49 protein-coding genes and 2 pseudogenes (1 of these 51 only partly in view) are annotated in these 57671 nt (G+C 66.7%); 33 read left to right on the top strand and 18 right to left on the bottom strand.

The annotated features are described in order from the left end of the window. From Q9K23_RS13930 to Q9K23_RS13865, 14 genes are all read left to right on the top strand, one after another. Window positions 1-94, top strand: partial view of a CoA transferase subunit A gene (locus Q9K23_RS13930; RefSeq protein ID WP_053776577.1) — the end only. 674 nt of this gene lie to the left of the window's left edge; the window shows 94 of its 768 coding nt (coding positions 675-768); its start codon lies beyond the left edge, outside the window; its stop codon occupies window positions 92-94. Window positions 95-141: 47 nt separating this feature from the next. Continuing rightward, the gene (locus Q9K23_RS13925) at window positions 142-756 is read left to right on the top strand and encodes a 3-oxoacid CoA-transferase subunit B (protein ID WP_053776608.1); all 615 of its coding nucleotides are present in this window, start codon (window positions 142-144) and stop codon (window positions 754-756) included. A gap of 191 nt (window positions 757-947) precedes the next feature. After that, window positions 948-1898 carry a DUF808 domain-containing protein gene (locus Q9K23_RS13920; RefSeq protein ID WP_053776578.1) on the top strand — a complete coding sequence of 317 codons (951 nt, stop codon included), beginning with the start codon at window positions 948-950 and terminating at the stop codon, window positions 1896-1898. A gap of 4 nt (window positions 1899-1902) precedes the next feature. Then, window positions 1903-2769: a hypothetical protein gene (locus tag Q9K23_RS13915; protein WP_020794416.1), complete on the top strand. Its 867-nt coding sequence runs from the start codon at window positions 1903-1905 to the stop codon at window positions 2767-2769. 145 nt (window positions 2770-2914) lie between these two features. Further along, on the top strand, window positions 2915-4693 hold the full coding sequence (locus tag Q9K23_RS13910; protein ID WP_305950161.1) for a TerD family protein: 1779 nt from the start codon (window positions 2915-2917) through the stop codon (window positions 4691-4693). Window positions 4694-4716: 23 nt separating this feature from the next. Further along, a complete protein-coding gene (locus Q9K23_RS13905; RefSeq protein ID WP_020790724.1) occupies window positions 4717-5586 on the top strand; it encodes a D-hexose-6-phosphate mutarotase in 870 nt (289 codons plus the stop codon). Window positions 5587-5707: 121 nt separating this feature from the next. Next, a complete protein-coding gene (locus Q9K23_RS13900) occupies window positions 5708-7984 on the top strand; it encodes a glycerol-3-phosphate 1-O-acyltransferase (RefSeq protein ID WP_053776579.1) in 2277 nt (758 codons plus the stop codon). Beyond that, window positions 7981-9474: an HAD-IB family hydrolase gene (locus Q9K23_RS13895; protein ID WP_020791319.1), complete on the top strand. Its 1494-nt coding sequence runs from the start codon at window positions 7981-7983 to the stop codon at window positions 9472-9474. Before Q9K23_RS13900 ends, Q9K23_RS13895 begins: the two co-directional genes overlap by 4 nt. After that, the gene (locus Q9K23_RS13890) at window positions 9471-10925 is read left to right on the top strand and encodes a wax ester/triacylglycerol synthase domain-containing protein (RefSeq protein ID WP_020791320.1); all 1455 of its coding nucleotides are present in this window, start codon (window positions 9471-9473) and stop codon (window positions 10923-10925) included. Before Q9K23_RS13895 ends, Q9K23_RS13890 begins: the two co-directional genes overlap by 4 nt. 768 nt (window positions 10926-11693) lie before the next feature. After that, entirely contained in the window at window positions 11694-13136 is a 1443-nt protein-coding gene (locus Q9K23_RS13885) for a DUF3375 domain-containing protein (protein ID WP_053776580.1), read from the top strand. Continuing rightward, complete coding sequence (locus tag Q9K23_RS13880; protein WP_020792490.1) at window positions 13133-13711, top strand: DUF4194 domain-containing protein; 579 nt, start codon at window positions 13133-13135, stop codon at window positions 13709-13711. Before Q9K23_RS13885 ends, Q9K23_RS13880 begins: the two co-directional genes overlap by 4 nt. Continuing rightward, the gene (locus Q9K23_RS13875) at window positions 13704-17105 is read left to right on the top strand and encodes an ATP-binding protein (protein WP_053776581.1); all 3402 of its coding nucleotides are present in this window, start codon (window positions 13704-13706) and stop codon (window positions 17103-17105) included. The genes Q9K23_RS13880 and Q9K23_RS13875 overlap by 8 nt, the downstream gene beginning before the upstream one ends. Beyond that, complete coding sequence (locus Q9K23_RS13870) at window positions 17102-18250, top strand: DUF3322 and DUF2220 domain-containing protein (RefSeq protein ID WP_053776582.1); 1149 nt, start codon at window positions 17102-17104, stop codon at window positions 18248-18250. Before Q9K23_RS13875 ends, Q9K23_RS13870 begins: the two co-directional genes overlap by 4 nt. Next, window positions 18247-19452: a multidrug ABC transporter permease gene (locus Q9K23_RS13865; RefSeq protein ID WP_305950160.1), complete on the top strand. Its 1206-nt coding sequence runs from the start codon at window positions 18247-18249 to the stop codon at window positions 19450-19452. The genes Q9K23_RS13870 and Q9K23_RS13865 overlap by 4 nt, the downstream gene beginning before the upstream one ends. 483 nt (window positions 19453-19935) lie before the next feature. On the opposite strand, the gene Q9K23_RS13860 is transcribed toward Q9K23_RS13865, so the two are convergent. Both Q9K23_RS13860 and Q9K23_RS13855 read right to left on the bottom strand, forming a co-directional pair. Continuing rightward, window positions 19936-20145, bottom strand: coding sequence for a hypothetical protein (locus Q9K23_RS13860; protein WP_053776583.1), 210 nt, complete (start codon window positions 20143-20145; stop codon window positions 19936-19938). Further along, on the bottom strand, window positions 20142-20453 hold the full coding sequence (locus Q9K23_RS13855; protein ID WP_053776609.1) for a hypothetical protein: 312 nt from the start codon (window positions 20451-20453) through the stop codon (window positions 20142-20144). The genes Q9K23_RS13860 and Q9K23_RS13855 overlap by 4 nt, the downstream gene beginning before the upstream one ends. Before the next feature lie 339 nt (window positions 20454-20792). Between Q9K23_RS13855 and Q9K23_RS13850 the strand changes: the two genes are divergently transcribed. Next, complete coding sequence (locus tag Q9K23_RS13850; RefSeq protein ID WP_020790806.1) at window positions 20793-21245, top strand: MarR family transcriptional regulator; 453 nt, start codon at window positions 20793-20795, stop codon at window positions 21243-21245. Beyond that, the gene (locus Q9K23_RS13845; protein WP_053776584.1) at window positions 21242-22684 is read left to right on the top strand and encodes an MFS transporter; all 1443 of its coding nucleotides are present in this window, start codon (window positions 21242-21244) and stop codon (window positions 22682-22684) included. Before Q9K23_RS13850 ends, Q9K23_RS13845 begins: the two co-directional genes overlap by 4 nt. Window positions 22685-23191: 507 nt before the next feature. On the opposite strand, the gene Q9K23_RS13840 is transcribed toward Q9K23_RS13845, so the two are convergent. Then, window positions 23192-25306, bottom strand: a complete 2115-nt coding sequence (locus Q9K23_RS13840) for a LuxR C-terminal-related transcriptional regulator (protein ID WP_020790807.1) — start codon at window positions 25304-25306, stop codon at window positions 23192-23194. 482 nt (window positions 25307-25788) lie between these two features. Between Q9K23_RS13840 and Q9K23_RS13835 the strand changes: the two genes are divergently transcribed. Continuing rightward, a complete protein-coding gene (locus tag Q9K23_RS13835) occupies window positions 25789-26328 on the top strand; it encodes a MarR family transcriptional regulator (protein WP_053776585.1) in 540 nt (179 codons plus the stop codon). Between the two features lie 14 nt (window positions 26329-26342). Here Q9K23_RS13835 and Q9K23_RS13830 read toward each other — a convergent pair whose 3' ends face one another. From Q9K23_RS13830 to Q9K23_RS13805, 6 genes are all read right to left on the bottom strand, one after another. Then, a complete protein-coding gene (locus Q9K23_RS13830; protein ID WP_020790803.1) occupies window positions 26343-27101 on the bottom strand; it encodes a hypothetical protein in 759 nt (252 codons plus the stop codon). Further along, the gene (locus Q9K23_RS13825) at window positions 27098-28771 is read right to left on the bottom strand and encodes an asparagine synthase C-terminal domain-containing protein (RefSeq protein WP_020790799.1); all 1674 of its coding nucleotides are present in this window, start codon (window positions 28769-28771) and stop codon (window positions 27098-27100) included. Before Q9K23_RS13825 ends, Q9K23_RS13830 begins: the two co-directional genes overlap by 4 nt. Before the next feature lie 62 nt (window positions 28772-28833). Beyond that, window positions 28834-29322: a hypothetical protein gene (locus tag Q9K23_RS13820; protein ID WP_053776586.1), complete on the bottom strand. Its 489-nt coding sequence runs from the start codon at window positions 29320-29322 to the stop codon at window positions 28834-28836. A gap of 27 nt (window positions 29323-29349) precedes the next feature. Further along, window positions 29350-30159 carry a hypothetical protein gene (locus Q9K23_RS13815; RefSeq protein ID WP_053776587.1) on the bottom strand — a complete coding sequence of 270 codons (810 nt, stop codon included), beginning with the start codon at window positions 30157-30159 and terminating at the stop codon, window positions 29350-29352. Between the two features lie 135 nt (window positions 30160-30294). After that, on the bottom strand, window positions 30295-31227 hold the full coding sequence (locus Q9K23_RS13810; RefSeq protein ID WP_305950159.1) for a hypothetical protein: 933 nt from the start codon (window positions 31225-31227) through the stop codon (window positions 30295-30297). Window positions 31228-31460: 233 nt separating this feature from the next. Then, window positions 31461-32105: a TetR/AcrR family transcriptional regulator gene (locus tag Q9K23_RS13805; protein WP_020790885.1), complete on the bottom strand. Its 645-nt coding sequence runs from the start codon at window positions 32103-32105 to the stop codon at window positions 31461-31463. A 120-nt stretch (window positions 32106-32225) separates the two neighbouring features. Between Q9K23_RS13805 and Q9K23_RS13800 the strand changes: the two genes are divergently transcribed. From Q9K23_RS13800 to Q9K23_RS13770, 7 genes and pseudogenes are all read left to right on the top strand, one after another. After that, window positions 32226-33317, top strand: coding sequence for a hypothetical protein (locus Q9K23_RS13800; protein ID WP_020790890.1), 1092 nt, complete (start codon window positions 32226-32228; stop codon window positions 33315-33317). A 2-nt stretch (window positions 33318-33319) separates the two neighbouring features. After that, window positions 33320-34852 (top strand): aldehyde dehydrogenase family protein, encoded by a 1533-nt coding sequence (locus Q9K23_RS13795; protein ID WP_053776590.1) that lies wholly within the window; start codon window positions 33320-33322, stop codon window positions 34850-34852. Between the two features lie 35 nt (window positions 34853-34887). Beyond that, window positions 34888-35742 carry an SDR family oxidoreductase gene (locus Q9K23_RS13790; RefSeq protein ID WP_020790886.1) on the top strand — a complete coding sequence of 285 codons (855 nt, stop codon included), beginning with the start codon at window positions 34888-34890 and terminating at the stop codon, window positions 35740-35742. Beyond that, a pseudogene (locus Q9K23_RS13785) lies at window positions 35739-36752 on the top strand (cytochrome P450); the annotation flags it as partial. The gene Q9K23_RS13790 and the pseudogene Q9K23_RS13785, both read left to right, overlap by 4 nt. After that, window positions 36638-37162, top strand: a complete 525-nt coding sequence (locus tag Q9K23_RS25195) for a cytochrome P450 (protein ID WP_348533963.1) — start codon at window positions 36638-36640, stop codon at window positions 37160-37162. The pseudogene Q9K23_RS13785 and the gene Q9K23_RS25195, both read left to right, overlap by 115 nt. After that, window positions 37159-38102 (top strand): annotated as a pseudogene (locus Q9K23_RS13775) (oxygenase MpaB family protein). The gene Q9K23_RS25195 and the pseudogene Q9K23_RS13775 overlap by 4 nt, the downstream one beginning before the upstream one ends. Further along, the gene (locus Q9K23_RS13770) at window positions 38099-38299 is read left to right on the top strand and encodes a ferredoxin (RefSeq protein ID WP_020790892.1); all 201 of its coding nucleotides are present in this window, start codon (window positions 38099-38101) and stop codon (window positions 38297-38299) included. The pseudogene Q9K23_RS13775 and the gene Q9K23_RS13770 overlap by 4 nt, the downstream one beginning before the upstream one ends. Window positions 38300-38359: 60 nt before the next feature. On the opposite strand, the gene Q9K23_RS13765 is transcribed toward Q9K23_RS13770, so the two are convergent. From Q9K23_RS13765 to Q9K23_RS13755, 3 genes are all read right to left on the bottom strand, one after another. Then, on the bottom strand, window positions 38360-39640 hold the full coding sequence (locus Q9K23_RS13765) for an MFS transporter (protein ID WP_053776591.1): 1281 nt from the start codon (window positions 39638-39640) through the stop codon (window positions 38360-38362). Beyond that, entirely contained in the window at window positions 39640-40293 is a 654-nt protein-coding gene (locus Q9K23_RS13760) for a GntR family transcriptional regulator (protein ID WP_053776592.1), read from the bottom strand. The genes Q9K23_RS13765 and Q9K23_RS13760 overlap by 1 nt, the downstream gene beginning before the upstream one ends. A 136-nt stretch (window positions 40294-40429) precedes the next feature. Continuing rightward, entirely contained in the window at window positions 40430-41902 is a 1473-nt protein-coding gene (locus Q9K23_RS13755; RefSeq protein WP_020790893.1) for an aldehyde dehydrogenase family protein, read from the bottom strand. Window positions 41903-42133: 231 nt separating this feature from the next. Between Q9K23_RS13755 and Q9K23_RS13750 the strand changes: the two genes are divergently transcribed. Both Q9K23_RS13750 and Q9K23_RS13745 read left to right on the top strand, forming a co-directional pair. Continuing rightward, complete coding sequence (locus Q9K23_RS13750) at window positions 42134-43063, top strand: hypothetical protein (protein ID WP_053776593.1); 930 nt, start codon at window positions 42134-42136, stop codon at window positions 43061-43063. Then, a complete protein-coding gene (locus tag Q9K23_RS13745; protein ID WP_020790891.1) occupies window positions 43056-43769 on the top strand; it encodes a helix-turn-helix domain-containing protein in 714 nt (237 codons plus the stop codon). The genes Q9K23_RS13750 and Q9K23_RS13745 overlap by 8 nt, the downstream gene beginning before the upstream one ends. A gap of 98 nt (window positions 43770-43867) precedes the next feature. Here the strand turns inward: Q9K23_RS13745 and Q9K23_RS13740 are convergent, their stop codons facing one another. From Q9K23_RS13740 to Q9K23_RS13720, 5 genes are all read right to left on the bottom strand, one after another. Continuing rightward, window positions 43868-45019 carry a glycerate kinase gene (locus Q9K23_RS13740; RefSeq protein ID WP_053776612.1) on the bottom strand — a complete coding sequence of 384 codons (1152 nt, stop codon included), beginning with the start codon at window positions 45017-45019 and terminating at the stop codon, window positions 43868-43870. After that, entirely contained in the window at window positions 45016-46416 is a 1401-nt protein-coding gene (locus tag Q9K23_RS13735) for an NAD-dependent succinate-semialdehyde dehydrogenase (protein WP_053776594.1), read from the bottom strand. The genes Q9K23_RS13740 and Q9K23_RS13735 overlap by 4 nt, the downstream gene beginning before the upstream one ends. 77 nt (window positions 46417-46493) lie before the next feature. Next, window positions 46494-46973 (bottom strand): hypothetical protein, encoded by a 480-nt coding sequence (locus Q9K23_RS13730; protein WP_020790739.1) that lies wholly within the window; start codon window positions 46971-46973, stop codon window positions 46494-46496. After that, a complete protein-coding gene (locus Q9K23_RS13725) occupies window positions 46970-48574 on the bottom strand; it encodes a GMC family oxidoreductase (RefSeq protein ID WP_053776595.1) in 1605 nt (534 codons plus the stop codon). The genes Q9K23_RS13730 and Q9K23_RS13725 overlap by 4 nt, the downstream gene beginning before the upstream one ends. A 173-nt stretch (window positions 48575-48747) precedes the next feature. Next, the gene (locus Q9K23_RS13720) at window positions 48748-49638 is read right to left on the bottom strand and encodes a substrate-binding domain-containing protein (protein ID WP_305950157.1); all 891 of its coding nucleotides are present in this window, start codon (window positions 49636-49638) and stop codon (window positions 48748-48750) included. A 357-nt stretch (window positions 49639-49995) separates the two neighbouring features. Between Q9K23_RS13720 and Q9K23_RS13715 the strand changes: the two genes are divergently transcribed. The 7 genes from Q9K23_RS13715 (at window position 49996) to Q9K23_RS13685 (ending at window position 55642) form a co-directional block, all read left to right on the top strand. Continuing rightward, window positions 49996-51183, top strand: coding sequence for a Gfo/Idh/MocA family oxidoreductase (locus tag Q9K23_RS13715; RefSeq protein WP_053776597.1), 1188 nt, complete (start codon window positions 49996-49998; stop codon window positions 51181-51183). Next, entirely contained in the window at window positions 51183-52394 is a 1212-nt protein-coding gene (locus Q9K23_RS13710) for a dihydrodipicolinate synthase family protein (protein ID WP_020790641.1), read from the top strand. Before Q9K23_RS13715 ends, Q9K23_RS13710 begins: the two co-directional genes overlap by 1 nt. Then, window positions 52381-53232, top strand: a complete 852-nt coding sequence (locus tag Q9K23_RS13705; RefSeq protein ID WP_053776598.1) for a sugar phosphate isomerase/epimerase family protein — start codon at window positions 52381-52383, stop codon at window positions 53230-53232. Before Q9K23_RS13710 ends, Q9K23_RS13705 begins: the two co-directional genes overlap by 14 nt. 304 nt (window positions 53233-53536) lie before the next feature. Next, entirely contained in the window at window positions 53537-53854 is a 318-nt protein-coding gene (locus Q9K23_RS13700) for a hypothetical protein (RefSeq protein WP_152972644.1), read from the top strand. Continuing rightward, window positions 53851-54870, top strand: coding sequence for a DMT family transporter (locus Q9K23_RS13695; protein ID WP_020790647.1), 1020 nt, complete (start codon window positions 53851-53853; stop codon window positions 54868-54870). The genes Q9K23_RS13700 and Q9K23_RS13695 overlap by 4 nt, the downstream gene beginning before the upstream one ends. 24 nt (window positions 54871-54894) lie before the next feature. Beyond that, window positions 54895-55185, top strand: a complete 291-nt coding sequence (locus tag Q9K23_RS13690; RefSeq protein ID WP_053776599.1) for a hypothetical protein — start codon at window positions 54895-54897, stop codon at window positions 55183-55185. 178 nt (window positions 55186-55363) lie between these two features. Beyond that, on the top strand, window positions 55364-55642 hold the full coding sequence (locus Q9K23_RS13685) for a hypothetical protein (protein WP_152972646.1): 279 nt from the start codon (window positions 55364-55366) through the stop codon (window positions 55640-55642). Between the two features lie 279 nt (window positions 55643-55921). Here the strand turns inward: Q9K23_RS13685 and Q9K23_RS13680 are convergent, their stop codons facing one another. Then, window positions 55922-57280: an anaerobic C4-dicarboxylate transporter family protein gene (locus Q9K23_RS13680; protein WP_053776600.1), complete on the bottom strand. Its 1359-nt coding sequence runs from the start codon at window positions 57278-57280 to the stop codon at window positions 55922-55924. Between the last annotated feature and the right edge of the window lie 391 nt (window positions 57281-57671).

Below are 57671 nucleotides of genomic sequence, written 5' to 3'. Positions count from 1 at the left end.
GGGCATCTTCGTCCAGCGGATCGTGCACACCGGACCGCAGGACAAGCGCATCGAGAAGCTCACCGTCAGCGACGCCGAAGGAGCCCGCCAGTGACCGCCACGACCCCCGTCACCGCCCAGGTGGGCTGGACCCGCAACCAGATGGCGGCCCGCGCCGCCGCGGAGATGGTGGACGGCCAGTACGTGAACCTCGGGATCGGGCTGCCGACGCTGATCCCCGATCATCTCTCCGCCGGCGTACACGTCACCCTGCACTCGGAGAACGGCATCCTCGGCACCGGCGCATACCCGTCGGTCGACGATGTCGACGCCGACCTGATCAATGCCGGTAAGGAGACCGTCACCGTCAATCCCGGTGCCGCGTTCTTCGATTCGGCGACGTCGTTCGGCATGATCCGCGGCGGCCACATCGGCACCGCCGTTCTCGGCGGCATGCAGGTCTCGGGGCGGGGCGACCTGGCGAACTGGATGGTCCCCGGCAAGATGGTCAAGGGGATGGGCGGCGCCATGGACCTGGTCCACGGGGCCGACCGCGTGATCGTGCTGATGGAACACACCGATCGCGCGGGCAACCCCAAACTCGTCGAGACCTGCACCCTGCCGCTCACCGGCGCCGGTGTGGTGGACCGGGTGATCACCAACCTCGCCGTGCTCGACGTGGTCGGCGACGGAACGCTCGCCCTTCGCGAGTTGGCCCCGGGTGTCTCGCGAGGGGATGTCCTCGCGGCCACCGACGCCCGGATCACCACCGAATAGGTGGGCATCGCGCGCCGGTTCCCGACTGCGGCGGCTCACGGGAACCGGCGTGCGATGGTCTGAGCACCTCGACGCGCGACGCACAACGGCCCGGCGAACGGGCAGTTCCCGGCCGCAGTCACACACCGCAGACCGGCGCAGACCACGTATCGTTCGACGCGAACACACCCATCGACTCCGAGGAGGTTCGCGTGGCCGGAGGTCTCGTCGCCCTGTTGGACGACGTCGCTGCGATCACCAAAGCCGCGGCCGCGAGCATCGACGACATCGGCGCTGCGGCCGGCAAGGCCAGTATCAAGGCGACCGGGGTCGTCGTCGACGATGCGGCCGTGACCCCTCGCTACGTGCACGGGTTCACCCCGGACCGCGAGTTGCCGATCATCTGGAAGATCTCTCTCGGATCGATCCGCAACAAACTGCTGATCATCCTCCCGGTGGCGCTGCTGCTCAGTCAGTTCCTGCCCGGAGCCCTCCCCTATCTGCTGATCGCCGGTGGTCTGTACCTCTCCTATGAGGGCGCCGAGAAGGTCTACGAGGCCGTCACCGGACATCACGAGGAGGCCGAGGACACCGGCGAACGCGGTCCCGAATTCGAGAAGTCGATGGTCAGCGGCGCCATCCGGACCGACCTGATCCTCTCGGCCGAGATCATGATCATCTCGCTCGCCTCGGTCGAGGACGAGCCGTTCTTCATACGCCTGGGTGTCCTCGTCGTCGTGGCCTTCGTCATCACCGCACTCGTCTACGGCGTGGTGGCGGTGATCGTCAAGATGGACGATGTGGGACTGGCTCTCGCCGAACGGGATTCGGCGTTCAGTCAAACCGTGGGACGTGGCCTGGTCCGCGCGATGCCCAAGGTGATGTCGACGCTGACCGTCGTCGGTATCGCCGCCATGCTGTGGGTCGGTGGCCACATCCTGCTGGCCAACCTGGGCGAGGCCGGATTCCATTGGCCCGCCGACCATCTGCATGACCTCGAGCACTGGTTCGGTGAACTCGTCCACGGCTGGTTCGGGGGCGTCCTGTCGTGGACGGCGGGCACCGTCGTCTCGGCGGTGGTCGGCCTGATCGTCGGCGCGATCGTGGTGCTGATCATGCACTTCATCCCGAAGCGCAAGAAGTCCGACGCCGCCGCGCACTGACGTCATGTTCCTGGGTATCGCGGCCGCCGTCCTCGCCGCCCTGGGCTATGGGGCCGCATCGGTCCTGCAGGCGCGCGGAGCGCAGCGCGTCTGCAGTGAAACCGTCGGCCCGGCAAGCGGTTCGGCTCCCACCCTGCGGTCGACCGTCGCCGCGGTACTGACCGTCTCCTACCTCGCCGGACTGCTTCTCGACGGTGTGGGCTTCCTGGGCAACATGGTGGCGGCGCGTCTGCTCCCGCTGTTTCTCGCCCAACCGATCGTGAGTGCCAATCTCGTCGTGACCGTGGTGCTCGCGGTGCTGTTCCTACACGCCCGACTTGCGATGCGCGACTGGGTCGCGATCGGCGTGGTGGTCGCGGCCCTCGTGGTGCTCGGCGTGGCCGCAGGAGATGAGGGGCATGTCGACGACCGGTGGATGCACTGGGCGGTCCTCGGCGTCGGACTGGGCCTGCTGGTGATCGGCGCACTCGTGCTGGTGCGCCTGCGGTCACGGGTCGCCGTCCTGGCCGGACTGACCGGTGGCGTGCTGTTCGGGGTGCTCGCCGTCGCCGTGCGCATCGTCGGCGGACTCGACCCGTTCGACGTCGGCACGCTGATCGGCGATCCGGCGTTCTGGGCCATCCTGGTGTGCGGACCGGGCGGCTTCTACATGTTCACCGTGGCCCTGCAGACCGGGTCGGTGAGTGCGGCGTCGGCGTCGCTCGTCGTGGGTGAGACCGTGATCCCCGGCGTCGTGGGAATCGCGCTGCTCGGCGACACCACCCGCGCCGGATGGCAGATCCCGGCGGCCATCGCGTTCGTCGCCGCGGTGGTGGGCGCGGTGGTCGTGGCGATGTCGCCGGTGGTGGAAGAGGTGGAAGGGGCCGGATAGTGCTCGGCCCCGACGACGCCGCTGATCGCATGAAACCCCCATCCGACCACTCCTCGCGTCTACGCTGCTCGATGTGGCAATGGGGTTCAGGGTCGGGGTTCCGGGTATGCGGGTCCGCGTGTCGACCCGAGGGGTACGGACATCGGTGGGTCCGCGTGCAGCGCGGATACACGTCGGCGGCGGACGTACCACCCTGTCGACCGGACTGGGCCCGTTCTTTGCCTCCACCGCACTGCTTCCGGCGTCCGGGCGGCGGCGGACGACGGTCCGCCGGACGTCGCGGTCGACGGGTCCGTCGCCCTCGCAGTTGGCTGCCGCACAACGCGCCGCCGAGCGCGCCCAGCGGGAGAGTGACCGTGATGCCGCCATTCGCGAACTGACCCGGATGCGGGTCGATTCCACGACGGCACACCTGGAACCATTCCGGCAGTCTGTTCATCCGGTTCTGCCCCCACCACCGCCGATAGGGTTCGCCGGGGCACAGGCTCAGGCCCAGGCGCACTTCACCGCCGGCGTCAGCCGACTCGCCCGGACCGCACGAGCGCAGGCACGTGACCGCGCACGCGAAGCCGCCCAGGACTACCTCGCCGCAGAGACCCAGCGACGCGAGGCCATCCACCAGTCCCTGCAGTCAGCGGCGGGACAATGGTGGGAGGCCTTGTGCCACAACGATGAATCGACGGTGTGTGAAGCGGTCAACATCGCGTTCGCAGACAATCCGGCCGCCGGGTGCGCTGTCGGCGTCCAGGGGACCACATTGTCGATCCTCATGCGGCTCCCGGATCTCGACACCCTGCCGACGCAGATGCCTGCCACGTCACCGGCGGGTCGCCCCACGCTGAAGGCGATGCCGAAACGGGACCGCATGCGCTGGTGGCTGCACATCTTGGCGTCGAATCTGGCCGCCGCAGTGCTCGAAGGGCTCGCGACGGCACCCTCCATCGATGCGGTCTCGGCCGCGGTGGTCACCCGGATGCCCGACACGCAACGCCTTGGAGTGGTCGCCTACGGCACCTGGTCGAGATCGGCGATGGCGGCTCGCCCGTGGCGGACCGCCGAGGACGCCTGGCGCATCCTCGATATCGGTTCGGACGTCCGATGCAGTATCCGGGCAACCGCATCGGGCAACATCTCCAGTGTCGTCCGGCCACTCGACCTCACCGACATACCGGCGCTCGCAGCCCTGGTGGCCGACTGCGTGGACGAGCCGGACTCGGTCCTCGGGCGGATCGATGCCGAGCTCAGCGGTACCTCGGAACAACTCGGAGGTCTGTCCGACGCCGATCCCTATGCGCCCATCGGATTTGCCGAATGGCTGGCAGCTCGAACAGCCCCGCACAACGCTCCGTCGGCACCGCCTGCGCCCTCCGCGCAGACGCCGCCTTGCCAATCGCTGCGTAGTGGGGAGAGTATCGACCTCCCCGAGGACGCACAGTTCGAGCTTCACGTGGAGTTTCGATCCGGCGGCGCCGACGCGGATCTGTCTCTCCTTCTCGTCGACGAGTTCGACAGTGTCGCAACCGATGACGACTTCGTCTTCTACAACAACCCCAGCGCTGCCGACGGCACCGCACGCCTTCTGGGCAAGTTCGTGGGCGACACCACCGCAGAGTCCGCCGTGATCCATCCTCGCGCACTTCGACCGTCGGTACGCAAGGTGGTGGTCAGCGCGAACATGGATGTCGCAGCGGGACTGACGTTCTCCGCTCTGACCCAAGCGGCGGTCACCATGCGAAGCCGCACCGGAGCATGGGGCTTCGTCCCACGCCTCGAACCGTCGGTCCGGGCGGTGGTATTGCTCGAGATCTACCAACTCACACATCCGGATGGGTCCACACGATGGAAGATGCGTGCCGTCGGGCAGGGGTGGGACGACGGACTGGCGGCACTGGCACGGGCATATCAGGTGGATATCGACGAGTGACCGTCGTGTGCCAGGCTCATGGGGTGAGCGACTTCGATCAGATCCCCGGCGTCAGCATCGGAACCCACCAGGGCCTCGAGGCGATCATCGTCGAGACCCCCCAGGCCCGGGCGGCCGTCTCCCTGTTCGGCGGGCATGTGTTGTCGTTCGTCCCCACCGGTGCGGTGGACGTGTTCTGGGTGTCGCCGCTCGTCAAGGCGCCGCCCACCCCGATCCGCGGTGGTACCCCGGTCTGCTGGCCGTATTTCGGCAAGGAGGGGCTGACCGGCGATGTGCCGTCACACGGTTATGCGCGGACCGCCAGGTGGACGGTGACGGGCGGCGGAGTTCTCGACGGCGGAGACGTGGAGGTACATCTGGCACCCGAGGGCCTCGACCATCTGGACCTCCGGCTCCGGATGACGCTGCGCATCGGGTCATCGCTCGAACAGACGCTGTCCACCACCAATCCGGGGACCCGGCCGGTCCGCCTCACCGAGGCGTTGCACAACTACTTCCGCGTCTCCGATGCCACCGCAGTCCACGTGGACGGGCTCGCCGGTCTGACCTACCTGGACAAGTTCGACGACATGGTTGCCCACGAGCAGGACGGCGACTGGCGGCTCCCGGCCGATCCCGCCCGCAGTGACCGGATCTATCCCGGTGCCGGCGGACGGTATCTCCTCGTCGATCCCGGGCTCGGACGTCGGATCGAGATCGTCACACAGGGGGCGCGGTCGGCGGTGGTGTGGAATCCGGGCGAGGCGGTGGCCTCGGGGATGGCCGACGTCGGCCCGCATTGGCGCGGGTTCGTGTGTGTCGAGGCCGCGAATGCGGGACCGGACGTGGTCGAGGTACCCGGCCAGACCACCCACTCGATGAGTCAGACCATCACGGTTTCATCACTCGACTGACTTCTCCACCTGCATCTCGCCATCTCCATCACCAAAACCCGCCCACCTTTGTGTAACCCAGGTCACAATAAGGCGTGGATGGCCGGTGCCACGGCGGCACCGGCCCATGAGACGCGGGGTGATGCGCATGACCGATCCGGTGTTGGTCCTGACCAAGGCCCGTACGCCGAGTGAGATGCGTGCGGTGACCGACTGGGCGTCGTCGACCTATCCCGACGCCGAGGTCCACCAGTTGGCCGATGTCGACTACGACGCGCTGCCCCCGCAGGCGCTGCTCGTCCCCGTCCGTCCGGTCTGGCTCCCGGCCGTCCGGCAGGGCGGCGAGCGGCGGGTCTCACTCGGTGACGTGCTGGTGCTGTCCAATCCGCGGCGGCCCGCCCGGCTCATGCAGCCGCTGATCCAGAGCAGGCGCCCGGACAGCCTGCGGGTGGCCGCCGGCGCACCCGCGACCATCGCCGAACTTCGGTCCCGCTACTCGCGCAGCCAGGCCGAGGGCGAACCGTTCGGCGAGTTCGTCTCCGTGCAGGCCTCGTTGTCGGCGGAGCGGGCCGAACGCCAGATCGTGGGCGACCGATACAAGGTCCCGCGGCTCGTCGCCGAGCAGATCAGCAGCTCGGCCCGGTTCCAGTCGGGTGCGGCCGCACTCGCGGCGACACTCGGCAGACAGACCGATGCGGTGATGGCCGAGGCCACCGACAAGCTGTCGACCTTCGTCGCCACGCAGAGCCGGCTGATGGACGACGTCTTCTCCGCGACCTTCAACCGGCTGCACGAGCGCGCGTGGAATGTGTCGGTCGACGTCGACCATCTCAACGAACTGCGCACCCTGAACAAGTCCACCGGCCTGATCTTCTTGCCGTCGCACCGCTCCTACGTCGATCCGCTGGTGTTGGCGAAGGTGCTGCGCAACAACGACTTCCCCCCGAATCTGGTCCTCGGCGGCAACAACCTGGCCTTCTGGCCGGTCGGACCGGTCGCCCGCCGGGCCGGAATGATCTTCATCCGCCGCAAGTTCGGTGCCGACCCGGTCTACAAGTTCGCGATGCGTTCCTACCTCGCCTACATCGTCGAGAAGCGCTTCAACCTCGAGTGGTACATCGAGGGTGGCCGCAGCCGGACCGGAAAGCTGCGCCAGCCCAAGCTGGGCCTGCTCACCTACGTCGTCGATGCGGTCGGCCAGCTCGACGACGCCGACGTGACGATCGTCCCCACGTCGATCGTCTACGACCAGCTCCACGAGATCGGGGCGATGGCCGCCGAGGACGCCGGTGGCACCAAGAAGCCCGAGGGTGTCGCCTGGTTGCTGCGGTATGCCAAGGCGCAGCGGCACTACCTCGGCGAGGCGCGGGTGCGTTTCGGTGCGCCGATCTCGCTCCGCGCGGCCCTCGCCGACGCCGGTGACGGCCCCGCCCGGCTCGACAAGGTCGCCTTCCGCGTGATGGACGAGATCAACTCGGCCACACCGATCACGGCGACGTCGCTGGTGGGATTCGCATTGCTCGGCGCCCAGGACCGGGCCTACACACTCCCCGAGATCGAGGCGATCCTGTCCCCCCTGCTCACCTACATCGCCCGCAGCGACCTGCCCGGACCGGATCCGACACTGTGTCGCGGTGTCGGACTGACCCAGACGCTGCGGGTGCTGGCCGGCAACGGCGTGGTGAGTTGTTTCGAGGGTGGCGTCGAGCCGGTGTGGTCGATCGTGCCGGAGAACCGCGCGGTGGCCGCCTACTACCGCAACGGCGCACTGCACCACTTCGTCGACCGCGCGATCGTCGAGGTCGGCATGCTGGCGGTGGCCGAGGGCGAGGTCACCCACCTCGGTGATCCCGAGTCGCACGACAGCCTGCTCTCGGCCTCCCAGCAGGAGGCACTGCGCATCCGCGACCTGCTCAAGTTCGAGTTCTTCTTCCCACCCAAGACCGAGTTCCTGCACCGGCTGGGGCAAGAACTCGACCTGCTCGCCCCCGGCTGGCGCGAGGTGACCCCCACCCAGGACTGGACCTATGAGGTGCTCCACGGCCACACCGGTGCCCTGCTGGCCCGGCGCACCCTGCAACCGTTCTTCGACGCGCAGCTGGTGGTGGCGACCCGGTTGGTGCAACTGGGTTCGGCCTCCCGCGACCGCGACGACCTGGTCGCCGACTGCCTCGGTCTGGGGAAGCAGCTGTCGCTGCAGAATGTGGTGCGCAGCAAGGATTCGGTGTCCAAGGATCTCTACGAGGGCGGCTACCAGCTCGCCGACAACCGGGGCCTGATCCACGGCGAGAACACCGACGATCTGCCGCCGGCCCGGCAACAATGGCTCGACGAGGTGGAACTGATGCGTGACCGGCTGTCCCGGATCGCCTCGATCGAGGCGATCCAGCCGACCATCGGATCGGAGGTGGCACGGTGAACGCCTTCACCGACCGGATGCAGGCCATCCGCTCCGCCCCGACCGGCAAGAAGGTGGCCGCACTGTTCGACTACGACGGCACCCTCATCGAGGGTTTCTCGGCAGCCGACATCATGCGGGCACGGTTGCGCAGCATGGAGTTCGGCCTCGGTGAACTGGCCGAGTTCCTGCTGATCGGGCTGCGCGGGGTGGTCTCCGAACAGGACTATGCCGAAGTGCTCGAGGCCACCAAGCCGACCTTCGCCGGCAAGACCTATGCCGAACTGATCGACTTCGGCGATCAGCTGTTCAAACACGAGACCGCATCCAAGCTGCGGCCCCAGATGTGGCAGATCCTGCGCGCGCATCGCGAGATGGGGCACACCATCGTCATCGCGTCGTCGGCCACCAGATTCCAGATCGAGCCGATCGCCCGGGAGATCGACGCCGACTACGCTCTCGCCACCGACGTCGAGGTGGTCGACGGTGTGGTCACCGGCAACATCCTGGGCCGCCCGCTGTGGGGTCCGGGAAAGGCCGCCGCGGTCCGGGCACTGGCACGGGAGCAGGGAATCGATCTGGCCTCGTCGTTCGCCTACAGCGACGGCGACGAGGACATCCCCTACCTGGAGTCGGTGGGCAATCCGGCGGCGGTGTCACCGCGGCGGGTGTTGCGCGCCGAGGCCGAGTCCCGGGGGTGGCCGATCATCGACCTGAAGAACCCCACCTACAACCGGGTGGGCATGCTGGCCCGCACCGGCGCGTTCTACGGATCGTTCATCGCCTCTGCCGCAGTCGGTCTCACCACCGGGCTGATCCGGCGTGATCGGCATGCCCTGGTCGACATCCTGCCGACCGGCACCGACGTCGGGCTCTCACTCGCCGGCATCCACGTCCAGGTACTCGACGGCGGCGAGTACCTCACCTCGGCACGGCCGTGCGTCTTCTTGTTCAACCATCAGTCGAAACTCGATCTGCCGGTGATGATCAACCTCGTCCGGGCGGATGCGACCGGGGTGGCCAAGAAGGAGATCCAGCGGGTGCCCGTACTCGGGCAGATCCTCGATCAGGCAGGTCTGGTGTTCATCGACCGGGGCGACCCGTCACGCGCGATCGAACAGCTGGAGCCGGCGGTCAAAGCCCTGCAAGAGGACGGGATGTCGTTGGTTGTGGCCCCGGAGGGGACCCGCTCGCCGACACCGCGGGTCGGGACGTTCAAGAAGGGGCCGTTCCACATCGCCATGCAGGCCGGGGTGCCCGTCGTCCCGGTGGTCCTGCGCAACACCGGCGAACTGATGTGGCGCGGTTCGCAGCTCATCCGTCCGGGTACCGTCGAGGTGATGGTCCTGCCGCCGGTCGACACCTCCGACTGGACCGCCGACGAGATCGCTTCCCGCGCAGAAGAAGTACGACAGATGTATGTGACGGCGCTGGCCGACTGGCCACTCGAGTCGTTTGCCGACGACTCGAACGACACCGTGGACCGGGCAACCGAGGAGGACCGTTCGTGAGTGACGAGGGCGAGATGACAGGCGGCGAGGACCGGCCCCTCGACTGGGCCAACGAACCCCACATGAGCTCCGTCGACACCATCATGTGGCGCGGCGACACCGACCGCCGGATGCGCGGCACCATCTGCATGCTGGAGATCTACGACTGCAGCCCCGACTGGGATCGGCTCGTGGCAGCCCACGAATGGGGAAGCCGGATGGCCCCCCGGTTCCGGCAACGCGTCGTCGATTCCCCGCTTGGTGCCGGAACACCCAGTTGGGCAGTCGATCCCGACTTCGACCTGCACTACCATCTGCGCCGCATCAAGCTGGGCGGCGACGGCAGCATGCGCGAGCTGCTGGTGACGTGCGAGCAGCTCGCGATGACGGCCCTCGACGCCGCACGCCCGCCGTGGGAGGGCACCCTGATCGAGGGGCTGCCCGACGGCAAGGCCGCGTACTTCCTCAAGGCCCACCACGCCCTCACCGACGGACTCGGCGCGATCATCGGTCTGGCCCAACTGCATTCGCCCACACGGGAACACAATCCGGGTAAACCGCAGCCACCGAGCCCCGACCCGGTCAACATCGGCCCACTCGACCTCATCGGCCGCCAGATCGGTGACGAGATCGGGCGAATCCCGCACCGCGTCGACTTGGCGCTCAAAGGTGTTCGCGCCCTCACCAATCCACGGAAGGCGCTGAGTTCGGCACTGCGTTACGGCCGCTCGGTGCCACGAGTCGCCGGCCTGGTGAGCCCGCCCGGCTCCCCCCTGCTCGCCCATCGCAGTCTCTCGTGGCGGTTCAGCGCCTTCGAGGTGCCGTTCACCGACCTCAAGGCGGCGGCGACGGCGGTGAACGCCTCGATCAACGACATCTACCTCGCCGGCCTGATCGGCGGATTCCGGATCTACCACGAGAAGATGGGCTCCCCGGTGGACACGATCCCGGTGGCGATCCCGATCTCGGTGCGCCGCCCCGAGGACCCGGCCGGCGGCAACCGGATCGCCGTCGGACGCCTCGCCGGGCCGGTCGGCATCGCCGATCCCTTCGAACGGGTTCTCACCATCCGCGAGCAGGTGCGGCTGGCCCGTCACGAACCGGCCGTCGACATCTTCAACACACTCGGCTCGGTGATGGCCTGGCTACCGGGAACGGTGCTCATGCAGTTCAGCGGGGCCGCCAGCCAGAACGACCTGCAGGCCAGCAACGTCCCCGGAATCCCCTGGGACACCTACGTGGCCGGCGCCAAGGTGGAGCGGATGTTCCCGTTCGGACCGCTGCCCGGCTGCGCCATGATGGCCACCATGATCACCCACAACGGAACCGCCTGTCTCGGAATCAATTCCGACGGCGCCGCGGTCACCGACCTGGAACTGTTCGCCGACTGCCTGATCGCAGGCTTCGGTGAGGTGCTCGCACTGGCCGCCGACGACGGCGTCGAACCGGGCGTGCTACGCCGGGTGGAGTGATCGGATCGCCTGTCGGTGGACTCCGTGGGAGCCGAGAGTCAATCTGACGGTCCGACTGATCCGATCGGTCTCGACTGGTGCGATGAAGACCATCAACGGCACCGAGGCCACAGCGCGGCGCAACGCGGTGTCGCCGAGGTCGGGCAGACAGGGCAGGCGATCACCATCACCGACCATCGTCGCCCGGTGTCCGTGATCAGCCCCGATCACACCACGGGTGCGTCGGTTCGGGCAGTTCCCGGGCTTGGAGGTCCCTGCGGATCTCGACGTCCCGCTGCCCGCCGACGAGCTCCGGGGTGTGGGAGGCCTGCCCATGACCGACGTCCTGCTCGACACCAACACAGTCCTGTGGTCGGTCACCGATCCGAACCCGCCTCGATCCACGGGCAATGGCCACTCTCGAGGTTCCGGCCAACACCTCGTACGTGTCTGCGGTACCGACGTGGCAGATCGCGATCGAGACCGGACTGGGTCTTGTCGATGGTGGCTGCCCGCTGGTGGGGCGTGGGGAGAGACCCCCGGGGGCGATGACGGGGTCTCTCTCGCGATCGATCGACCGACCGACGCAGCGACCTCAGACCAACCGATCGGGGACCATCTCGACCCGTTCGACAGCATGATCATCGCCATGATCATCGCCCACGCCCCCACGAGGGTTGACCATCGCGACGAGCGATCCGGTCATCCGAGCCGGAACCCTGACCCCGGTCGTCGACACACGTCGGTGACCGCCGCGGCGATGTCGGTCACCTTGTCTACCCTTGGCCCATGGACTTCCACGCATTCACCGCACTGTGGGACCGGCATCCCGCGTGGCGGCTGCTGCGTGCGCACCACTCGCCCCTCATCCTGGCCTTCCTGGGAACCTACTTCGTCGAGGACAATCGAGGCGCGAGTCCTGCCGGCGAGCTGGCCGCGGCGTTGGACGACCTGCTCTACGAGCTCAACGCGGTGCTGCCCACCGACGACGACCACGTTCGGTTCCCGAAGGAACCACGCGCATACCTCGAGGACTGGGCGGCCACCGAGGCAGGTTTTCTCCGCCGCTTCTACCCCACCGGCGACGACGAGGTCCACTACGAGGTCACCCCGGCCTTCGAGAAGGCCTACGCCTGGATCATCTCCCTGCAGGGCAGGGCGTTCGTCGGGACGGAATCGCGGTTGCACACCGTCGTCGAACTGCTTCGTCAGATCGTGCACGGAACGGAAGTCGATCCCGAGATCCGGCTGACCGAGCTCCGACGCCGTCGCGCCGAGATCGATGCCGAGATCGCCGCGGTCGAGGCCGGCGACATCACCATGCTCGACCGAGCCGGGATTCGTGACCGCTACCAGCAGCTGTCGTCGACCGCCCGCGACCTGCTCGCCGACTTCCGGGAGGTCGAGGACAACTTCCGGCTCCTCGACCGCGCCGCCCGCGAGAAGATCGCCGCCTGGGACGGCCCGAAGGGTGAGCTGCTCGCCGAACTGGTGGACGACCGCTCGGAGATCGCTTCCTCCGACCAGGGTCGCAGCTTCGGGTCGTTCTACGAGTTCCTGCTGTCGGACTCCCGCCAGTCCGAGCTCGCCGACCTACTCGCCAAGGTGTCGTCGCTCGGCATCGTCGACGCCGACCCACGCATCCGCGGTATCCACCACGACTGGTCGGAGGCTGCCGACCGAACCCAGCGCACCGTACGTCAGATCTCCGAGCAACTACGCCGGTTCCTCGACGACCAGGTCTGGCTGGAGAACCGACGCGTCCTCGACCTGGTCCGTTCGGTCGAGAGCAGTGCCCTCGAATTGCGTGGAAACACACCCGATTTCGGGCTCGAGGTGGATCAGCCCGGGATCGACATCACACTGCCATTCGAACGACCGCTCTATCAGAAGGCCGCCACGGTGACCGTCGAGAGCCGCATCGACGATGCGACCGAGGATCTCGATGCCGAGCTGCTGTTCGCCCAGACCCACATCGACCAGGTCCGCCTGGCCGCCAACATCCGGAGCGTTCTGCCGAAGAGATCATCGGCATTGCTGTCCGACGTGGTGGACATGTACCCGATCGAGCAGGGGGCAGCCGAGATCGTCGGCTATCTCGCCCTTACCGACGATGATCTCAGCGTCGACATCGACGCGACCGACGAGACGCTGCTGGAGTATCCCGATCCCGACGACCCGACCACGACGAAGCGCGCCCGCCTCCCGAAGGTCACGGTGAGACGACGATGACCGACGAACGCGCGGTGGCGAGCGCGATCATCCGGATGATGCAGGGGGTGACCTATCGCGAGTCCGACGAGGACACCTGGGCCACCCTCGAGCGGTCCGGCGCCGGGGTCCGCGACCACTTCGCCACCATCGGCGTCGAAGTGGTCGTCGACGACTCCGAAGGATATGCCTATCTGCGCTCACGCCCCGAAGAAGAGGGCGAGGAACCGCTTCCACGGCTGGTCCGCCGACGCGCGCTGACCTACCACGTGAGCCTGCTGCTCGTACTGCTGCGTAAACGGTTGCTGGAGTTCGAGATCAGCGGAGGCGATGGACGACTGGTGCTGTCCACCGATCAGATCGTGGAGATGCTGCGGTTGTTCCAGACCGAGTCGACCAACGAGGCCCGGCTGGTCGACCAGGCCGAGTCCACCATCAAGAAGACCGTCGAGCTGGGCTTCCTGCGCCAGCTGCGTGGGCAGACCGACCAGTGGGAGGTGCGGCGGATCATCAAGGCCTACGTGGACGCACAGACGCTGTCGGATTTCGCGGGAAAGCTGCGCGAGTACGCGGGACGGAAGGACTGCGATGACTGACGGCCTGTTTTCGACGGTCGAACTGACGGCGCCGGCCGGTGGCGCAGGATTCCGGCTACAGCACGTCGAGGTGTTGAACTGGGGTACCTTCGACCGGCAGGTGTGGCGACTGACCCCGAACACCGAGACCGCGCTGCTCACCGGGGACATCGGATCAGGCAAGTCGACGCTGGTGGACGCGGTGACCACACTGCTGATGCCCGCCCACAAGATCGCCTACAACAAGGCTGCCGGCGCCGAGGCCAAGGAGCGCACGCTCCGCTCCTACGTCGAGGGCCACTACAAGTCCGAGCGGCAGGAGTCGACCGGGCGCTCACGCGCCAAGGGTCTACGGCAGGAACGCAACACGTACTCGGTCATCCTCGGCGTGTTCACCAACCCCGGCTACGACGAGACCGTCACCCTTGCCCAGGTCTTCCAGCAACGCGACACCGCCGGACAGCCCTACCGGTTCTATGTGACCGCGACCAAGCAGCTGACCATTGCCGCCGACTTCGCCGACTTCGGTTCCCAGCTCGGTGATCTGCGGAAGCGGCTGCGGTCCGGTGGTGCGGACGTCCACGACGATTTCCCCAAGTACTCCACGTCGCTGCGGCGGCTCCTCGGCATCCGGTCCGAGCAGGCATTGGAACTGCTGCATCAGACGGTGTCGATGAAGTCCGTCGGCAATCTCAACGACTTCGTGCGCGACCACATGCTCGAACCCAGTGACGCCAGTGGCCGGGTACGCGACATCATCTCCCACTTCGACGATCTCACCAAGGCCCACGACGCGGTCAAACGCGCCCGCGAACAGCTCGAGGCCCTCGACCCCATCATCTCGACGACCCGTAGATACGACGCCGCACTGGCCGAACGGGACACCCTGGACCGACACCGTGCGGCGGTGCGTCTGTTCATCGCAGAGCATCATTCGGCGCTGCTCGCCGACGAGATCGCCGACCACACCGTCCAGGGCGAGCGGCTGCTGCGCGAACAGGACGAGGCCCGCGCCCGTCAACGCGATCTGTCCCGCGAGCGTGAGTCGCTCATCGAAGAGCGGGCGCGCGCCGGCGGCGATCGGGTCGGCGAGCTCGAACGCCTCGCTGCCGCCGCTCGTGACGACGTGGCAAAACGTCGTCACGGTCGGGAACTGTTCGATGCCACCGTCGCCGATGCGGCTTTCGATCCGGTCGGTACCGCAGAGCAGTTCGCTGCGCTCCGTGGCCTCATCGACGACGAACGCACGCGGCTGGCCGAGACCAAACGTGCGCTGGATACCGCGATCGCCGACGCCATCGGGCGCGAGAAGGATGCAGCCAGACGCGGCGACGCCATCCGCGCCGAACTCGACGACCTGCGCAACCGCACCAGCAACCTGCCGCCCGACCAGGTGCAGATCCGGGATCAGCTGACCACCGACCTCGGTCTCACCCACGACGACCTGCCCTATGCGGGTGAGCTTCTCGATGTCGATGAGGAACACGGTGAGTGGCGTGGCGCGGCCGAACGGGTGCTGCGCGGATTCGCGTTGTCATTGCTGGTGCCGCAACAGCACTATGAGGCGGTGACCGAGTGGGTCAACAACCGCAGGCTCACCTTCCACGCCTCCGGCGGGCGCTCCGTGGGTGCCCGGCTGGTCTACGAGCGGGTGCCGGCACGGCGGATTCGGCTGCAACGTCCGGACTTCGGAGTACCCGTACTCGCGGACTGCCTCGAGGTCAGGGACGGCCCCTTCGAAGGCTATCTGCGCGACGAACTGTTCAAGCGCGCCGACCATCAGCGAACGACGACAATCGCAGAGTTCCGCGCGACGAAGCGGGCGGTCACCCGTGAGGGTCAGGTGCGTTCCGGCGGGCGCCACGAGAAGGACGACCGACACCGTGTGGACGACCCCCGCCGTTGGGTGCTCGGGTGGGCCAACGAACGCAAGATCGCCGCACTGGTCGATGATCTCGCCGATCTCGACCGTCAACGCACGGCCGCCGTGGGCGAGGTGACGATGCTGTCGGGGCAACGTGATGCGGTGCAGCGCCGCGGCGAGGCCCTCGCACGGCTGGAGGGTTTCCATTCCTGGGCCGAGCTCGACGTCGACGAGGCCCGGCACCGTGCCGATGCACACGAAGCCGAGCGGGCTCGCCTGCAATCGGGTTCCTCACGCCTGCAGGAGATCACGGCGGCGTTGGATCGCAATGCCGAACTCGCCACCGCCACGACGGCGACGATCGAAGGGCTGACCGGCAGGCTGGCGACCTCGGCCGCCGCGATGAACCGGGCCGAACAGGACAAGCGGACCGACGACGAGTTCATCGCAGCACACACCGACACCGAACTCGACTCCGCACGTGCCTCATACGACGCCCTGACCCAACGCCTCGACGGCACCCGGCCGCTCCGGGCCGACGACTGCGCGGCGGCCGAGTCGGTGTTGTCGTCGGCACTCCACCAACGGATCGAGCGACTCACCCGCGAGCTCGGCGGCTACGGGCAGAGCCTGGCGCAGTACATGGCCGACGTGCTCCGACGATGGCCCGACCTGCGCGCGGACATGGACGCCGACGTCGATGCCCGCGCCGATTTCGTCGCGTTCCGAGACCGGGTCGCCACCGACGACCTCCCGCGTTTCGAATACGAGTTCAAAGAGCAGTTGAACAAGAACGCCATCCAAGAGCTCGCCGGGTTCAACAACTGGCTCAATCGGCAGGCCGCGTCGATCGACGAGCGCATCGCGCGTATCAACGAGGCACTCGGGGCGGTGCCCTACAACCCGGGCCGATTCATCCGGCTGGAACGCGAGTCCACCACGAATCAGGATGTGGCCCAGTTCCGTGTCGACCTGCGGAGCCTGACCGACGACAGTCTCGCCGTCGACGGCGATCAGTACTCCGAACAACGCTTCCTCGATGTCAAGCGGATCATCGAACGATTCCGCGGTCGCGACGGCCACGCCGACTCCGACAAGAACTGGACTCGCCGCGTCACAGATGTCCGTAACTGGTTCGTCTTCTCCGCATCCGAGCGGGATGTGGAGACCGATGTCGAATGGGAGCACTACAGCGACTCCGACGGTAAGTCCGGCGGCCAGAAGGAGAAACTCGCCTACACGATCCTCGCGGCATCCCTTGCGTACCAGTTCGGATTGGAGTGGGGTGTGGAGAAGTCCCGCGACTTCCGGTTCGCGGTGATCGACGAGGCCTTCGGACGGGGGTCGGATGTGTCGACCCGTTACGCATTGGATCTGTTCGCCAAGCTCGGACTGCAGCTGCTGATCGTCACGCCCCTGCAGAAGGTGCACGTGATCGAACCGTACGTGAAGGCCATCGGATTCGTCGACAACCCCACGGGCACTTTCTCACGGCTGCAGACGATGACGATCGAGGAGTATCGCAGCCGCCGCGACGGGCAGCTGCGGTGAGCCGACGGTGGACCTCACCCGACGACATCGCCACCAGGGTCCGCCGCCGTTGGGACGATGGAAGCCTGTTGCGTGCGTATGCGAACGGAGATTCGTTCGAGCGCATCGAGATCCCGCTGCACGGCCCCACCGTGTCGCAGATCGGTGACGACCTCGACGCCGCCCGCACCTGGGTGACAGCCCTCGACAGGGGACGTCGTGACGACCGGTGTTACACCCTGGTCTGGCAGTCGGTCGGTGGCCGGCGCATCGGTCGCAACACCCTTCCCGCCCGTGCTGTGGTGTCGTCCTTCGACCAGGCCTGGGCGCTGCTGGGCATGGCGGCCTCCGTCCGGGAATTCGACACGGTGGCACACCTCGCGGCCGGCCACCCGCCCGTGTACGCATGGGTGCTCCGGTATCCCCTGCGTGCGATCGACCTGCTCCCCGAGTTCTCTCGGCTGATCGCCGCCCACACATGGCTTGACACACACCGGGATTCACAACACCACCTGCGGGAGATCACCGCACCCGGGGTCGACACCAAGTTCGCCGAGCGCCATCGTGTGGTGCTGGCGGCGATGCTCGGGGTTCCGTCGACGGCAGCCGGATTCTTGTCCGGCCTCGGCCTGCGGTCCAAGCCCGACTTCATCCGGTTCCGGCCGTCGCCGTCGTTGGGGCTTCCGCCTCAACTCACCGAGATGAGTGTCCGGGCAGACGAACTCGCACAGCTGACGCTGCAGCCCCACGACGTCCTCGTGGTCGAGAACGAGATCACCTACCTGAGTGTCGAGGTACCCGACCACGGTCTCGTGCTGTGGGGCAAGGGGTTCGAGGTCGATCGGATCGGACGGCTGACCTGGCTGGCCGATGTGCAGGTTCGCTACTGGGGCGACCTCGACACCCACGGCTTCGCGATCCTCGACCGATTGCGTGCCTGGCTGCCGCACACCGAGTCGGTCCTGATGGATCGAGAAACCCTGCTCGCGCACCGTGATCGATGGGTCGGCGAGGATCGGCCGGCGACCTCGACGCTGACCCGGCTCTCCCCAGCCGAGCACGATCTCTACGCCGACCTCGTCGACGATTCACTCGGCGAGAAGGTCCGCCTCGAACAGGAACGGGTCGACTGGGCCTGGGCCCGCCGGCGCCTCACCGGGTCGTGACCGAGCCCGGGGTCGCACACCGTCGCCCGTCGCGACCGCATTGCCCCGTCACGGTGTTCACCGGGTTGTGCGGCGGCGGCTGGGCGGCGTCGCTGCTGCTGAGCGCCGGATTCACCGTCACCGGCTGGATATTCGCGGCCGTGGCCGCGGTGACCGCCCAGATCGGTTCCGATGCGCGGACCGCCACCTCGATCGCGGTGACAGTACTCGGCGTCCTGTTCGTGCTCCGCGGGTTCCTCTACTCGATCAGCGCACCCGCATGGACGACGTGGATCAACCCGCTCGGCTGGATCGAGGAGACCCGTCCGGCGACCGGAGATCACTGGTGGCCCTTGCTGCTCGGCGTCGCATTCACCCTCGTCGTCGCCGGTATCGGTGTCGCCCTTCAGATCTCGCGGGACTTCGGCCAGGGGCTGATCGCCGGGCAACCGGGACCCCCACGGGGCCGGGCGGGTACACCGCTGACCCTGTCCATCCACCTCAACCGCGCGGCGGTGATCTCGTGGTCGATCGGGTTCATCGGGCTCGGTGTGGTGTTCGGCTACTTCACCCGGTCGGTCGACGACCTCTTCGCGTCCAATCCCACCATGGCCCACGTGTTCGCCTCGGGTGCGGCCTCGCCTGCCGATCTGGTTGCGGCATTCCTCACCACCATCCTCTCGCTGGTCGGCATCATCGCCGCGATCGCCGGTGTCCAGATCGTCGTCCGCATCCGCGCCGAGGAACTCGCCGATCGCGCCGAGCCGGTACTCGCCACCGCGGTCAGCCGGCAGAACTATCTTGCGGGCACCGTTCTCGTCGCCTTTGCCGCCCCGGTGCTCTTCCTGCTCCTGGCCGGTGTGGTCGTGGGGATCTTCGCCTCCACAGCCGGCATCGGGATCACCTTCGGCGACGCCGTCCTGCAGGCGATCGTCACCATCCCGGCGGTCTGGACGGTGATCGCGATAGCGGTGACGGTGGTCGGGGCACGGCCACAGGTCATGCTCGCCGCATGGATCGGGGTCCTCGCCTCGTTCGTGCTCACCCTGTTCGGACCGAGTTTCAAACTCCCCGACTGGGCACTGGCCATCAGTCCCTACTATCACGTGCCCGATGTGTCTGCCGGAGAACAGAACTGGTGGGGGCTGCTGTGGATCAGCTTGTTCACCATCGGATTCCTGATCATCGGCTTCGCCGGGTTCCGTCGCCGCGACACGCCATGATCGCGCGCCGTCCAAGCGTCAGGCTCACAAAACGTGGACCCAGCCCGCGTCCGGGATGGTGGTTCCACGAGTCGACGAGCTGTCCCGGCTTCTCGACCACCGACTTCCGACGGCAGCACGTCGCCCCTTCCAGTTCGGTCCCACCTCAATCAACCACTGGCCGTCGGTGGTTGCGTTGAACGAGCAAGGAGCTTCCTCTCTCCGAGCGGGGCCTACGCAGGTCGAGTCGACGAAGCGACCTTCTTCTCTGTTCCTGCAACGATTGTGTCGGCCACAAACCGCGCCTGCCGCACTGTCTTCGACAGAGGATCCGTCCGGGACAGACGGGTCGCGAGGGGTCGCGCCACGAACGGCGCGGTACCGCCACACGCGGTCAGAAAATGAATTGAGCGGAGATCGTCGCGGGTGAGAACACCGCGGTCGACAATCCTTCAGCGGCTCGGCCGGCCGGAACAAAAGTGGCTCGATGTGCTTCTCATAGAGTCAATCCAGCCGCGGACCTTCGATCGCGGACTCCATCTTGATCAGGCGCGGAACATCGGGAACCCTTGCCTGGAACTCCAGACGGCGGACCGCTCCGTCGCGAAACTTCTCCAGTGGCGGCACCACGGCACCCTGCTCAGACAGGACTCGGCAGATCGACTCGACCGCAACACCTTTGGCACGCATCTCATCAATGAAACCGACGATCATCGATTGCGGGGGTCGGGCTCCCCCACGAAGAAAGACGTTGCCGCCTTCAACACCTCGATGTCCTCACGTAACCGCTTGTTCTCGGCCTTCACACGCTTCAGCTCGGCGAGCTCGGCACTACTGGCCCCGGGCCGTCGACCCGCATCGACCTCGGCCTGCACCGCCCACCGGCGCACCGTCTCTCTACCCACTCCGAGTTTCTTCGCGATCGCTGCAGCTGCTGCCGTCGTCGACGAGTGCTCCCCGCCATGCTCAGCCAACATCCGTAACGCACGAGCCTTGACCTCGGGATCAGTATTCTTCGGCATGTGCTTCATCCTTCCTGACCCAAAAGGAAGCGGCACGAAACCCCAGGGGGATTCATCGGGTCCGATCGCTGCGGTTACGACACCACACAGAAGATCGGGCACCGACACGACGTCCGCGCCATGCCCACCGGGTCCGCCCTGCCCGAGAGAGATCCTCGCCCACCAGAGACTCTCGCCACGCGGAGCTCACATCCGACCTGTATGGACTCCACACATCCGCCAAATAGAACGCAATGCGTGCCATATTGTAGTGCCTGCCGCCAGCCAGCTTGGAATATTCGACACAACTAGACAGCTATGCTGTGTATCAAGTTGCCGCCAAGTATCGAGGAGGACCGGATGGACGAGAGGGTCGACCAGCTCCGGGACGACATCGTCCGATTCAACCGACGTATCCGCACCAAGAACGCCGGACGCCATCTGCTCACCCCGACGCAGGTACAGGCCCTGGCGCATGTGGATCGGCTCGGCCCGATGAGCGCACGCGCACTGGCCGACGCCGAGATGGTCGCCCCCCAGACGGTGGCGCGGACGGTCGCCTATCTCGAACAACAGGGCCTGGTCACCCGTCACCCCGATCCTGATGACGCACGCGCCGCCCTGATCTCGATCACCGATGTCGGCCACCAGACCCTCGAGGCCGACCGCAGCACCCGTAACGAATGGCTGGCCGAGGCGATCAGCACGCACTGCACTCCCGTCGAACGTGACCTGCTGTTCCTGGCGGGCAGCCTCCTGCGCAGGATCGCCGAGGACACCCCCGCCGACGACGTCACCGGCGCCGCTCGATGACCCTCACCCAGAACCAGCCCACCACCGAGGACAAACGTCCGGTCCCCTTCGATGTCAGCGGCGCCGCCGCATCCGGAACCGTCCTCCAACCCCTCAACTCCTCGATGATCGCCGTGGCGATCGTCGGGATCGCCGCCCAGTTCGGCGCCTCGGCGAGCGTCTCCTGGGTGATCTCCGCGATGTACATCACCACCGCCGTCTGCGCCCCGATGGCCGGACGCCTCGGCGCCATGTTCGGCGCCCGCCGGGTCTTCATCGCCGGCCTGGTCCTGGTGTGCGCCGGATCGCTCGTGGGTACCTTCGCCCCGGGGATCGGATGGCTCATCGCCGCCTACGTGCTGCTCGGCATCGGGATCTCGGTGCACATGCCCAACGCGATGACGATGGTCCGCAGCTATGCCGAGAAGTACCGGCGCCAATCCCGAACGGCCATCACCACACTCGTCGTGTGCGGGCAGTCGGTGGCCGCCCTGGGCCCCACCCTCGGCGGACTGCTCGTCGGCACGTTCGGATGGCAGTCCATCCTCTGGGTCAACATCCCGGTCGCCGCGCTGAGCGGTATCTTCATCCTCCGCGCCGACGTCGGATTCGCCGGCGACCGGCCCCCGTCGGTGCGTGCGGCCCTACATGCCATCGACATGACCGGCATCGCCCTGTTCGTCCCCGCCCTCACCATCCTGATGGTGTTCCTGGTGTCCCTGCGCGCATCGATCGCCTGGTGGGCACTCCCGGTCTCCGTGGTCACCGCCGTCGCCTTCGTCCTGTGGGAACGGCACACCCCCGAACCGTTCCTCGATGTCCGCGCACTGTTCGGCAACCGGGCACTGAGCGCCACCCTCGGCCGCACCCTGCTCACCTACACCTGCTTCTACTGCGTGTTCTTCGGAATCCCGCAGTGGCTGCAGTACGTCCGCGAGATGACCCCCATCGAGGCCGGACTCACCATGCTGCCGGTCGCCGGGGTGAGCGTGATCGCGACGATGATCGGCTCGCGCACCTACCGCCGCTACGGCGCCCGCACCACGCTGCTCATCGGAACCGCGGCACTGCTCGTCGGCGGCATCCTGATCGCCTCGGTCGAGAAGTCCACCGCCCCGATCCTCGTCCTCCTGCTCGTGGCAGCAGTCCTTGGAATACCCAACGGCTTCAACAACATCGGCAACCAGAACCTGATCAACGCGGTCACCTCGGTCGACGACGTGGGCACCGCCATCGGCATGTACCGCACCATGGCGTTCATCGGCGCCAACCTCGCCGTCGTCGTCATGCAGCTGACCGCCGGGGCCACCATCACCGACCACGGACTCCACACCACCGGCTGGTTCATCGTCGTCGTGGCCGCCGTGCTGCTCGTCGGCATCGTGGCATCGAAGAACATGGGTCCGCGACCGGGGACGGCGATCCGAGGTGGGCGCAGCAGCGTCGGCCACGAGGCCTGACCCGACAGCGTCGATCACACCTCCGGGCGGTCGGCACGTCTTCCGGCCGCCCCTCCCACCCCGTGCATGGCCCACGACACAGACAAACCGCGTAGTTATGCAGATCATAGGTAGTCACCTAGGTAGTTCGACGAATGGTTTCGGCCGAGCCCCTGGTCCAGGCTGGTTCCAGGGGAACCGGGGGGTCTTCGACTAGGAGGTATCACCATGAAGGCTACGGACATGAGTGTGCTCACACAGGTTGCGGTGACAACGCTGGCGGTCCATTCCCATCGGATCAGATCACCGACACCGGCGACACCGCCCGAACCATCCGCCACACCGACGGCCTCCGCCTCGATTGCCCCGAGCTGGGCCGACTCGAACAACTCGGGCTCGTCTCGTTCCCGACGTCGGCGCGCAGGGTGGGAGATGTCCGCCTCACCTCGGCCGGCGTCGAGATGCTGTCGTACCTGGCCTCCACCGAGTAGCGGCGACGCCACCATCGGCCCGCGGGCTACGACGCCATCAGCCAGCGCGCGATCGCGTCCGGGAGCGGAATCCCAGTTTGGTGAAGATGTGTTCGACGTGCGGGTCGACGGTGCGAGGGGAGATCACGAGTTTGGTGGCGATCTGCTTGTTGGTGAGCCCGTCGGCCACCAGCGCGGCGACCTCGCCCTCACGCTGGGTCAGGTCGGCATCCTTGGCGCGGTTGCGGGGCCGGGCATCGGTGTTGCTCTCCAGCGAGAGCGCGACCACGTCTTGGTACGACAGCTCTCGTCCGAGCGCAGTCCGCTGTTCGAACTCCTTGTCGCCGAGGCTTTTCCGGAGATCCGCTTCCACCTTGGCGGTGATGCGGTGCACAGCCTCCTGAGCGAACGGCATCTGACGGTACTGCCACAGTGCTCCCGCGGCCCCCAGGAGCGTCGCCGCCCGTTCGGGATCGCTGTCGGCCGTCACCCACGCAAGACCTTCGATACCCACGGCGACCGGTCCCGGATTGTCGAGTTCGTCGGAGAGGCTGATCGCGTCGCGCATGAGCGAGATGGCCGAGTCGAGATCACCCTTGCGCCACCTGACCGCGCCGAGCGGGAACATCGCGACCACTTTGAGCAGTTGGGAGTCATGCTGTTCGGTGAACTCCAGGAAGTGCTCGGCCAGCCGCTCGGCCTTCTCGTTCTCGAAGACGATCGCATAGAGCACCGCCAGCGCCATCACCTCCGACACCCGGCCCGGGTTCTCGCCGGCGATCCCTCGTTCCACCGCCCGTTCGGCGAAGGCGAGCGAGCGGTCGATGTCGCCGTCGATGAACGTCTCGAGTGCCAGGGCCTGCAGGGTCACCATGGAGTCGTCGGGCAACCCCAGCTGCGCCAGGAGTTCGCGGTGTTCGCGCAGCAGTGCCCGGGCGTCGTCGACCTCGAGCAGGAGGAAACCGAAGATGCTCGCCGCGACCAGACCGGCGGCACGTTCCCGGCACGGTGAGGTGACCTTGCCGAGCGCCGTGCAGATCCATTCGTATCCCTCGCGGATGGAGCTGGACTGCTGCCAGAACGGCGCCAGCACCGTCGCCATCTCCAGCGCGTATCGCGCGTCGTCGGCATCCTTGAGCGAGTAGGCGAGGGCTTCGCGGAGGTTGGCGTGTTCGGCCCGGGTGGCGACATACCAGTCGATGTCGCGATCGCTTCCGTGCTCGGTGGCGACCCGCTGCGCGAACCGGAAGTAGTAGTCCCGATGACGCTGGTGCACCATCCGCGCATCCGGCGACTCGGCCAGCCGGTCGGCACCGTACTGGCGTACCGGCTCGAGGACGCGATACCGGCGACGCTGCCCCGCCGTCCCGCTGCGGGAGATGACCGACTTGTCGACCAGCCCGATGAGGGCCTGCAGGACGGCGTCCCGGTGGGCGGCGGTGTCGGCGGTGTCGGCGACGGCCACGGTGGCGTCGTCACCCGGGTCGGGGAGACAGATGGCGACGGCGGCGTCGACGGTGAACCCGCACGCGAAGACCGACAACTGTTCCCACAGGCGCCGCTCGTCGGGGGTACACAGCTGATAGCTCCAGTCGGTGGCGGCGGCGAGCGTCCGGTGCCGATCGACCCGGGTGCGGTCGGTGGCCTGCAGCACGGTGGTGCTCCGGAGATGCCCGGCGGTGACGTCGTAGGTGAGCGGGGGTACGGGAAAGGCCTGTTCGCCGTCGATACCGAGGACCTGTCTGCTCGTGGCGATGATCTTGACGGTGGCGCATGCGTGCAGAATCCGGCTGGCCAGGTCGATGCAGTCGTCGATGAGGTGTTCGCAGTTGTCGAGGATCAGCAACAGGCGGCGATCGCGCAGGTAGGTGATCAGGTTGTCCGTCGCGTCAGCCATCTCGCTCCGGACGCCGAGGGCGGCCCCGACCGTCTGTGCCAGCAGAGTCCCCTCACCGAGATCGGCGAGTTCGACGAGCCACGCGCCGTCCGGGAAGTCTCGGCGGAGATCGCGCGCCATCCTGAGTGCGAAGCGGGATTTGCCGACCCCGCCGGTGCCGACCAACGTGAGCAGACGGCCCCCGGCGAAGAGGTTCTTGGCCTGGGTGATGCTCTCCCGCCGACCGACGAAGGTCGTCAGTTCGACAGGCAGGTTGCCGTCACGCGGTGCGCTCATGTGTCGAAAATCTCACTTTGTATCCGGATTCCGCGAGGGGCGGTCGATCCTCGCCAGAGGGCCACCGATCCCGGTCGAGAACAGTTGTGCATCGTTCGACCGGTCCGGCCCACCGCCGCGACGGCGCGGCCGAATTGGTCGCGGAATTGATAGTCGCATACCTGAACATCGTCGGTGGGGCGCTTTGCCGCAGAACGTGCCCGGTGCCGACGCCCACGCACAGACTCTCCCTCACCGGCTGCCGTCGCCTCGCATGATCGCGCCGATACCGCCTGCCTCCGTGGCCGATCGGCCGAGCCGGGCGAGGGAATCGGCCCACCCCGACCGGCCGGCGGATTCGGTCGGCGCCGCCCGCCGACACCGGATCGCAGACGGCGCCGACACGGCCGATCCAGACATATGCATTCGAGCGCTAGACTGTATCGTCGCTGGACGAAGGGCTGCCGATCGCGGATATGCCCGGTGATCGGCGAGGAGTTTCGATGGCGGCCAAGAAGAAGGCCGAGGGGCAGCTGCCCGACATCACCGACCCCGTCGAATGGGCCGCCCACTATTGGGAGCAGCAGGACCTCGTCGGAGATCCCCGACGATTCCAGGCGATGACCTCACTGCTGCGTTTCGAGCGCATCGTGGCCGACCGGGTCGAGGTGGAACTCAAGCAGCACGGGCTGAACCTGACCGACTACCTGATGCTGATGACGCTGATGCTGTCGGAATCGGGTACCCGCCTCATCTCCAGCCTGGCGCGCAATCTGCTCGTGCACGCCACCACCGCGACACTGGCCACCGATCGGCTCGAAGACCGCGGCTTGCTCTACCGCAGCCCGCACCCGACCGACCGTCGCGCCACCTGCGTGACGATCACCGATGAGGGCCGCACACTCGCCACCACCGCCACCGAGGCGCTCAGCGAGAAGGGTTTCGGAATGGAGAGCAGTACTCCGCAGATGGTGGAGATCCTGCTCGCCTCCCTCACCGCCATGCGCGACACGGTCGGCGACACGCAGACCAAGTCCAGCTGAGCGCGGCCCCCGGCTCAGCTGCCGGGCTCGGCGTCGGCGTCCCCGAGGTCGGTGCACCCGTCCGCGGCGTGGAGTTCGTCGGCGAGGAACACCGTCTGGGCCATCATCCGGTAGCCCGACATCTGTTCGCGGAACACCTCCACCGATTCCTCCGGATGCACCGAGTCGATCACCGCGTGCGGGCCGATCGCATTGAACTGGTGGCTCACCCCGCGGGGAACCTGCATGTCGACGAACGAACACGGCGGTACGACGAGGTTGTAGCGGGTCCGCACGACGCCGTCGGGGGTGTCGGGGAGCTCGTCGGTGAAGGCGCGCAACGTGAACGGGGTGACACCGGGAACATCGGTGACCGCGAACGGAGAGAGACTGCCGACCCGGATCCTGGTGTCCGGGCCGGTCATCATGCGGACGAAACGCAGCCCGGTGTGCAGGTGCATCCGCGAACACAGGTCGCGCTGGGTGACGTCGTAGAAGTCCATCAGATAGCGGTCGGCGAAGAACCCGTCGAAGGGTTTCTCGATCATGTAGACGTCGCCCTCTTCGAAGACCTGCGAGCGCGTGATGCCGTCGGCGTCGGGAGTCGTTGCCGCCGTGCTCGTCTTGGCCCGGGTGACGATGGTCGCCAGCGTCGAGACCACCGCCAATGCCACCTCGGGGGCGAACTGCGCAACCGGTGTCACGACGTTGTGTCCGGGATCGGCGAAGGTCGCGACGTCGTGCACCTCGTTGACATCGTCTGCCTGCGCTTTGATCGGTGACGTACCTGTCACTGTCCCACCTCGAATGATTGCAACCAGAGTTCCAGAGTCAGTACCAGCCAGAGCTTTCCGCCGTGACGCGGAAGCAAGGAGCCGTCCTTGCGCAGCCATGCCCGGATGGTGTCGCGGCGGAACAGTCCGCGGTCCGCGTCGGCGCTGAGCAGCACGTCGTGGGTGAGATCGCGGAGCGGGCCGTCGAGCCACTGCTGCACCGGGACCCGCATACCGCTCTTGGGCCGGTCGACGATGGTCGACGGCAACAGGTCACGCACCGCCTGCTTGAGAATCCACTTCTCCGTGGTGCCAAGCAGTTTCAGCTCCGGCGGGATGGCGAAGGCGTGGTCGATGACCGCGGGGTCGAACAGCGGGGCACGTCCCTCCACACCACTGGCCGCGGTCAGCCGTTCCACCTTCGTCAGGATATGGTGCGCACCTTTGGTTCTCAGATTGGTGTGCAGCAATTTGTTGAGCAGACTGCGCATCTGGCCAGGACCCAGGTACGGGAGCAGGACCTCGGTGGACGGTGCGGTGGTGGCGAGCTCGTCCAGGACGTCACCGGTGAGCAGGGTCGGCAGATCGTCGAGACATTTCCGGTAACTCGACAGGTAGGCGGCGGCCCGGGCCTGCACCGACGGGTCGTCGCGGGTGAGCTCGAAGATGAGCATCGGCAGGTTCTTGGGACCCCCGAAGACCGGGTCGCCGCCCTCCCCGTTCAGGATCACCGCGTGACCGTCGCGGGCCGCCTCTTGTGCGAGAAGACGATTGGGGACGGTGAGCGGATCACCGACCGGGCAGTCGAGCAGGGCGACGGTCTCGGCCATCCTGTCGGCGATCGCGGTCCCGGACACGGTGAGCACTCGGCGTTCCACGTTGCAGTGCGCCGCCACGAGCCCGGAGTAGGCGAGTTCGTCGGGGGTGCCGGAGTCGAATCCGATGGAGTAGGCGGTGACCGGCCCGTCGTGGAACCCGGCGGCCAATGCGGTCACCAGGCTGCTGTCCACCCCACCCGACAGCAGGACCCCGACCGGCCCGGATTCCGGGAGACGACGGATAGTCGCCTCCTCCAACAGCTTCCGCAGCCGTGTACCGTGGGGATCGGTTCCCAGCGGATCGTCGGCCTCGGCGGGTTCCCAGAGCACGCTCTCGTCGATGCCGCCGCCGGAACGCAGGCGGACACATCGCCCCGGTCCGATCTCGCGGATGCCGCGGAAGAAGGTCTCGGCTCCGGGCAGGTAGGCGAAGGTGAGGAACGACCGCACCGCCCGCACGTCGAGCCCGGTGTCGAGCGCAGGCCAGGATGCCAAGGCCCGCAACGAGCTCGCCGCCGCCCACGCCCCGCCCGCACATGCGAAGAACAGGGTGCGCGCACCGACGTGATCTCGCAGCAAGACGAGATCCGCACCGTCGCCGATGATCATCGCGAACATGCCGTCGGCCTCGGCCACACCGGGCAGTCCGAGTTGGGCATAGACATGGACCAACAACTCCATGTCCGTGCAGGATTCGGGAACCGGGGCCGTCAACCGGCGCCGCAGTACCGCACCGTTGAAGACCGTGGCCTCCCCGATCGCGGTGAACCCACCGACGGTCAGCGGCCCGGTGGCGACACCCGGCTCGTCGACGAGCACCCAGTCGTGGCCGGTCCGATCGGCGGTGGCGGGGCGGACGATGAATCGCGACACCTACCACCCCACCGGACCGGGGGACCAACCACGACCGTCGTGGCGACGAAAGATCCACGGGATCAACCGAAATCACCGCCGCTGTCGTCACCGGCATCATCCCAGGACGAATAGGAATCGCCCCCGCCGTCGCTGCTCCCCGGGTCGTCCTGCTCGGACTGGAGTTGCGCCTCCTGCTCCGGGGTCAGGAACTCCGGCGGATAGACGAGGCCGGCCACCACCGCACCGCCGGCCGCGGCGGCGAGGACACCGCCGAGACGCCCGCCGAAGCGCGAGCGGTTGAGGGTCAGGGTGCCGTCACTCCACAGGGTGCGCCCGAATCCGTTCTCGCGCCCGTAGATCACCGAACCGTCGTGGTAGGTGCGTTTGACGATCCGGGGACCGAGGGGTTCGTCGACACCGCTGCTCCCCCGATCGTCGCGCCACCACACCCGACCCTGTTCGTCGCGGCGGCGCCATTCCTGGTGGCCGTCGGCATACCGGCGATACACGCTCTGGTCGGCGAGGAGCTCGTCGGTGTAGGTGAGCTGTCGGGGGGATGGTCGGGTCATCGTCGCGCCTGGCTCATCGTGTCGTCCTCACCGCTGCGGCCATGTCAGGAATCCCGTCGCACGCGCACCGCGGACGTCGACGAGGGGTTCGTGGTGCCGGTGCACCTCGCGGACCAACCGGTGAACGCTCCGGAGCAGCATCGCCGGGGCGACGGCGGCCACCTCGACGTCGGAGCCCATTCCGAATCCGGTGCGGGTCAGGTGCAGTGGGGCGCTCTGGCCACGGCGCAGGCCGATCGGGACCACCTGTACCGAATTCGGCACCGATGCGAGTTCGCGAATCCGCCCGGGCAGCTCCGCGCCGATCGGCGAGTCGTCGTGGAGGACGTAGACACGGGCCGGACCGTCGTCGACGTTGCCGAGCATCCGGATGATCCCGTCGGACAACGGCAATTCGTCGACGCCGACCACCAGACAGGCCGACTCCATGGGTAACCCGTTGGCGCGCAGCATCTGTGCGATGTCCTGATCCTGACAGCACAGCACGCGCGGGAGTCCATAGGCGTACAGGTCGGGTTCGGGTGTGTGAGAACCGGTGCCGCCGGTCCGCGCCGGCCGGGGAGGCAGTAGACCGGGCACGTCGTCGGATCGCCGCAGCCAGGTGCAGAACCGGCGGTAGGACACGGGCGCGGGGACGGTGAAGGCAGGCGTGCGCGGCAACCGATGCACGGGCAGGAGTGTGCGACAGACCTCGTAGTACAGCTGACGCTGCGTGAACCGCAGATCGGTGGGTGCGCCGACACGCCGCACCGCGCGTGCCAGAACGGCGTCGACGAAGCGATCCGGCAGTTCCCGGAGATGGACACGCCGAGACCGGAGGGGTGTCCTCGTGGTCATCTGACGGGTCCTCCTCGGCCGGTCTCCGGGCAGATCATGATCGCTCTGCGGTCCGTACGTGGTGGGTCCACATCTATCACACCGCGGTCGAGGCGGCGGCCGCCGTTTCTGCCATCCGCAGTCTGAGCTGCAGGTTCACGCGTTCGGCCAGGTGAGGAAGCCGATGTCGTGTCCGGCCTGCGGTTCGCCGCGGTGGGACGGGAGGGCACGTTCCACCGCGAACAGGAGTCTGCGCGGGGGGACGGCCGCGATCGGCGACCACCATCCGTACGCCAGCCACTCCCGTTCCCGCTCGGACAGCCCCGGGGGCAGTGCGGCCGCCTCCGCCGCAGACAACGCCGGCTCGTGCAGGATCAGTGCCTTCGGCGAGTCCATCACCATCCGCGGAGCGAGCCCGACGTCACGGGCGCGCGGTCCGAGCCGGGCGCGGGCGTACGCCATCAGGGCCACCCCCGCGGGACTCGCGTCATGCAGTACCAGCACCGGTACGCCCGGCGGTGCGTCGTCGGGATGGTGGACCAGCGCCACGGCATACCGGTCGGCGAATCCGTTGGCGGCCAGGCAGACCAGCACACTCCGGCTCGGGCAGACCACCGCGACCCGCGGGTGGTCTGTGTACGGAAGCGGCGCGACGTCGTCGTTGACCGCGCCGGGTATCGGCTCGCCGTACACACTGCGCCAGCGGGTCTCCACCCCCTCGGCGAGGTCGGCCGGTGCGACGTCGAGCGAGATCCGGATCTTCTGGAGCATGACCGGTTTGCGCACCAGATGAGCGATCACGGATACGACGATCAGCGCCACACCACAGCCGATCAGCGCGAGGATCGTCCACAGCGTGCTCAGCGAGCCGAGCATCGTGATCGGAAGCGACACGAGAACCAGGAAGTAGCAGAACACGACGATCCCCGCCGCCCATCCGACCACCGAGCTCGTCCACTCCCCGTTCAGCGACGACAATCGATTGCGGGCCGTCGCGTAGATGAACTGGGTGTAGGTGAAGGCCAGGTCGTCGGCGGTGCGGAGCTTCGCCGAGAGCTTGCGGACCCGCACGTCGTGGAGGCCGTGCATGGTCTCCTTGGGTTCCAGCGCGAACGGGCGACCGCACTTCTCGCACACCCGATCCGTGCGCTCGCGTCGACGGACCTCCTGCGAACAGCGCGGACAGATCACGGGCCACCCTCCCGGCGATGCGACAGAACACTCGGACCAGACCGGTCTATCACGAAGGGCGACGACGGCTCGGGTGGCGAACACCGTCGCCCATCGCCGGCCCCCGCCCGGCGATGGGCAATAACCCGAGGTCAGCGCTTGTCGGCGCCGAGATCAGCGGGATCGGACAGGACCGCCTGCGTGGTGGTGGTCCAGATATGGGTGAGTTGCTGCACGAACTGGTCCCGGGTCAGCTCCAGGCGGCCGTCGAGCCAGTCGAGCATCGTGCGGATACTGCCGTTGACCAGCACGGATGCAGTGACCTCGACAATCGGGTCGGTGGTCTGGTGAACGGTCCGGCCGTCGAGGACGAGGACGTCGATGATCCGGCGCACCGCCTCCGTCCGCCGTTGCGCCGCCGCCGGGTTGGTGCCGAGGTCGTCGAAGAGCACCTGTACACGGGCGGGAGACGCCGCCGCATGATCCACCAGGGTCGCGACCATGACCTCGATCAGGTCGGAGGTCGGCCCCGACAGATCCTCGACCACCACCAGTTCGAGGATCTCGTCGGTCAGCCGATCCACCATCGCAACCGACAGCGCGTCCAGGCTCCCGAAACTCTCGTAGTAGTAGCGATTGTTCAAACCCGCCGCGGCACAGACCTTCTCCACCCGGAGAGCGGCCCAGCCCTGCTCGCCGACGAGGGCGATCGCCGCATCGACCAGGGCATCACGACGCCGCACGGTCCGCTCCGCGGCGGTCTCGCCGGCGTAGGTCCGTCGCGGGGTATCAGCCACCGCAATCTCCTGTCATCGGGGTCTTGACGCGACCCTACCAGTCTGGCAAGGTCCCCTACCAGAATTGTTCTGGCAAGGATCTCTACCAGATGGGTCCGTGAATCCCGGGAGGTGGCCCGAGTGGCCTCTGCACGCACGCTGACAGCGAACGAGGTCGGGGAGGCAGCCGACGGCCGGGCACATCCGGTCGAGTGGTGGTACGCCAATCTCCTCATCGACGCACCGGGAACCCCGGTCGACGGCATGGCGCTGGTCACGATCTTCTCCAAGTTCACGAATGTGATCGAGGAGGTCCGCCGGCTGCTGATCTCCCCCGACGCCGGACTGATCGCCGACTTCGGCTCGGGCCCGTTGCCGAGCGGATCGATCCGGGCGAGCGCATCGTCGATGGACGTGAGCGGGGGTTCGTCCCGACTCTGCGGTGCCTACCCGAACTATCACCTGCACAGCGAAGGCGAATCGGCCAGTGGCGCACACATCGTCGCCGACATCACCTACACCGCCGAGGTGGAGGCCGAGCGTGAGGGCTACATCGACGACCAGTTCAAGCACTGGGTCGTCTACCGGCTCAACGGCTCCGGCACGATCACCTTCGGTGACGTCGAGTACCAGGTCGGTGGCCTGGGCTACGTCGAGCACCTGTTCGGCACGCTCGGCTGGTTCGAGCCGTACCTCGGCGAGGTCAGCCCGCCGACCTTCGTCAACGGATGGAACTGGTACTGGACGCCGAGCGCGGGACCCGACGGTGTCGTCGTGCAGGCCGGCGGCTTCGTCACCGAGGGTGATCCGGTTCCGTTCGCGTCGGTCTCGGTGGACGGTTCGAACCATCACCACTTCATCACCGGCCGCTTCGACGTCCTCGAACGCCGACGCTACGAGGGCGTCGAATACGTCCACAAGTTCCGGCTCACCGACCAGAACGACTCGGGCAGTATCGATCTGACCTTCACCCGGCGTGATGCCTCGAGCCGGGCGATCAAGGCGGCCCCCGGCAGCAACAAGGTGGCCTTCGTCAGCGGCTTCGCCACCCTCGAAGGTCACGCCGTGATCGACGGCACCACCCACACGGTGTCCGGCCGCGCATTCGGCAGCATCTTCACCGTCTCGCTGAGCGGTCCCGTGGTGGCGATCCGCTCCCTTCCCGACGCCGTCCGGGTTCCGTTCGGCCGACTCCTCCGCGCCCTCTCCGGCATCCTCGCAAAGGTTCGATAAGCATGGCCGCAACGCACGTCACAGACCCGGAAATCCCCGCCGGTGCCGACACCATCTCGGTGCGGCGCCCCAGCGACGGAAGCATTCTCGGGGAGATCCCCCTGCACGACGCCGACCAGGTCGGCGCGATGGCCGAGCGCCTCCGCACGGCCCAGACCCAATGGGAGGCGATCGGGGTCAAGCAACGCACGCACTGGATTCGGAAGTTCCGCCAGTGGCTGCTCGACAACGCCGACGAGTTGATCCGGATCGGCCAGGACGAAGGCGGGCGGCCGGCAAACGAACCGCTCCTCGAACTCACCCTGATGGTCGAGGTGATCGACCACTACACGCGGGTCGCACCGAAGCTGATGGCCACCACCACGACTCGCGGTTCGTCACTGCTCGTCCTGGGAAAGAAGTACACGGTCCATCGGACCGCCAGGCCCCTCGTCGGCGTGATCGGCGCCTGGAACTACCCGCTGCTGTTGACCTTCGGCGATGCCCTGCCGGCGTTGTTCGCCGGTTCCGCGGTGATCCTGAAGCCCTCCGAGGTGACACCGCTGGGCGTGAAGGCCCTGGTGCGCGGCTGGCGGGAGATCGGGGCGCCCGCGGTGGTGGACGTCGCCTTCGGCGGTGGCGAGACCGGCCAGGCGCTCGTCGACGTGGTCGACTTCGTCCAGTTCACCGGTTCGGTCGCCACCGGGAAACGCGTGGCCGCCCGTGCCGCCGAGACCGTCACCCCGGTGAGTCTGGAACTGGGCGGCAAGGATCCGCTCCTCGTGCTCGACGGTGCCAACGTTCCCCGCGCGGTCAACTGCGCCCTGTACGGCGGCTACACCAACAACGGTCAGGTGTGTATGGGCATCGAGCGGGTGTATGTGGCCGCGGGGGTCTACGACGCCTTCGTCGACCAGCTCACCGAGAAGGTGCGCTCGCTGAGGTCGGGGGTCGGGGACAACAGCGACGTCGGCGCACTGACCCATCCGCCCCAGATCGACGTCGTCGACCGGCAGGTCACCGACGCCGTCGAGAAGGGCGCCAGGGTGCTCACCGGTGGTCACAAGGTCGACGGACCCGGGACCTGGTTCGAACCGACCGTGCTCGTCGACGTCGACCATTCCATGCTGATCATGCAGGAGGAGACCTTCGGGCCGGTCCTGCCGATCGTCAAGGTCGCCGACACCGAGGAGGCCATCGCACTGGCCAACGACTCCGACTTCGGTCTCAGTGCAACGGTTTTCGCCCGCAGCACCCAGGAGGGCGAGCGGGTCGCGGCTCGTCTGGACGCGGGTGCGGTCAACATCGACCAGTTCCTGGCCAACATGATGTGCGCCGAGGTCCCCCAGAGCGGCTGGAAGACCTCGGGGATCGGCGGACGTGCCGCCGAGCAGGGTCTGCTCAAGTACACGCGCACGAAGGTGGTGGCGACCAGCTGGATTCCCGTCCCCGTCAACGATCTCAACTGGTTCCCCTACACCCCCAGGCGACGTGCCCTGTTCCGGGCCGCCACGCGCTTCGCACACCGCCGTGGCCTCGCCCGGTTCGGACTCTGAGCACCCGAACGACCCTCTTCGACGAAAGAACCCCCATGTCATTCTTCGTGAAATACCCACGCATCGACATCGATCGGGCCGTGGTCGCGGTCACCGGCGGCGCACGCGGCATCGGCCGTGCCACCGCAGCACGATTCGTGGCCACCGGCGCGACCGTCGTCCTCGGTGACCGTGACCTCGAGGCGGCGACGGCGACCGCCGAGGAACTCGGTTGCCAGGCACTGGCACTCGACGTCGGATCCCGCGAATCGTTCGCCGGTTTCCGTGCCGCGATCGAATCGGCACACGGACCGATCTCGATCCTGGTCAACAACGCCGGTGTGATGCCGCTGGGCAACTTCCTCGACGAGGCCGACTCCGTCACCGCCACCCAGATCAACGTGAATCTGTGGGGACCCATCAACGGGATGCGAGAAGTGCTGCCGGGCATGATCGAACGACGACGCGGCCACGTCGTCAACGTCGCGTCGCTGGCCGGCAAGATGCCCACTCCCGGCGGGTCCGTCTACTCGGCGACCAAGCACGCGGTGGTCGGACTGAGCGCCTCGGTCCGCGACGAGGTCGCCGACCACGGCGTGAGTGTCACCACGATCCTCCCCAGCCTGGTCAACACCGATCTCGGTGCCGGACTGTCGATGCCGGCCGCGGTGACCGTCGAACCGGAGGACATCGCTGCCGCCATCGTCGAATCCACACTCCACCGCAGAGCCGAGATCGTGATCCCGGGCTGGCTCGGTGCTGCCGAACGCACATCACATCTGCTGCCCAACAGCGTCTTACAGGGACTCCGTCGCCAGGCCGGCGGTGCAGAACTGAGTACCGAGGCCAATGCCGATCCCCGTCGTGCCGAATACCTGACCCGACTCGGCAAGCAGGTGAGCGACGCATGAGCGACACCATGACCCGTACGATGACCACGCTGCTCGCCCGGGCGACCCGTACCGTGCACCGGCCCGCACGCGAACTCGCTGCCCCGCCTGCCGATTCCACGCTGCAGCCGGTCCTGGGCGATCCGGGGCTGCCGATCGCCGGCCACACCTTCGAGGCCTTCGAGGATCTGCTGGCCCTGCATCGCCGCCAGTACGAGTTGTACGGACCGGTGTTCTGGACCCGCCTGGCCGGCCGGGACGTGGTGATGGCCGTGGGCCCCGACGCGGTGGGGCAGGTGCTGTCCAATCGCAGCAAGACGTTCGCCGGCTCCGGCTGGGAGCAGTTCCTCGAACCCTTCTTCCGGCGCGGAATCCTGCTGCTGGACTCCGACGAGCATCTCTACCACCGTCGCACCCTGCAACAGGCGTTCACCCGGCCCCGGCTCATCGGCTACCTCGAGACCATGACCACCACCATCGATCACACGCTGACGTCGTGGGCGCCGGACACCGAGTTCATGACCTATCCCGCCGTCAAACGCCTGACCCTGCAGATCGCCTCACAGGTGTTCATGGGCGAGGATCTCGACGCGCAGTCGCAGGAGCTGCGAGATGCCTTCACCGCGGCGGTGCAGGCGACCCTGTCGGTGGTGCGCCACGACGTCCCCGGCGGAAAATGGCGTGCGGGGCTCCGCGGACGAAAGACCTTGGAGGACTTCTTCCGCGCGAAGCTCCCCCAAGCCCGCGCGAACCCCGGCACCGATCTGTTCAGCGTCCTGTGCAACGCCCAGGCCGACGACGGCGCCGAGTTCGGCGACGACGACATCATCAACCACATGATCTTCCTGATGATGGCCGCCCACGACACCACCACCACGGTGTCGATGATGATCTACAACCTTGCCGCACATCGCGAATGGCAGGATCGGGTCCGTCAGGAGAGCGAGGCACTCGGCCGCAACCACCTGACCTACGACGACATCGACAAGCTGCCGTCCCTGGACCTGGTGTTCAAGGAGAGCCTGCGCCTGTGCTCACCGGTCGGCGCACTGGCCCGCAAGACCACCGAGGACACCGAACTGCTCGGCACTTCATCCCCAAGGGCACCCTGGTCGGCGCGGCGGTGTCGTCCGGCCATCGGATGGAACCGTGGTGGCGTGACCCGGACACCTTCGACCCCAACCGCTTTGCCGAGGACAACCGCGAGGACAAGGCCCATCGTCATCAGTTCACCCCGTTCGGCGGCGGAGTGCACAAGTGCATCGGGATGTACTTCGGCGGGATGGAAGCCAAATCCATCCTGTACCGCATGCTCCTCGACTTCGAATGGTCGGTGCCCCAGGGATATTCACCCCGCATGGGATATCTGACCGGACCGTATCCGGCCGATGGTCTGCCGATCGTCCTGCGCCGGCGCACGCGGACCGAGGAGCACACATGACCTGCCCGCGCGCATCGTCGGCCTTCGACGACTTCACCGGGGAGGCACGCGCACTGACGGTCGGGGACGACTCGCACCGAGCCACACCGCCACTGGGACCGGACTCGCTGATCTGGCGGTACTACGGCGATCTGCGCGTGCAGCTCCTGGGTTTTCAGCGGCTCGCCTCCACCGAGAACTCCATCGCCCAACTGGCCCAGGCCGTCGACGACCACTCCGTCATCTTCGGGGACTTCATCGGCCGTGCCCGACGGACGGCCATCCCCGTCCTGCACACGGTGTACTCGAGCGATCCCCACACGTGGGGGCAGAAGGTGCGGGACTTCCATCGTCCGATCAAGGGGCAGATGCCCGACGGGTCGCGCTATCACGCGCTCAATCCCGAGCTGTTCTACTGGGCGCATGCGACATTCATCGATCAGGTGATCTACGGTGCCGACACCTTCATCCGGCCGTTGTCGTATGCGGAGAAGCAGCAGATCTTCGAGGAGGGCAAGGCGTGGTATCGGCTCTACGGGGGGTCAGTGCGCGCAACCAACCGGAGACCTACGACGAGTTCGTCGAGTACTGGGATGACATGCTCGACCGGATGGCACCCAATCGGGTGGTCCGCTACGGCGCAGGCTACATCCGGAAAGGCGTTCCCCGCCCAGGGCCGATCCCCGCATGGCTGTGGTGGCCGATCGCCACCCCGATCAATGCGTTCACTCGGACCGTACTCGCGGGAACCCCTCCTGCACAGGTCAAAACAGCTGTGGGCATCGAGTGGTCGGCGAGCCGGGAACGCAGATTCCTTCGGGCAGCTCGGGTGATCAGGGCACTCGGCCCGATCTTCGACCGCCTTCCGATCGGCCTCGCCTATCTGCCCTGGGCGGCAAAGGAGATCAAACGCAGCGGACGGGACCCTCGACGCGCCCGCGCCACCGGAGGAGCGGCATGACCATGCAGATCACACCGATTCCGGGTCGCTGCGTCGGACACGGGATGTGCGTCGCCTACGCACCGGACCTGCTCGACGACGGACTCGTCGAGGTACTCACCCCGGACATCCCGGACGATCAGCGTGACCTCGTCCGTGACGTCCTCGACGCCTGCCCGGCGCAGGCCCTCGCCCTCGCGGACGACACGTCGAGCTGAGTGCGCGCTGCTCTCGCCGGATCGGGCTCCGCAGAGTCCGATTCACCGAACCGACCGCACTCACCGCTGCGCCGGCTCCTCGTCGGGAACCTCCACCTCGACGGGGCCGCGCACCGGCGGCAGGTGCTTCGTGGACGAGAACGCCAGTCCCAGAACGGTCAGCGCGGCGAGTGCCACCACCGACCACAGCACGACGAACAGTCCGACGTGTACGGCCAGTCCGGCGATGATCAACGGCAGGAAGAAGCCGACGTAGGCCAGCGAGTAGAAGGCGCCGGTCAGCACCGCGAGTTCGGATGGTCCGGCGATCCGCTGCACCTCGAGAAGCCCTGAGACCTGCCCGATCCCGATGCCGGCGCCGATCGCGACGTTCGAGACCACGGCCAGGATGATCGACTGGAGGTCGATGCTGACCGTGGCCAGGGCGATCCCGGCGGTCAGTGCGAGCACCGCGACGATCAGTCCGCGAGCCGAGTTCTCCGAGTGGATCCAGCGCGCGAACGGCTGCACGAGTGAGGATGTCGCGAGCGCGATCACCGAGGCACTGGTGGCGAAGACCAGACCGTAGGCGCCCGTCGCATCCTCGAGCCGGGTCGGGAGGTATCCGTATCCGATCGCCGCGCCACCGAAAAGCCATGGGCTGGCGATCATCACGACGAGAAGGAAACGCTTGTGGGTCATGCCGGGCGCACGGAATCCGCGTCGTGACACCGATTCTGCGGTGTCGGCCGGTGCGCGATGGGTCTCGGGTGCGGTGAGGACGGCGGCCAGCGCCGGGACGCTCAGCGCGATGTGCACCAGGAAGGGCAGCGTCTCCGGCAGCGGTCCCCACTGTGCGAGGAGACCTGCAACCAGTGCGCCGCACGCCGATCCGGTGCCGAAGACCACCGCCGACCGCCGCGCACCCGTACCGGGGCGGGCACCCGCATCGTAGGGGCGCATGGACAGTTCGGTCATCCAGCTGGTCCCGACGGCCATCGCCACACCGACTCCGATCCCGGAGAACAATCGGCCCGCGGCCAGGAAGCCGAGCCCGAACGGACCCAGGGCCAGCAGCACGCTTCCGGTGATCGTCGCCAGCACACCGCCGAGCATCAGCCGCTTGCGGCCACGCCGGTCCGACATCGCGCCGGCGATCAGCAACGCCGGGATCAGTCCGAGCACGTAGATCCCGAGGAGACCGTTGACCACGATCGACGAATAGTGCACGCGCTCTTCGTACATGAGCAACAGTGGACTGAATTGGTTTCCGCCCCAGGTGCAGGCGAAGATCCCGGCCCACACCGCCATCCAGGGGCGCAGGCGTGAGGTGACTCCGGTTGCGGCGGCCGACACCACCATCACAGTGCCCCGCGATGCGAGGCGACGTGATCATGCAGGACCGCCGCATACCGCTCGCCGTCACCGGCGGCCAGCGCGTCGGCCAGCTGCCGGTGTTGGGCCAGGCCCTCCACCAGTTGTTCGGGTCGCACCCGGACCAACTGGTGGCGTAGGCGCTGCTGCCGGTCGTGCAGTCGCCCCATGAAGTCGACGGCGATGCGGTTCCCGGACGCCTCGACGACCGCCGAGTGGAACTCGTCGTCGGCGTCGAGATAGGCGACGACGTCGGCGTTCTCGGTGGCGACGACCTGCAGGTCGAGCAGCCGATGGAGCCTCGGCATGAGCGTGTCGATGTCGCCGAGCCGGATCGCCCGCTGCGCTGCCGCCGATTCGATGGCCTCGCGCATCTCGAGGACGTCCTCGGCCTCGCTGGGGGCGATCGGCCGGACGATCGCGCCCTTGCGCGAGAGCAGGTCGAGCAGCCCCTCCGCGGTCAGCCGCAAAAACGCCTCGTGGACCGGCGTCCGGCTGATCCCCAGATCGGCGACCACGAGCCCTTCGCTGATCATCGTCCCGGACGCGAAGTCGCCGCGGATGATCGCTGCCTTCACGTGGTGGAAGGCGCGATCAGACGCCGAAACCGCAGGTTGGTCGTCGGGAGTGCGCATGGACATGGGACGACGATAGCACTTGCATGCATCGATGCATGCAAGTGCTATCGGACCTGTTTCCCGACGCGGAGTCAGATCACGCCGGCCCGTCGCCGGTGATCAGCACCCAGACATTCGCTCCGCTCGGCGACGGTCTCACTCACCCGCGACACGTGTCTGTAGATCCTGCAGCGCCGCATCGATCTGTCCGTCGACCGCCGCCACGAACCCGTCCGATGCGAGTATCGGGCCGACCAGACCATCGGACAGCCCGGCATCGGTCGTCGCGACCGCGACGGTCCGGTGATGGGAGAGGTGATCGAAACCGACCTTCCCGTGGTAGGCGCCGGTCCCGGAGTTGCCCAACCCCGCCGAACGGTGTGCCCGGAAGGAAACCGTGGGCGATGGCATCGTTGACCGTCACGCCACCGCTGGTCGTGAACTCGAGGAACTTTCGCAGTTCGTCATCGTCGCTGCCGAACCAGTACGCCCCGAGCGGCGCCGGCCGGGCACCGATGTAGTCGATCACCTCGTCGAGGTCGTCGTAGGTGTAGACGGGAAGGACCGGACCGAAGATCTCCTCGTCGGCGATCAGCGCATCGGCCGGGACCCGCCGGAGGATCGTGGGGTCGATACGTCGACTCGTGGTGGACGAACCCACGTCCGTTCCGGGATCGGTGAGATCGACGCGCTCGGCGCCCTTGCTCAGCGCATCCTCCACCAAACGGAGAACCCGAGAGTGATTGCGTTCATTGACGATCGACACCACGCCGGCCGCGGACGCCGGCCGCGGCGACACCGCCCGGATCTCCGCCGCGAGCTTCTCCAGGAAGGCACCCTTGAGTGCGCTCGTCACGAAGACGTAGTCCGGACAGAGACACACCTGCCCCGCGTTGAGCAGACGGGTACCGGCCACACGATGCGCGGCCAGATCCAGGTCAGCCGAAGGGGAGATCACCACCGGGTTCTTGCCACCGAGCTCCAGCGTCGTCGGGACGAGGTTTCGTGCGGCCGCCTCGGCGACCTTGCGCCCGACCGCGGGTGATCCGGTGAAGATCAGGTGATCCAGGTCGAGCTCCGAGAAACGTTGTGCGGTCTCGAGATCCCCGACCACCACCGCGACCTCTTCCGGCGGCAGGTATTCGGCCACCGCCGCGGCCAGGATCGCGCCGGTACGCGGATGGAAGTCCGGGAACTTGATGATCACGCGGTTGCCCGCGGCGAGCGCATCGATTGCCGGATGAATCGTCAGCTCCAACGGGAAGTTCCATGCGCCGACCACACCGACCACACCCAACGGCCGCTTCTGCACGTAGCCGCCGGCAACGACCTCCGGCTTCATCCACTCTTCGATCCCCTCGCGGAGCTCCGCCGCAGCACCCACCGAGGGCAGCACATCGAGGGCTTTCGTCAAGGCGGGGGGACGGCTTCCGTACTCGCTGTCGAGGCTCGCGGCGAGGTCGGCGCTGTGCTTCACCACAGCCAGCAGGAGACGATCGATGCGACCGATCCGGGTCTCGGCACTCGCGATGCCCTCGGCACGGAATGCCGCGCGCTGGCGTCGGACCAGATCTTCCAGATCCGTGGCGGTGATCGCCTGCAGGTCCGGCGTGGGGGTTGCTGTCGTGGTCATCAGAGCCCTTTCGGTGGATGGTGGGACGACGCGGTCCGGCGGTATCCGCTCTCCCGCTGTCCTCACGAATCGATCGGTCGGTGCATGGCGTCTCATTGGTGACGCTCACCACAGACGCTCCGAGCGTGGACGCCCTGAGAGTTGTCCAGATTCTTGGACAGGTCGGGCCTTCCGGGGTCGCACGCGGGCCACCCCACCAGGCCATTTCCACCTGATACCGTCGGATGTGTGATGCGCGACACCGATCCCGACCTGCCGTTGGGGGGTGGCCAGACCTCCTTGCGTCCCGAGATCGCCTCGTCATGGTTCCGATCCCGGTTGAGCGGAGTCGATCCCAGCGCGCCGCCGTCACTCGATTGGGAGGCCGGCGTCCCCGCCGGATCGCTGGCCTCGGCAGCCGACGACGTGGTGCGGACCGTCGCCCGAGACCTGCGCGATGTCGGTGCGGGTGTACTGCTCGCCGACAGCTTCGCTCGTGTCGTCGACATCGGCGCCGACGACTCGTCGGTTGCGGCGTGGATGGCCTCGCTCGGTGCGGTACCCGGCGCCCGCTTCGGCGAGGACAATGCGGGCACCAATGCGATCGGCACCCCGATCGAGATACGCCGGTGTGTGTCGGTTCTGGGCGAAGAACACTTCCACGACGACTTCAAGGAGTTCAGCTGTCACGGCCGGCCCGTGTACCACCCGATCACCAGACGAACGATCGGCGTCGTGAACATCTGCTTCCGCAGAGAATCCGACAATCCACTCTTCAGTGCCATCGCACGGCGGGCGGTGGACGACATCACATCCGTGATTCTCGAACGCAGCCCGCGCAAAGAGCAGTTGCTGGCCGCCGCGTTCTCTTCGACGCAGTTCCGGCACAGTCACGCACGAATAGCCCTCGGCGACAACTCCGTGATCGCGACCCCCGAAGCGCTGGATCTGCTCGGCAGCAAGGATCACGCGGCCGTCCGAGCCATGGCCGACGACATCCTCCGGGGGTTCTCCGCCACCGACGAGCTCACGCTGGAGTCGGGACTGGCCGTCGACGTGGGCTGGACCGCCGTCGACGGAGCCGGTCTGATCGCCTGTCTGTCACCTCGCGTCACCGACGAGACCGCCGGTGGAGGGCAGTTGCCGTACCGATGCGGCCTGGCCCGTCGCCCTCGTGGGTGAACACGGTTCCGGGCGTACCAGTCGTGCGCGGGCGCTACTCGGCCATGGTGATCACATCGTCGTGGACGGCATCGATGCCGGGCGCAGATCAGATTTCGCCCGCCGAGTCGACGCCGCATTCGATCGGGCCGCGCTCTCTTCGGCCGGACTGCTGATCGAGAATGTGCATCTCCTCGGTGAGAGCGAGGTAGTCCGCCTCGCCGAGCACCTCCGACGCACGCGGCTCCGGGTCGTCCTGACCGCCGTCCCCGGACCGGACTGGGACTGTGTGTACGGCGTGTACACACCTGTCCTCGGACACCTGGAAGACATCCCGCCGCTGCGATCGCGGCGCGACGAGATCCCCCGGATCGCGGCGACGATGCTCGGCGAGACACCGCATGGAACGTCTCGTCGGTTCAGTCCGGCAGCACTTCGATGCCTCACCGGCCAGATGTGGACCGGCAATCTGGCCGAGCTCCGTCGTGTGGTCGAGGCGGCCGCCGATCAGCGGACAACCGGCGATGTGACCCCGGACGACCTCCCGTCCCGATATCGGCACAACCATCGCCCCCTCCCCCCGCGCGAAGAGGCAGAGCGAGAGACCATCCTGCGGGCGTTGCGCCACACCGGCGGCAATCAAACCAAGGCCGCACGCGAACTGGGAGTGAGTCGATCGACGCTGTACAACCGCATGCAGAGCCTCGGTATCGGCACCGGGGTGTAGGACCGTTGCCCCTCAGGGATTCGTATGGGGAACGAGTGGGCCGACCGATCTTCGGCAAGAAAGAACACCGCATCCACGGAGAATCCGGTCCCGTGCTCTCACCGCACGTCTGCCTGGACCCGCATCCTCGTGTCCTCCACAATCGTGGCCGCCACCTCCTGCAGCAGCGCAGCTCCGTGGGTCATGCAGCGGTCGAGATCCGGCTCGATGTCGGTCAGGGCGTACACGCGATCGAATCCCGCAGCGCGCGTCTGCTGCTCGGTCAGCATGCAACGACCGGCGACGGCGACAACCGGAACGCCCCGTGCGGCAGCCGCCTTCGTGACCCCGGTCGGCGCCTTCCCGAAGAGCGTCTGGGTATCGAGATTGCCTTCTCCGGTCACGATGAGATCTGCCTGCTCGACGTGATCGTCGAAGGCGATGATGTCGAGAAGCCAATCGACACCTCGACATGTCTCGGCTCCGAGTGCGGCGATCGCCGCGTATCCCACTCCCCCGCCGGCGCCGGCGCCGGGGGCGTTCACCGCCTCTGGGGCACTCGGTCTGCGCTCTCCGAGAACACGGCTCCAATGCTGCAGGCCCGCCTCCAGCACCTGCTGTTGCCCCAGGTCGGCGCCCTTCTGATGAGCGAACACCCGCACGGCGCCATCCGGACCGAGCAGAGGGTTGTCGACGTCACGTGCAACGAGAAATCTTGTGTCACCGATCAATTGGTCCAGGGGTTCGAGATCGATGCGATGAAGCGTCGCGAGGGCGGCACCGCCCTGCGCCACCTCGCAGCCATGGCGATCCAACACTCTGGCTCCGAGGGCTTGCAGGAGGCCCGCTCCGCCGTCGGTGGAAGCACTTCCCCCCAGAGCCAGGACCACTGTGGACACCCGAGCCTGCGACAAAGCGTGTGCGATCAACTCACCCATGCCAAATGACGACGCGCCCATGGGGTCTCGGCCGGCCACCGGGAGTTGACCCAAGCCGACCGTAGCGGCCTGCTCGATCACGACGGTGTCGTCCAGTCGCGCATAGCCCACCACCCGGGGATGTCCCAGGGCATCTCGGGCGGTGGCGCGGACCTGCTGCCAGCCATGGGCGACGAGCGCAGCGACGGTGCCGTCTCCGCCGTCAGCGATCGGGCAGATCGATGTGGTCCAGTCGGGGGCCTGATACGCGATACCGGATCGAAGCGCGCGGGCCACCTGCTCTGCGGTCAGCGACCCTTTGAACTTGTCAGGGGCAATGAGTACGCGTGTCACGCGGTTGTCCCGGAGACCCACACCGTGCGGGCATTGGTGAACTCCCGCATCCCGAGGTCGCCGAGCTCTCGACCGAAGCCGCTGCGTTTGACGCCACCGAACGGGACGCGCGGGTCTGATGCCACAAATGAGTTCACATAGAAGGCACCGCAATCGATTCGGCGACCGACACCGACCGCTCTGTCGATGTCACGGCTCCAGACACTGGCCGCGAGGCCGTACTCGGTGTCATTCGCCGTCTCGACCGCCGAATCATCATCGGACACCGAGACCAGCACTGCGACAGGACCGAAGGTCTCCTCGTTGTACACCGGCATATCAGGGGTCACGTCTGCGAGGACGGTAGGTGCATAGAAGTTGCCCGTCCGATCGAGCCGGTGTCCACCGGCGAGCACCGTCGCACCCATCGCCACCGACGTGTCGACCTGACGCTGAATCTGGTCGACGAGATCCGGGCGGGCCAGCGGGCCCATATCGGTCGCCGGATCGGTCGGATCTCCCACGGTGATCCGATCCACTCGGCTGACGAGCTCGTGGGTGAAGTCGGCGATAACGCTCTCGGCGAGGATGATTCGCTTGGCCGCGATGCACGTCTGGCCTGCGCACATGAATCGCGACCGCACGGCGTGGTTTGCCGCGGTGCCGAGATCAGCGTCGTCGAGGACGATGAAGGGGTCCGATCCACCGAGTTCGAGCACCGACTTCTTCAGCGCCCTCCCGGCCGAACTCGCTACCGCGGCCCCGGCTCTGGTCGAGCCGGTCACCGTCACCGCAGCCACGCGGGCGTCGGCGATGACGCGATCGGATACGGCGCCCACGACCGACTCCTCGACCAGAATGGTGCTCAGGAGCCGGATGTCACCGCGACCTTCGGCGAAGAGGGATTCGATCGCAAGTGCGCAGCCGGTGACATTCGGGGAGTGCTTGAGGATGACGGTGTTCCCGGCCATGATCGCGGGCGCGGCGAATCGGAAGAGCTGCCAGAGCGGAAAGTTCCACGGCATGATCGCCAGAATCACTCCGAGCGGTTCGTATTCGATTCGCACAGCGGCATCGTCGGGACCGGAAAGGGGCGTCGCGGCAAGTGCGGTCGGGCCGTGGTCGGCCACATGGCGGCAGTTCCATGCGCACTTCGCCACCTCCGCGGCCGCCTCGGCGAGCGGCTTGCCCATCTCGGCGGTGATCAGTGCGCCCAGTTCGGCGCTGCGCTCCTCGATGAGGTCGGCGATACGATGCAGGACCGCGGTCCGAGCGGCGAACGGCTCGTGCCTCCATGTCGCAGCGGCATCTGCGGCCTGCTCCACAATCTCGTCGATCTGTGCAGGGGTGTGCGTGGGATAGTCACCGATCGGCTCGAGGGTCGTGGGGTCGACCGTGGTGAGAGTTGAAGTGGTCACGAGTGTCCTTGTGTCATTATGGTTTCCATGTTCGGTGTCACTACGGTTCGGTGTCATTGCGGTCCGGTGTTCGACGGTCACGCACCGCGGTATATCGGACCGCGCTCGACGACCCGCATCAACATGTCTTCGTCGATACCTTCGGCGATGGTGATCGTGCGTGGCTGTTGTCCGGTGTAACCGAGCCGGCGCCGCACGTCGGGATGCATGTAGTATCCTCCGGCGACCGTGAGCGTGATGGCGTCGAGGGCATCGGGGTCCGACCCCGTCAGGAGATCGATGGCGTCAGCGGCGGCCATGGTCACGGTCGCCCCGAATGCCCGCCGGAGGTGGGCCGCCAGATCGGGACGAACGGCCAGCACCCGACCCAACTGATCGGCGGTCACCGCGACCTCGGAGGCCGCCGGCATACCATCTCCGGCGGGAATCAGATGGTCGGCGATCGAGGTCAGCCAGACTCGTAGCCCCGCAGACCGGAGCAGGTCTGTTCCGCTCGGGTCGGTGGGTGCCGTCGTCGACGGTGCTGCCGGGACCGACTGCGTCAGGAACCCACTCATGCCGGCACCTTCTCATCCATCCGCCGGCTGATCATGTGTTCCACCGAACGCAATGCGAGCGCGACGATGGTGCTGGTGGGGTTGACACCGCCGGAGGTGACGAACACGCTGCCATCGATGATGTGGAGATTCGGCACGTCATGGCAACGGCCGTACTGGTCGACCACCGAGGTCGCCGGATCGGTTCCCATACGCGCAGTTCCGAGTAGGTGCCATCCCGAGTAGCGCATCAGTGACTCCGTGGCGATATCCGTGGCGCCGGCCGCTCGCAGGGACTCGCTCGCTCGTGCGATGTGGAAATCGAGTAGGCGCCGCGAATTCTCACTCACCGCATACGTCAGCTTCGGAGCGGGGATACCCGACGAATCGCAGAGCCGGGCATCGATGGTGACGCGGTTGGCCTCGTCGGGCAGGTCCTCACCGAAGATCCCCCAACTGATGGACCGTCCCAGATGGCGACGGACATGCTGATGATGTCCTGGGCCCCAATTGTTCTCGCCGGCACGTGTGGGCATGGCGGCGTTGAGCGGACCCCCAGTGGGTGCCAGACTCCACTTGGCCCCCCGGACGAAGTCCCGATCACTCGAGGTCTCGTAGAACTGATAGCTGGTGATCTTGGCTCCGACGTGGCCTTGCCATGATTCGAGATCGTCGGCGAAATACCCGGTGACGTTGGCAAAGGGATGAACCATCAACCGCTTCCCGACGAGCCCGCTCGAGTTGGCCAGTCCGTCGGGATGCTGCGCCGAACTCGAGTTGAGCAGAATTCGCGCGGTGCCGATGGCATTGGCGGCCAGGATCACGGCGTCGGCCCCGATGGAGTGCCATCGACCATCGGGATCGACGTATTCCACCCCGGTCGCAAGCCCCGACGAATTGGTCAGGATGCGGGAGACCCTGGCACCTGTCAGCAGACGCGCGCCGCGGGCGACCGCGTCCGGCCAGTGGGTGAGATCGGTGGATGCTTTCGCCCCTTCTGGGCAACCCTGCATGCAGGCGCCGAACTGAACGCAGGGGGTCCGCCCCTTGTAAGGTGCGGACAGCACGGCCTGTGTCGCCGGCCACCAGTGCCAACCGAGCTCGTCATGAGCCCGCGCCATCTTGTGCCCGATCTCGCCTATCGGCAGCGGCGGCAGCGGTGGTTCGGCACCCCCGGGGTATGCAGGGTCCCCGCCGACACCGGACGCCCCGAAGGCGATGTCGGTGCGTTCGTAGAAGGGAAGCAGGTCGGCATAGCTGATCGGCCAGTCATCGGCCACGCCGTCAAGACTCCTCACACGAAAGTCCGACGGCACCAGACGAGGCCAGTCGCCGGCGTAGAGCACCGTGCTGCCACCCACGCCGGCGAACATCAACGGCGCGATCGCGGACTCTGAGTCATCGATCGGGTAATCCTCCACGCGGCCACGCACATTCGGGCTCGCCGACCATTGCTTTCGCGCCTCGAGTTCGTAGGTGATGCGTTGCCCCGGATAGTCGGCACGATCGGGCCAGTGGCCCTGCTCCAGACACACCACACCGAATCCTCGAGACGCCAGCGCGGCTGCTGCGACACCGCCTGACGCACCGGCGCCGACGATGACGACATCCACGTGTTCCATTGGGTCCTCTCCGCACTTGCGCCCCGATCGTGAGCTCGACTGCCGGATCAGTGACGGTAAGCGCTTGCCGCTAGCGTACGGGCAGCGACCTTCTGTGGCAAGGGCCACTCTGCGGCCGTCCTATGACCGGGGTCCGCCCCACACACGCACCGGTGACGAGTTCGGGCGACCGGTCAGGAAGACACCGGCGCCGGACCGGTACTCGCGCGCACGACGAGGTCGGCGGGCATCCGCGCCTGTTGCGGACCGACCGCGGCGTCGGCACCGACCAGCATCTCCATGGCCCGAGTGCCCATGGCCTCCAACGGCAGCCGCACCGTGGTCAGCGGAACCCGAAGATCCACCGTCATCCACAGATCGTCGAAGCCCACCACGGACACATCGCCGGGTACGTCGCGACCGAGGTCATCATGCAGCGCGGCCAATGCTCCGATGGCCATCAGGTCGTTGAGTGCAAACACGGCCGACGCCTCCGGAGCCCGCTCGACCAGCTGGATCATCGCGGAGTATCCACCATCACGACTGAAGTCGCCGTCGGCCACCGTGATGTCGTCGGGCGTGCCGCCGAGATCGACCCATGCGTCTGTGAAGCCGGTCAACCGTTCATGCACCGTGGTCAGGTGCGCCGGACCGGAGATGATGCCGATACGGCGGTGCCGCAGGTCGAAGAGGTGGCGTGCCACCTGCGCGGCACCCCGTCGGTTCGCGGGCAGTACCGCAGAATACGGGCCACGATGATCGCCGACGACAGCGACTCGCCCCCCGCCGCGGATGAAGCGCTCGAGCGCACTGTTCAAACGTGCCTGCTGGTCGTCGGCCAGACGTGGGCTACCGGCCAGCAGCAGCGCCCGCACCCGCTGAGCCTGGAGGCGCTGCACGTAGTCGACCTCGAGGTCCTGATCGCCGAAAGTGTTTGCCAGCGTGGTCAGCAAGCCGTGTGCGGATGCGACTCGCATCGCCCCCTTGGCGATCGTCGCAAAGTAGGGATCGTCGACCTCGTGGACGATCAGTCCCACCACCGCCGTGGTCGACCGGGCCAGCGCCTGCGCGGGTCCGTTCGACACGTAACCCAACTCTTCGGCCGCTTGCATGATCCGGGCGGTGCTTGCCGCCGCAACGACACGTTTGCCACCGTTGAGAACCCGCGAGGCCGTGGCAAGCGATAGCCCGGCTCGCTCGGCAACGTCCTGCAGGGTGACCTCGGATCCCATCCTGCGCTCCTCTCGTCCACGGTCACGATAGCTGCTCACCTGCGTCTCCCGCTCCATCCGGACCTCCGCCCGCACCCGGTGGAGTCCCCTCGATCGCGGTCGGGGAAGAGTCATCCGTCGCGTGCGCGATCCTTGCCGCCGAACGGTACAGCGTGCTTTTATGGAAAGCGCTTGCCATCACAGATGGAGATATCACAGAGGAGATCGAGCATGACCCTGCCCACCACCATCGGAATCATCATGAACGGCGTATCCGGACGAATGGGATACCGCCAGCACCTGACGCGTTCGATCCTGCCGATTCGCGAGCAAGGCGGTGTCCTGCTCTCCGACGGATCCACGAGGGTTCAGGTCGAACCCATCCTGGTCGGCCGGGATGAACGCAAGCTCGCCGACATCGCCGAGCGGCATGGACTCACGGAGTACTCGACGGATCTCGATGCCTGCCTTGCCGACTCGCGGTGGGACATCTACTCCGACTTCCTGGTGACCCGAGCGCGCGTGTCGGGACTCCGCAAGGCCATCGATGCCGGAAAGGCCATCTACACCGAGAAGCCCACCGCCGAGAGCTTCGACGACGCACTCGATCTGGCACGGCGCGCTGCACGGGCAGGTGTCAAGAACGGCGTGGTCCACGACAAGCTCTTCCTCCCCGGACTGGTCAAGCTCAAGCGCTTGATCGACTCGGGATACTTCGGCGAGATTCTTTCTGTACGTGGAGAATTCGGATACTGGGTGTTCGAGGGAGACTGGCAGGAAGCCCAGCGGCCGAGTTGGAACTACCGCAGCGAGGACGGCGGAGGCATCGTCAGCGACATGTTCCCCCACTGGAGCTACGTACTGGAGTATCTGTTCGGCAGTGTCACATCCGTCTACACGACAACCGCCACCCACGTTCCCACCAGAATCGATGAGAACGGCATCCCGTACACGGCCACCGCCGATGACGCCGCCTACGCCATCTTCGAACTCGACAACAACATCATCGCCCAACTCAACTCCAGCTGGACCGTGCGCGTCGATCGCAACGAACTGGTCGAGTTCCAGGTCGACGGCCGGCTCGGTAGTGCCGTCGCCGGCTTGTTCGACTGCCGCGTCCAGCATCGCTCGGTCACCCCACGTCCGACGTGGAATCCCGATCTGCGCGAGACGCACGACTACCGCGCCGACTGGAGCCTTGTTCCCGACAACGCAACAATCGACAACGGCTTCAAAGCACAGTGGGAACAGTTCATCCGCCATGTTGTCGAAGGAGCACCCCACCCGTTCGACTTCGCGTCCGGTGCCCGCGGCGTGCAGCTCGCAGAAGCAGCACTCCGAAGCGCCGAATCCGGTCGGCGTCTTCCGGTTCCGGAGATCTCGCTCGATGTGCCGCAGCGTGAGACGGTGGCCCTCTGATGCCGACGATCCACCTCATCGACGAGGCCGGTACCACGCGTCCGCACGAACTGTCGCCACCCGAGATCGGTGTCACGACCGTGCTTCGGCGCCCCACCTCACGCCGGGTGTATGCCGCGGCACACGTCGTGCCACGGGTCGCCGGTAACAACGTCCCCGACTCCGCCGCCGACATCGACTGGGATTCCACACTCGCCTTTCGCCATCACCTGTGGTCGTGCGGTTTGGGGGTCGCCGACGCCATGGATACGGCCCAGCGCAACATGGGACTCGATCCGACCGCCATCCGTTCACTGATCACACGCTCGACAGCCGAGGCGAAAGCCGTGGGCGGATCGATCGTGGTGGGAGTCAACACCGATCACCTCGAGGATGACGTCGTGTCCTTGCAGGCTGTGGTCGATGGCTATGTCGAGCAGCTGGAGTTCGCCGAGAGTCAGGGCGCGGAAGTGGTGCTCATGGCGAGCCGACATCTGGCCCGGATCGCCAAAGGTCCCGACGACTACCGCCACGTGTATCGGCAGGTGCTGTCGCGGTGTTCCTCCCCGGTGATCCTGCACTGGCTCGGACCGATGTTCGACCCCACGCTGGCCGGGTACTTCGGTTCGGCCGACGCCTCGGTGGCGCGCGACACCGTCGAACAGATCATCATCGAGAACCAGGAATCGGTGGCCGGGATCAAGGTCAGCCTGCTCGACGGGGACACCGAAATCGCCCTACGCCGAACGTTGCCCGCAGATGTGTCCGTCTTCACCGGCGACGATTTCAACTATGTGGACATGATCGCCGGCGACGGGGAGACGCACTCGGATGCACTGCTCGGTGCCTTCGCCACCTGCGCACCGGTTGCTGTCGCCGCCCTCCACGCGCTCGACCGAGGTGACGAGGCGACCTTTCGTCAACTGCTCGAGCCGACCCAAGATCTGGCTCGTGAGGTCTTCGGTCCTCCGACGGCCTTCTACAAGACCGGAGTGGCGTTCCTCGCCTGGCTCAACGGCCATCAACCCGCATTCGTCATGGTCGGTGGCCTGCAGTCGGCACGCAGCCTCCCCCACCTGTCCCGACTGATTCGGTTGGCGGACAACGCCGGTGCCCTGGAGAATCCGGATCTGGCGGCATCACGGTGGAACTCTCTGTTGGCTCTTCACGGCGTCGACGCTCCGGCGCGGCCTGTCGGTATCGGACCGGCGGTGGCACATGACCATGCATGATCGACTCTCGCTCAACCAGGCGACGATCAAACGCGCCGATCTGTCGCAGGCGTTGTCCGCGACGGCGGCCGCAGGTATCCCGTCCATCGGACTGTGGCGCGAACCCGTCCACGACGTCGGTCTGTCGACCGCGTGCACGATGGTCGCCGATTCCGGACTTCGGGTCTCGAGCCTGTGTCGCGGTGGCTTCTTCACCTCCGACGATCCTGGGGAACAGCAGCGGGCCCGCGACGCCAATCTCCGTGCGATCGACGAGATCGCCCAGCTGGCCGCGGCAGGTGCCGCCGGATCGGCGCCCGTTCTGGTCCTCGTCGCCGGAGGCCTCCCGGAGGCGTCGACCGACCTTCGGGGAGCACGCGAACGCGCCACCACCGCTGTCGCCGACCTCGTCGACGCCGCCGCGGCCGCTCGGGTCACCCTCGCCATCGAGCCGATGCATCCGATGTATGCAGCCGACCGGGGCGTCATCTCCTCGCTGCGATCCGCACTGGACATCGCCGAGCATTTCGATGCGGCCACGGTAGGCGTGGTCGTCGACGCCTTCCACATCTGGTGGGATCCCGATGTCTACACCCAGGTGGCCAGAGCCGGTGTACAGCAACGGATATCCTCGTATCAAATCAACGACTGGATCACCCCGCTCCCGGCCGATGCCCTCCTCTCCCGAGGACTACCCGGCCAGGGACACATCGACCTCCGGGCTCTGACACGTGCGGTCGTCGACGCGGGCTACGGCGGCGACATCGAGGTCGAGATCTTCAATGCCGACATCTGGGCCCGCCCGTTCGACGACGTCCTCCGAGACATCCTCGTGGCCACCTCGGCGATGACCGTCTGAGGTCAGGCGAGACCCCGATTCCCTCGCGTGCATGGCCGGAGTCGGCGGTCTCCTGCCCTTCTCACCGACTAGGGCGCGAATGATTTTGCGCTCCAGCATGATCGGGCCGAGTTCCGTCCAGGACGGAACTCGGCCCCTCGCGTTCCGAAGCAGCACATGGTGTTCCGAACTCGTGGATTCGCCACCGCCACGATCACAGGAATGGTCCTCTGCCCCAATTCGTTTCGGACCATTGACGTAGATCACACAAGCGCGCTATCGTTCCGGCAAGCGCTTTCCATTGCGCTTTTCCTCAGGAGAATCAATGAAACCTGCACCCAAGTATCAGGCAGCCATGGTGCTGTACCACCTCGACGAACAGGGGATCTGGGAACACCAGTTGTTCGGCCTTCTCCGTCAGCACTACCCGGCTCGCGACCTCAGTGGGCTTCGTGAGGATCTGATCGGATTGAGCACGGTGGGGTGGCTGACCACCGAAGCTCTTGCCGAGCACAGCGGTCAGATCATCCGGCGCTACCGGCTCGCCGCGAGCGCCCGGCCGCTGATCGAGTACCAGCTCAACCTGAATCGCTATCTCCCCACTGATCTGAGCACGATTCTCGCGACCGGAGGCAACTCATGACCTTCCCCGGATCGGCGGTCGATCTCGCCGAGCAATCCCGTCTGGGAGACGGTAAGAAGACGCGTATGGGCATGATCTACGCGATTCTTGCCGCACCATCTCTGGGCCTCGCATTCGGGCTCCTCGGCAGTATCGTGGGCGCACCGCCGTTCAACGCACAGGCACCCACCGGCGCCTTCACCCTCGTGGCCGTCCTGCAGGTACCGTTCGGCGTCCTCGCCATCGCGCTGTTCCTCACGGTCACCGGCACATGGCGGGATACCGGGCGTGTCCTGGGGCACCGCGTCAGCTGGTGGAACCTCTTCGTTGCGGTCGGCGGCTTTGTCGGCGACATCTGTTTCGCCGCTGCGTCGGGACTGATCGGAGGCGCGCTCGCCGGTGCCATCGGCGGCCTCGCCGGCGTGGTCGGGGCCATCGTGGCCGCAACGCTGTATCGCGAACGAATCCTGCGTCCCACCACGCTGATCGGTCTCGTCGCCCTTGCTGTGGGAATCTGGCTCGCGGTCTCGGGAGGAGAGGTCAACGCTCCCACGCACGGCATCTACTTCACGGTCGGCCTACTCATCATCTTCGGTGGCGTACTCACATGGGGTTTCGAGAGCTTTGCCATCTCCGCGGGCACCGACCTCATGCCGGCGGAGGGCTTTCTCTGGTGGCGTGCCTTCTTCGGCTTGATCATCGCCAACATCCTTCTCTTCATCCTGTTCCCCGAAGGCCGTACCATCGCGGCACAGGCCTGGAGCGACCCGCGACTCATCGCATTCGGCGCCGTCATCGGATTCGGATGGGCCATCTGGATCATCATGGGCTACTACATCGGCATCTCTTATGCCGGTGCGGTCCGAGGAGGGGTACTCACCAATACTCTTGCATTCTTCTTCATATCGTTCTTCTCGCTCACGGTGTACGGCGCACCTTTCAGCGCCATCATCATCATCGGCTCGATCTGCACGGTCATCGGCGCACTCGTGATCGTGACCGAGCCCAAGTCCTACATCGCGCGCATCCGCGGTTGATCTCACCCGACAACACAGAGAGTGATGACCAGAACCATGCAACCCACCCAGACCGCTCGGTCGGACACAACACATTTGCCCAGCATCGAGCTGGTCGATGAATACCTGGCCACAGCACGGAGGGCCAAGTACCGTCGCCTACTCGGACTCGTGGCGATCTGCTCGATGCTCCTCACCGTACTGATCGTCATCTTCGCTCAAGGCTGGTATGCAGACTCCGGCGGGGGAGTCGGATGGGTGATCTGCGGAATCATCGTCACCATCTGCGCGATCGGCGGAGTCCTCGTCGACATCATTTACCGGAAGGACATCTAGGCTCATGAAAGAAACCCATTCCAGGGATTCGGCACCTGTCGATGATTCCGCATCCCCACTTCCGCTCTTGAATGCGAAGCTGTGGGCACTCGGATTTCTCGGTGTCGCGCTGGTTGTGGCGGTCACGTTCTCCACCGTGCTCATCGAGTTCATGGCCAGTGCGCACTGAGGGGGTCCGGTGACAGACACACGGTCACTTGCCGCACCGTCGTGCAACGAACGCTACTCCGCCACCCATACACGAGAGGTGGTTCGGTTCCTTGCCCGCTGGGCACCGTATGGTGGTGGCGACGACGAGGTGTTCGTCGAGTTCGGCATGCCGCCCGCATCGTTCTACCGACATGCCATCGAGCTCTTGTGCGAACACCCGACCGCTGCAGGCGATCTCGATATCGGGAAACTCGTCGGGTACTGCAGGAGGAAGGCTGCGATCGCGAGTCCGCGTGTCCGGGGTTGATCGGACGGTACCCAACCGCACCTGTGCCACCGATGCGGTTGGATACCGCGGTGATCAGCGCGCCTGTTCACGGTGCTGCGACTTCGGGGCTTCCGGGCTTCGGGATTCACCGATGCATCGACCGCATCGACCGCATCGACCGCATCGACGGCCGAGTCGCGTTCTCGCCGCGTCGGCGGCCCGATCAACCCAGCTCACGTTCGATCAACCGGCCCACCATGTTCAGGATTCGCAGCCGAAGTCCACGGCATGCACCGGCACACTCCGAGCCGGTACAGGTCAGTACACCAAGGCCTGAATGCCGAGCCCGAGTGCGATGGCGAACACCGATCCCAGCAGCATCGGCAGCAAGAACGACCCGTTGATCAGGATCGACCCTTGTTTGGTCGAGCCGGTCTTGTCGGTGAGGATGCACGCCTGTCCCAGACCGCTCATCGAGGCCAGCAGGTTGTTGCCGCTGGCGGCGCCGAGCATGCCGGTCATCGGGCCGACGGCCAGGCCCCCGGCCAACGCGGCCGGGACCAGCATCGTCAGCGACGCGACCTGGCTCTGGATCAGCGAGGCGAGCAGGAACAGGATCAGGGCGAACAACGCCACCGACACCCCGATCGCGCTGCCGACGAACGACGCCACCTGGTCCATGTGCGCGTTGAGGATCGTGCCTGCGAGCACCGGCACCGACGCCAGCAGCAGTGCGGCGATGAGACCGGTACCGATGATCGGCTGACCGATCACATCCTGGGTCGTGACCCGACACACGATCATGATCAGCCCGGCGACGGCGAACATCGTGATCGGGATCATGAAGGCCATCGACACCGTGTGGTCGAGCACCGAACCATCGGCCTGCACAACCTGATTGGTGGGCCGCAACGGTTCGAAGAACCCGAGGATGCACCCGCAGATCACGCCGCCGAGGAAGATGAACGCGCTCCACGGCGCACGATCACGCAGCGGCGGCAGATCCTCGGCGGCGTCGGCATCGGTGTTCGGCGGTTCGATCTCGCCGGCCGCCAGCCGCCGCTGATACTCCGGGTCGTCGGCGAGATCCTTGCCGTACCGCGACATCACCATCGACGTCAGCACGGTGGAGATCAGTGATGCGGGAATGGTCACGGCGAGCGTCTTGAGGAGGGTATTCCCCTCTGGCTCGGTGAGAGTGAGGAAGACGTAGGTGACCGCGGCCACCGGGCTGGCCATCAGGGCGAGCTGGCAGACCGCGACCGCGGTACCGAGGATGCGTTCGGGACGGATCTTCGCCGCATACGACACCTCGTACATGATCGGGACGAGCGCGAAGGTGATGTTCCCGGTCCCCGACATGACGGTGAACAGCCAGACGAACAGCGGTCCGACGACGGGGATGCTGCGCGGATGGCTGCGCATCGCCTTGCCCGCCAGGCGAACCAGCCATTCCATTCCGCCGGCGGCCGTCAGTGCGGCGGTCGCACAGATCACCGACAGGATGATGAACACCGCCGACAACGGCGGTGATGCCGGCTCCATCCGCATGATCTCCACCATGATGAAGACCGACACCGCCGAACATCCGATCAGGGCCATCGGCCCGTAGCGGACGCTGATGGCCAGGGGCGCGATGAACAGAAGGATCTGGACGATAACCTCGAAGGTCTGCACAGGACTGGTATTCCGCTCTCGGGTGATCCGTCGCCGACGGCGGGAGCACGTCGGCGTCAACGGTATGACACCCTAGCCTGGCCGACACCGGCTTCCGCCGTGCCCACCGGGATTGTCTCAATTCCACCAGTGATACGGCACGACAGCGGCTTTCGCTTCCCGGATCGGTGACCACGGCCACCCTCACCGAGGAGTCCACACGAAGATCCCCACGTCCATCAGCGGTGTCGCCGAGATCCGGCGGCGCACGAACGGCAAGCCCCGGCACCGCAGTCGAGGACGGCGACCTGACTGTCGCGCAGGAGGGAGCGGGGGGACTTCGGGGTCGGTGCGGGCGTTACGGCGGGCATCGCCGAGGAACGAGTGTGGCACCGCGAGACTTCGACAGCCG

The organism is Gordonia sp. NB41Y, assembly GCF_030718915.1.
Lineage (GTDB): Bacteria > Actinomycetota > Actinomycetes > Mycobacteriales > Mycobacteriaceae > Gordonia > Gordonia desulfuricans.
Note: the sequence above shows the minus strand (reverse complement) of the source record. Positions and strands in the feature narration are given on the sequence as shown.

Coding starts and splice junctions, on each gene's coding strand:
- Q9K23_RS13925 (WP_053776608.1), top strand. CDS start 142: ATGGCGGCCCGCGCCGCCGCGGAGATGGTGGACGGCCAGTACGTGAAC.
- Q9K23_RS13915 (WP_020794416.1), top strand. CDS start 1,903: ATGTTCCTGGGTATCGCGGCCGCCGTCCTCGCCGCCCTGGGCTATGGG.
- Q9K23_RS13900 (WP_053776579.1), top strand. CDS start 5,708: ATGCGCATGACCGATCCGGTGTTGGTCCTGACCAAGGCCCGTACGCCG.
- Q9K23_RS13885 (WP_053776580.1), top strand. CDS start 11,694: ATGGACTTCCACGCATTCACCGCACTGTGGGACCGGCATCCCGCGTGG.
- Q9K23_RS13880 (WP_020792490.1), top strand. CDS start 13,133: ATGACCGACGAACGCGCGGTGGCGAGCGCGATCATCCGGATGATGCAG.
- Q9K23_RS13875 (WP_053776581.1), top strand. CDS start 13,704: ATGACTGACGGCCTGTTTTCGACGGTCGAACTGACGGCGCCGGCCGGT.
- Q9K23_RS13860 (WP_053776583.1), bottom strand. CDS start 20,145: ATGATCGTCGGTTTCATTGATGAGATGCGTGCCAAAGGTGTTGCGGTC.
- Q9K23_RS13855 (WP_053776609.1), bottom strand. CDS start 20,453: ATGCCGAAGAATACTGATCCCGAGGTCAAGGCTCGTGCGTTACGGATG.
- Q9K23_RS13850 (WP_020790806.1), top strand. CDS start 20,793: ATGGACGAGAGGGTCGACCAGCTCCGGGACGACATCGTCCGATTCAAC.
- Q9K23_RS13845 (WP_053776584.1), top strand. CDS start 21,242: ATGACCCTCACCCAGAACCAGCCCACCACCGAGGACAAACGTCCGGTC.
- Q9K23_RS13840 (WP_020790807.1), bottom strand. CDS start 25,306: ATGAGCGCACCGCGTGACGGCAACCTGCCTGTCGAACTGACGACCTTC.
- Q9K23_RS13835 (WP_053776585.1), top strand. CDS start 25,789: ATGGCGGCCAAGAAGAAGGCCGAGGGGCAGCTGCCCGACATCACCGAC.
- Q9K23_RS13820 (WP_053776586.1), bottom strand. CDS start 29,322: ATGACCCGACCATCCCCCCGACAGCTCACCTACACCGACGAGCTCCTC.
- Q9K23_RS13815 (WP_053776587.1), bottom strand. CDS start 30,159: ATGACCACGAGGACACCCCTCCGGTCTCGGCGTGTCCATCTCCGGGAA.
- Q9K23_RS13810 (WP_305950159.1), bottom strand. CDS start 31,227: ATGCACGGCCTCCACGACGTGCGGGTCCGCAAGCTCTCGGCGAAGCTC.
- Q9K23_RS13795 (WP_053776590.1), top strand. CDS start 33,320: ATGGCCGCAACGCACGTCACAGACCCGGAAATCCCCGCCGGTGCCGAC.
- Q9K23_RS13790 (WP_020790886.1), top strand. CDS start 34,888: ATGTCATTCTTCGTGAAATACCCACGCATCGACATCGATCGGGCCGTG.
- Q9K23_RS25195 (WP_348533963.1), top strand. CDS start 36,638: ATGGCAGGATCGGGTCCGTCAGGAGAGCGAGGCACTCGGCCGCAACCA.
- Q9K23_RS13770 (WP_020790892.1), top strand. CDS start 38,099: ATGACCATGCAGATCACACCGATTCCGGGTCGCTGCGTCGGACACGGG.
- Q9K23_RS13765 (WP_053776591.1), bottom strand. CDS start 39,640: ATGGTGGTGTCGGCCGCCGCAACCGGAGTCACCTCACGCCTGCGCCCC.
- Q9K23_RS13760 (WP_053776592.1), bottom strand. CDS start 40,293: ATGTCCATGCGCACTCCCGACGACCAACCTGCGGTTTCGGCGTCTGAT.
- Q9K23_RS13755 (WP_020790893.1), bottom strand. CDS start 41,902: ATGACCACGACAGCAACCCCCACGCCGGACCTGCAGGCGATCACCGCC.
- Q9K23_RS13750 (WP_053776593.1), top strand. CDS start 42,134: ATGCGCGACACCGATCCCGACCTGCCGTTGGGGGGTGGCCAGACCTCC.
- Q9K23_RS13730 (WP_020790739.1), bottom strand. CDS start 46,973: ATGAGTGGGTTCCTGACGCAGTCGGTCCCGGCAGCACCGTCGACGACG.
- Q9K23_RS13725 (WP_053776595.1), bottom strand. CDS start 48,574: ATGGAACACGTGGATGTCGTCATCGTCGGCGCCGGTGCGTCAGGCGGT.
- Q9K23_RS13715 (WP_053776597.1), top strand. CDS start 49,996: ATGACCCTGCCCACCACCATCGGAATCATCATGAACGGCGTATCCGGA.
- Q9K23_RS13710 (WP_020790641.1), top strand. CDS start 51,183: ATGCCGACGATCCACCTCATCGACGAGGCCGGTACCACGCGTCCGCAC.
- Q9K23_RS13705 (WP_053776598.1), top strand. CDS start 52,381: ATGACCATGCATGATCGACTCTCGCTCAACCAGGCGACGATCAAACGC.
- Q9K23_RS13700 (WP_152972644.1), top strand. CDS start 53,537: ATGAAACCTGCACCCAAGTATCAGGCAGCCATGGTGCTGTACCACCTC.
- Q9K23_RS13695 (WP_020790647.1), top strand. CDS start 53,851: ATGACCTTCCCCGGATCGGCGGTCGATCTCGCCGAGCAATCCCGTCTG.
- Q9K23_RS13690 (WP_053776599.1), top strand. CDS start 54,895: ATGACCAGAACCATGCAACCCACCCAGACCGCTCGGTCGGACACAACA.